The organism is Bartonella sp. AU15XJBT, assembly GCF_028618615.1.
GTDB lineage: Bacteria > Pseudomonadota > Alphaproteobacteria > Rhizobiales > Rhizobiaceae > Bartonella.
Genome location: NZ_JAQITG010000004.1, coordinates 1 through 57,671, shown reverse-complemented (window position 1 = coordinate 57,671; position 57,671 = coordinate 1). Strand labels below are relative to the sequence as shown.

54 protein-coding genes, 2 tRNA genes and 2 pseudogenes are annotated in these 57,671 nt (G+C 37.8%); 27 read left to right on the top strand and 31 right to left on the bottom strand.

Annotated features, from left to right (window positions below; all coding sequences use genetic code 11):
* Positions 1-299 precede the first annotated feature (299 nt).
* Positions 300-1,216 (bottom strand): annotated as a pseudogene (locus tag PVV57_RS03200) (serine aminopeptidase domain-containing protein).
* 282 nt (positions 1,217-1,498) lie between these two features.
* On the opposite strand from PVV57_RS03200, the gene PVV57_RS03195 reads away from it, so the two are divergent.
* The gene (locus tag PVV57_RS03195; RefSeq protein ID WP_273718038.1) at positions 1,499-1,966 is read left to right on the top strand and encodes an Hsp20 family protein; all 468 of its coding nucleotides are present in this window, start codon (positions 1,499-1,501) and stop codon (positions 1,964-1,966) included.
* A gap of 248 nt (positions 1,967-2,214) precedes the next feature.
* Here PVV57_RS03195 and PVV57_RS03190 read toward each other — a convergent pair.
* Positions 2,215-2,291 (bottom strand) — tRNA-Pro (locus tag PVV57_RS03190).
* Positions 2,292-2,901: 610 nt separating this feature from the next.
* Between PVV57_RS03190 and PVV57_RS03185 the strand changes: the two genes are divergently transcribed.
* Positions 2,902-3,276 carry an iron-sulfur cluster assembly accessory protein gene (locus PVV57_RS03185; protein ID WP_273718040.1) on the top strand — a complete coding sequence of 125 codons (375 nt, stop codon included), beginning with the start codon at positions 2,902-2,904 and terminating at the stop codon, positions 3,274-3,276.
* Positions 3,277-3,348: 72 nt separating this feature from the next.
* Here PVV57_RS03185 and mazG read toward each other — a convergent pair whose 3' ends face one another.
* The 8 genes from mazG to PVV57_RS03145 all read right to left on the bottom strand — a co-directional run bounded on the left by mazG (position 3,349) and on the right by PVV57_RS03145 (position 17,102).
* Positions 3,349-4,158, bottom strand: coding sequence for a nucleoside triphosphate pyrophosphohydrolase (gene mazG / locus PVV57_RS03180; protein WP_273718042.1), 810 nt, complete (start codon positions 4,156-4,158; stop codon positions 3,349-3,351).
* Positions 4,159-4,191: 33 nt separating this feature from the next.
* Positions 4,192-5,121, bottom strand: coding sequence for a lipid A biosynthesis lauroyl acyltransferase (locus PVV57_RS03175; protein ID WP_273718044.1), 930 nt, complete (start codon positions 5,119-5,121; stop codon positions 4,192-4,194).
* A 6-nt stretch (positions 5,122-5,127) separates the two neighbouring features.
* Positions 5,128-6,156, bottom strand: a complete 1,029-nt coding sequence (locus PVV57_RS03170) for a zinc-binding dehydrogenase (RefSeq protein WP_273718046.1) — start codon at positions 6,154-6,156, stop codon at positions 5,128-5,130.
* Between the two features lie 68 nt (positions 6,157-6,224).
* On the bottom strand, positions 6,225-7,499 hold the full coding sequence (locus PVV57_RS03165) for a beta-ketoacyl-ACP synthase (protein WP_273718048.1): 1,275 nt from the start codon (positions 7,497-7,499) through the stop codon (positions 6,225-6,227).
* Between the two features lie 15 nt (positions 7,500-7,514).
* On the bottom strand, positions 7,515-8,690 hold the full coding sequence (locus tag PVV57_RS03160; RefSeq protein ID WP_273718050.1) for a beta-ketoacyl-ACP synthase: 1,176 nt from the start codon (positions 8,688-8,690) through the stop codon (positions 7,515-7,517).
* 10 nt (positions 8,691-8,700) lie between these two features.
* Complete coding sequence (locus PVV57_RS03155) at positions 8,701-8,985, bottom strand: acyl carrier protein (protein ID WP_005773457.1); 285 nt, start codon at positions 8,983-8,985, stop codon at positions 8,701-8,703.
* Between the two features lie 188 nt (positions 8,986-9,173).
* Positions 9,174-11,492, bottom strand: coding sequence for an NADP-dependent malic enzyme (locus tag PVV57_RS03150; protein WP_273718056.1), 2,319 nt, complete (start codon positions 11,490-11,492; stop codon positions 9,174-9,176).
* Positions 11,493-12,542: 1,050 nt separating this feature from the next.
* The gene (locus PVV57_RS03145) at positions 12,543-17,102 is read right to left on the bottom strand and encodes a hypothetical protein (protein ID WP_273783445.1); all 4,560 of its coding nucleotides are present in this window, start codon (positions 17,100-17,102) and stop codon (positions 12,543-12,545) included.
* A 664-nt stretch (positions 17,103-17,766) separates the two neighbouring features.
* Between PVV57_RS03145 and hfq the strand changes: the two genes are divergently transcribed.
* From hfq to PVV57_RS03125, 4 genes are all read left to right on the top strand, one after another.
* A complete protein-coding gene (gene hfq, locus PVV57_RS03140) occupies positions 17,767-18,006 on the top strand; it encodes an RNA chaperone Hfq (RefSeq protein ID WP_012231869.1) in 240 nt (79 codons plus the stop codon).
* Positions 18,007-18,060: 54 nt separating this feature from the next.
* Complete coding sequence (gene hflX / locus PVV57_RS03135; RefSeq protein ID WP_273783444.1) at positions 18,061-19,404, top strand: GTPase HflX; 1,344 nt, start codon at positions 18,061-18,063, stop codon at positions 19,402-19,404.
* A gap of 144 nt (positions 19,405-19,548) precedes the next feature.
* Positions 19,549-21,375, top strand: coding sequence for a hypothetical protein (locus tag PVV57_RS03130; protein WP_273718060.1), 1,827 nt, complete (start codon positions 19,549-19,551; stop codon positions 21,373-21,375).
* Positions 21,376-21,504: 129 nt separating this feature from the next.
* Positions 21,505-22,596, top strand: a complete 1,092-nt coding sequence (locus tag PVV57_RS03125) for a COX15/CtaA family protein (protein ID WP_273718061.1) — start codon at positions 21,505-21,507, stop codon at positions 22,594-22,596.
* Between the two features lie 21 nt (positions 22,597-22,617).
* Here the strand turns inward: PVV57_RS03125 and argC are convergent, their stop codons facing one another.
* On the bottom strand, positions 22,618-23,550 hold the full coding sequence (argC, locus tag PVV57_RS03120) for an N-acetyl-gamma-glutamyl-phosphate reductase (RefSeq protein ID WP_273718063.1): 933 nt from the start codon (positions 23,548-23,550) through the stop codon (positions 22,618-22,620).
* A 348-nt stretch (positions 23,551-23,898) separates the two neighbouring features.
* On the opposite strand from argC, the gene glyA reads away from it, so the two are divergent.
* The 6 genes from glyA to nusB all read left to right on the top strand — a co-directional run bounded on the left by glyA (position 23,899) and on the right by nusB (position 28,435).
* Positions 23,899-25,212 (top strand): serine hydroxymethyltransferase, encoded by a 1,314-nt coding sequence (gene glyA, locus PVV57_RS03115; protein ID WP_273718067.1) that lies wholly within the window; start codon positions 23,899-23,901, stop codon positions 25,210-25,212.
* A 13-nt stretch (positions 25,213-25,225) separates the two neighbouring features.
* Entirely contained in the window at positions 25,226-25,708 is a 483-nt protein-coding gene (gene nrdR, locus PVV57_RS03110; protein WP_273718069.1) for a transcriptional regulator NrdR, read from the top strand.
* Positions 25,701-26,828 (top strand): bifunctional diaminohydroxyphosphoribosylaminopyrimidine deaminase/5-amino-6-(5-phosphoribosylamino)uracil reductase RibD, encoded by a 1,128-nt coding sequence (ribD, locus tag PVV57_RS03105; RefSeq protein WP_273718071.1) that lies wholly within the window; start codon positions 25,701-25,703, stop codon positions 26,826-26,828. The genes nrdR and ribD overlap by 8 nt, the downstream gene beginning before the upstream one ends.
* Positions 26,810-27,427 carry a riboflavin synthase gene (locus PVV57_RS03100; RefSeq protein ID WP_273718072.1) on the top strand — a complete coding sequence of 206 codons (618 nt, stop codon included), beginning with the start codon at positions 26,810-26,812 and terminating at the stop codon, positions 27,425-27,427. The genes ribD and PVV57_RS03100 overlap by 19 nt, the downstream gene beginning before the upstream one ends.
* Before the next feature lie 80 nt (positions 27,428-27,507).
* Entirely contained in the window at positions 27,508-27,972 is a 465-nt protein-coding gene (locus PVV57_RS03095; protein WP_273783442.1) for a 6,7-dimethyl-8-ribityllumazine synthase, read from the top strand.
* Positions 27,965-28,435, top strand: coding sequence for a transcription antitermination factor NusB (gene nusB / locus PVV57_RS03090; RefSeq protein ID WP_273718077.1), 471 nt, complete (start codon positions 27,965-27,967; stop codon positions 28,433-28,435). The genes PVV57_RS03095 and nusB overlap by 8 nt, the downstream gene beginning before the upstream one ends.
* Positions 28,436-28,507: 72 nt before the next feature.
* On the opposite strand, the gene PVV57_RS03085 is transcribed toward nusB, so the two are convergent.
* Entirely contained in the window at positions 28,508-28,987 is a 480-nt protein-coding gene (locus tag PVV57_RS03085) for an outer membrane protein assembly factor BamE (RefSeq protein WP_273718111.1), read from the bottom strand.
* A gap of 223 nt (positions 28,988-29,210) precedes the next feature.
* On the opposite strand from PVV57_RS03085, the gene PVV57_RS03080 reads away from it, so the two are divergent.
* From PVV57_RS03080 to PVV57_RS03060, 5 genes are all read left to right on the top strand, one after another.
* The gene (locus tag PVV57_RS03080) at positions 29,211-29,768 is read left to right on the top strand and encodes a DUF177 domain-containing protein (protein WP_273783440.1); all 558 of its coding nucleotides are present in this window, start codon (positions 29,211-29,213) and stop codon (positions 29,766-29,768) included.
* 157 nt (positions 29,769-29,925) lie between these two features.
* Positions 29,926-30,996 carry a phosphate acyltransferase PlsX gene (gene plsX, locus PVV57_RS03075; RefSeq protein ID WP_273783438.1) on the top strand — a complete coding sequence of 357 codons (1,071 nt, stop codon included), beginning with the start codon at positions 29,926-29,928 and terminating at the stop codon, positions 30,994-30,996.
* Positions 30,997-31,045: 49 nt separating this feature from the next.
* Complete coding sequence (locus tag PVV57_RS03070) at positions 31,046-32,020, top strand: beta-ketoacyl-ACP synthase III (RefSeq protein WP_273718083.1); 975 nt, start codon at positions 31,046-31,048, stop codon at positions 32,018-32,020.
* A gap of 77 nt (positions 32,021-32,097) precedes the next feature.
* Positions 32,098-32,421, top strand: coding sequence for an integration host factor subunit alpha (locus PVV57_RS03065; RefSeq protein WP_254493465.1), 324 nt, complete (start codon positions 32,098-32,100; stop codon positions 32,419-32,421).
* A 180-nt stretch (positions 32,422-32,601) separates the two neighbouring features.
* Complete coding sequence (locus PVV57_RS03060) at positions 32,602-33,105, top strand: MerR family transcriptional regulator (protein WP_005773478.1); 504 nt, start codon at positions 32,602-32,604, stop codon at positions 33,103-33,105.
* Positions 33,106-34,198: 1,093 nt separating this feature from the next.
* Here the strand turns inward: PVV57_RS03060 and thrS are convergent.
* The 3 genes from thrS to PVV57_RS03045 all read right to left on the bottom strand — a co-directional run bounded on the left by thrS (position 34,199) and on the right by PVV57_RS03045 (position 37,066).
* Complete coding sequence (thrS, locus tag PVV57_RS03055) at positions 34,199-36,175, bottom strand: threonine--tRNA ligase (protein WP_273718089.1); 1,977 nt, start codon at positions 36,173-36,175, stop codon at positions 34,199-34,201.
* 112 nt (positions 36,176-36,287) lie between these two features.
* The gene (yidD, locus tag PVV57_RS03050) at positions 36,288-36,638 is read right to left on the bottom strand and encodes a membrane protein insertion efficiency factor YidD (RefSeq protein ID WP_012231851.1); all 351 of its coding nucleotides are present in this window, start codon (positions 36,636-36,638) and stop codon (positions 36,288-36,290) included.
* Positions 36,605-37,066, bottom strand: a complete 462-nt coding sequence (locus PVV57_RS03045) for an iron-sulfur cluster assembly scaffold protein (RefSeq protein ID WP_273718093.1) — start codon at positions 37,064-37,066, stop codon at positions 36,605-36,607. Before PVV57_RS03045 ends, yidD begins: the two co-directional genes overlap by 34 nt.
* A 125-nt stretch (positions 37,067-37,191) precedes the next feature.
* Here PVV57_RS03045 and folE point away from each other — a divergent pair, with 125 nt between their 5' ends.
* From folE to PVV57_RS03020, 5 genes are all read left to right on the top strand, one after another.
* Positions 37,192-37,812 carry a GTP cyclohydrolase I FolE gene (gene folE / locus PVV57_RS03040; protein ID WP_273718095.1) on the top strand — a complete coding sequence of 207 codons (621 nt, stop codon included), beginning with the start codon at positions 37,192-37,194 and terminating at the stop codon, positions 37,810-37,812.
* A gap of 140 nt (positions 37,813-37,952) precedes the next feature.
* Positions 37,953-38,037 (top strand) — tRNA-Leu (locus PVV57_RS03035).
* A 199-nt stretch (positions 38,038-38,236) separates the two neighbouring features.
* Positions 38,237-39,424, top strand: coding sequence for an alpha/beta hydrolase (locus PVV57_RS03030; RefSeq protein ID WP_273783436.1), 1,188 nt, complete (start codon positions 38,237-38,239; stop codon positions 39,422-39,424).
* Between the two features lie 134 nt (positions 39,425-39,558).
* Entirely contained in the window at positions 39,559-40,059 is a 501-nt protein-coding gene (locus PVV57_RS03025; protein WP_273718485.1) for a hypothetical protein, read from the top strand.
* Between the two features lie 687 nt (positions 40,060-40,746).
* Positions 40,747-41,904, top strand: a complete 1,158-nt coding sequence (locus PVV57_RS03020) for a site-specific integrase (RefSeq protein WP_273783434.1) — start codon at positions 40,747-40,749, stop codon at positions 41,902-41,904.
* Positions 41,905-42,010: 106 nt separating this feature from the next.
* On the opposite strand, the gene PVV57_RS03015 is transcribed toward PVV57_RS03020, so the two are convergent.
* From PVV57_RS03015 to PVV57_RS02995, 4 genes are all read right to left on the bottom strand, one after another.
* On the bottom strand, positions 42,011-44,053 hold the full coding sequence (locus PVV57_RS03015) for a hypothetical protein (protein WP_273783433.1): 2,043 nt from the start codon (positions 44,051-44,053) through the stop codon (positions 42,011-42,013).
* Positions 44,054-44,318: 265 nt separating this feature from the next.
* Entirely contained in the window at positions 44,319-44,531 is a 213-nt protein-coding gene (locus PVV57_RS03010) for a hypothetical protein (RefSeq protein ID WP_273783432.1), read from the bottom strand.
* 131 nt (positions 44,532-44,662) lie between these two features.
* Entirely contained in the window at positions 44,663-44,890 is a 228-nt protein-coding gene (locus PVV57_RS03000; protein ID WP_273783428.1) for a hypothetical protein, read from the bottom strand.
* The gene (locus PVV57_RS02995; protein WP_273783427.1) at positions 44,887-45,549 is read right to left on the bottom strand and encodes a lysozyme; all 663 of its coding nucleotides are present in this window, start codon (positions 45,547-45,549) and stop codon (positions 44,887-44,889) included. Before PVV57_RS02995 ends, PVV57_RS03000 begins: the two co-directional genes overlap by 4 nt.
* A 160-nt stretch (positions 45,550-45,709) precedes the next feature.
* On the opposite strand from PVV57_RS02995, the gene PVV57_RS02990 reads away from it, so the two are divergent.
* Complete coding sequence (locus PVV57_RS02990) at positions 45,710-46,012, top strand: type II toxin-antitoxin system RelE/ParE family toxin (protein WP_273783482.1); 303 nt, start codon at positions 45,710-45,712, stop codon at positions 46,010-46,012.
* Positions 45,999-46,319 carry an addiction module antidote protein gene (locus PVV57_RS02985; RefSeq protein ID WP_273783426.1) on the top strand — a complete coding sequence of 107 codons (321 nt, stop codon included), beginning with the start codon at positions 45,999-46,001 and terminating at the stop codon, positions 46,317-46,319. Before PVV57_RS02990 ends, PVV57_RS02985 begins: the two co-directional genes overlap by 14 nt.
* 46 nt (positions 46,320-46,365) lie before the next feature.
* Here PVV57_RS02985 and PVV57_RS02980 read toward each other — a convergent pair whose 3' ends face one another.
* The 9 genes from PVV57_RS02980 to PVV57_RS02940 all read right to left on the bottom strand — a co-directional run bounded on the left by PVV57_RS02980 (position 46,366) and on the right by PVV57_RS02940 (position 53,523).
* Positions 46,366-46,893, bottom strand: coding sequence for an antA/AntB antirepressor family protein (locus PVV57_RS02980; protein ID WP_273783424.1), 528 nt, complete (start codon positions 46,891-46,893; stop codon positions 46,366-46,368).
* A gap of 304 nt (positions 46,894-47,197) precedes the next feature.
* Positions 47,198-48,493: a contractile injection system protein, VgrG/Pvc8 family gene (locus PVV57_RS02975; protein ID WP_273783423.1), complete on the bottom strand. Its 1,296-nt coding sequence runs from the start codon at positions 48,491-48,493 to the stop codon at positions 47,198-47,200.
* Complete coding sequence (locus tag PVV57_RS02970) at positions 48,490-48,714, bottom strand: tail protein X (protein WP_273783422.1); 225 nt, start codon at positions 48,712-48,714, stop codon at positions 48,490-48,492. The genes PVV57_RS02975 and PVV57_RS02970 overlap by 4 nt, the downstream gene beginning before the upstream one ends.
* Positions 48,711-49,091: a phage tail protein gene (locus tag PVV57_RS02965; RefSeq protein WP_006589081.1), complete on the bottom strand. Its 381-nt coding sequence runs from the start codon at positions 49,089-49,091 to the stop codon at positions 48,711-48,713. The genes PVV57_RS02970 and PVV57_RS02965 overlap by 4 nt, the downstream gene beginning before the upstream one ends.
* A gap of 5 nt (positions 49,092-49,096) precedes the next feature.
* Positions 49,097-51,229 carry a phage tail protein gene (locus tag PVV57_RS02960; RefSeq protein WP_273783420.1) on the bottom strand — a complete coding sequence of 711 codons (2,133 nt, stop codon included), beginning with the start codon at positions 51,227-51,229 and terminating at the stop codon, positions 49,097-49,099.
* On the bottom strand, positions 51,226-51,288 hold the full coding sequence (locus PVV57_RS10490) for a hypothetical protein (RefSeq protein WP_234924827.1): 63 nt from the start codon (positions 51,286-51,288) through the stop codon (positions 51,226-51,228). Before PVV57_RS10490 ends, PVV57_RS02960 begins: the two co-directional genes overlap by 4 nt.
* A gap of 47 nt (positions 51,289-51,335) precedes the next feature.
* Positions 51,336-51,623, bottom strand: a complete 288-nt coding sequence (locus PVV57_RS02950) for a phage tail assembly protein (protein WP_273783418.1) — start codon at positions 51,621-51,623, stop codon at positions 51,336-51,338.
* A gap of 2 nt (positions 51,624-51,625) precedes the next feature.
* Entirely contained in the window at positions 51,626-52,132 is a 507-nt protein-coding gene (locus tag PVV57_RS02945; protein ID WP_273783416.1) for a phage major tail tube protein, read from the bottom strand.
* The gene (locus PVV57_RS02940) at positions 52,132-53,523 is read right to left on the bottom strand and encodes a phage tail sheath subtilisin-like domain-containing protein (protein WP_273783414.1); all 1,392 of its coding nucleotides are present in this window, start codon (positions 53,521-53,523) and stop codon (positions 52,132-52,134) included. The genes PVV57_RS02945 and PVV57_RS02940 overlap by 1 nt, the downstream gene beginning before the upstream one ends.
* A 356-nt stretch (positions 53,524-53,879) precedes the next feature.
* On the opposite strand from PVV57_RS02940, the gene PVV57_RS02935 reads away from it, so the two are divergent.
* The 3 genes from PVV57_RS02935 (at position 53,880) to PVV57_RS02925 (ending at position 55,151) form a co-directional block, all read left to right on the top strand.
* On the top strand, positions 53,880-54,398 hold the full coding sequence (locus PVV57_RS02935; protein WP_273783413.1) for a Rha family transcriptional regulator: 519 nt from the start codon (positions 53,880-53,882) through the stop codon (positions 54,396-54,398).
* A gap of 122 nt (positions 54,399-54,520) precedes the next feature.
* Entirely contained in the window at positions 54,521-54,772 is a 252-nt protein-coding gene (locus PVV57_RS02930) for a type II toxin-antitoxin system prevent-host-death family antitoxin (RefSeq protein ID WP_273724621.1), read from the top strand.
* Positions 54,765-55,151 carry a hypothetical protein gene (locus PVV57_RS02925; RefSeq protein WP_273783412.1) on the top strand — a complete coding sequence of 129 codons (387 nt, stop codon included), beginning with the start codon at positions 54,765-54,767 and terminating at the stop codon, positions 55,149-55,151. Before PVV57_RS02930 ends, PVV57_RS02925 begins: the two co-directional genes overlap by 8 nt.
* 9 nt (positions 55,152-55,160) lie before the next feature.
* On the opposite strand, the gene PVV57_RS02920 is transcribed toward PVV57_RS02925, so the two are convergent.
* From PVV57_RS02920 to PVV57_RS02910, 3 genes and pseudogenes are all read right to left on the bottom strand, one after another.
* Positions 55,161-55,469 (bottom strand): HigA family addiction module antitoxin, encoded by a 309-nt coding sequence (locus PVV57_RS02920; protein ID WP_273783410.1) that lies wholly within the window; start codon positions 55,467-55,469, stop codon positions 55,161-55,163.
* A 221-nt stretch (positions 55,470-55,690) separates the two neighbouring features.
* The gene (locus tag PVV57_RS02915) at positions 55,691-57,046 is read right to left on the bottom strand and encodes a Bgr_08870 family protein (RefSeq protein ID WP_273783409.1); all 1,356 of its coding nucleotides are present in this window, start codon (positions 57,044-57,046) and stop codon (positions 55,691-55,693) included.
* A gap of 14 nt (positions 57,047-57,060) precedes the next feature.
* A pseudogene (locus PVV57_RS02910) lies at positions 57,061-57,671 on the bottom strand (DUF4815 domain-containing protein); the annotation flags it as partial.

Genomic DNA, 57,671 nt, shown 5'->3' with positions numbered 1-57,671 from the left:
AATCATCCCTTAATAATATATCAAAAATAGTATTTTGATGTCTTATTTATAAAGATTCATATATGATGTATTAAGATAGTTTTTTATATTTATTTTATTAAATTATCTCATTTTATATTCATTATTTTTGTTAGGAGATATGATGAATATTTATTTTATGGCTTACCTGTAGAGTCTATAAAACGAATCATATGAGTGGTTAGAAGATGGAATCCATTATATAAGGAGTATTTATAGAATGGCGTTGCTCATAGAAATCTTTGTTTTTGGTGGAACGAAATAGACGTTAAGGTTTCGTATTATTTTATAGATACATTATCGGGGATAAATGCATCAAATGCAGCCCAAAATTGTTTTTTATAATCTTCGTTATACATGATTGTATCAAGTTCAGCGCCTGTAATGGTAATACTTTCTGCCAGACCTGTGTGTTGACATAATTGCCGGACCTCAATGTTGTTGGCAAGATTATTTTGATTGGCGAGAATAAAGAGTGTTGGGATTTGTAAATGTCCGTGGCGTATATTTTTCTTCACAGAATCAATCACATTAAATACCGATGCCATCCATCGAGATGTTGGGGCCTTAATGCCAGAGAGTGGCACTTGATGCATATGCCCCAATTGTATATTTTTTTGTTTTATTTTTTTTAATTTTTTCCCATCTTTCGCTGGTATAAAGCCAAGACCTATATCAGAAAGAAATTGTGTTAATTTACGTTGAAAACCATTCGTTTTATTGCCGAATGGAGCAAAAAGGGGAGAAACACAGAGCAATCTATTAAATTGATGATTAATGAGATCTAATCCGCTAAGTGCTATCAATCCACCCATACCATAGGCGAGCATAGAGTAAGGTGGTGGACAATTAGGATAAACAACATTTTTAAGAAATTCATCTAAATCATTAATATCATTATTTATATCAAAGTAATGATGTCGGCATTTTTTCTTGTCTTGAGGAATATTTTTTTTTGATCAAACCAGTCAAATATTGCTGTATGAAAACCGCGTTTAGAAATTTCATTTATGGGTAAAAAATATGTTTCTAAATCATTTGCATCGCTTTCAAGAATAATAATTGTTCCCTTAGATTTTTCCGCTTCAGGATATGTTATCGCAAAACGAATTTCGCGATCTATTGTTATTTTCAGGGTACCATGATGGATATTATGAGGAGTGGAACCCCAGTCTATGGGATAAAGAGGTGTTTTCAATTGATATCCTTTACAAGTGTATTTTTGCAACTTAGCGCACCATGAGATAATAAGAAGGCTTTGATATTTATGTAATGAAGAAGAAGGATTAAGAAAGGGGTATATTGTTTTTTAGATAGTTTTTGTCAATTCAGGCACAAAAGAGTTGAAATAAGGGAAAACGATTACCAGATAATACAATGTGGTTGCCATGATGGGGCCACGGGTTCACAAGTAAGTTTGCCATTTGGGAGCTTTGTGAATCAATCATAAATTGTAGTCGCTCTAAAGGAGGGCAGTATTATGCGTCAAGTAGATTTTTCACCATTTTATCGTTCCACAGTAGGTTTTGATCATCTTTTTAACTGGTTTGATTCTAGGACACAACCAGAAGAGGTTTCTTCTTATCCCCCATACAATATCGAGCGTTTAACCGAAGATTCTTATAGAATTTCTATGGCTGTTGCTGGTTTTTCTCAAGATGAAATTGATATTGAAACGCATTGTAACCAGTTGGTCGTTAAGGGAGATAGAAAGCCTGAAAAGGATGATGAAGAACGAGAGTTTCTTTATCGAGGTATTGCTTCGCGCGCTTTTGAGCGGCGTTTTCACTTGGCTGATCATGTGAAGGTTATTGGGGCAGAGCTTGGAGATGGGCTTCTCCATATTCAGCTTAGAAGGGAAATGCCAGCTGAATTAAAACCAAAGAAGATAACCGTGCAGACGTCACCATCCATTACAAAAAAAGGTAACAGCGACATTATAGCATAAAGAAAATTTAGAAAATATAAGAAGCAAATAATTATAAATTTTTTTAAAGAATAAAGTAACGCGAGGCAAAGGTCTCGCGTTTTCTATGAGCTCTTATGAGACTGAAGATGATACTCATAAAGACGGTTTTTTTTCAAATTAACGATAAAATATCTATTGCACATTATTCTACGTTGAAGAAAAAAACATGTATGTGCAATTGAAATAAAAAGAACTCTAAATAAGCTTATTTTATAACGTTTTAAAAATGGTCGGAGCGGCGGGATTTGAACCCACGACCCCTTGACCCCCAGTCAAGTGCGCTACCAAGCTGCGCTACGCTCCGAGTCCGTGTGAAACGATTAAATGACTGTTTCTTTAAAGGCAAGAGAAAAAATAAACAGAACAAAATCTAAAATGCTCTTACACTTACAGCTTTTGAAAGTGAAAAATTTTTTACCCAATCAATATATTGTTGTTCGTTCAAGATAAGTTACGAATCTGTACAATTCTTTGTTATCGTTAAATTTTGAGCTCTATAATCAATAGATCTTATCATTTAACTCCTTTTACAAATTGTGAAGGGGGAAGATTTGTGATTTTAGGGGTATGGGGGAAGGAGAGCACAATAAGTGCGGGAAGTATATTTTCTTTATCTCATAGGTCATTAAAAAATAAATATTTTCAAAAGGTTAGATTTGAATGTATGGCATTGAAACGTTTTCTTTCGTTTAGAGTTTTTATAGCAGAGGTATTTTGCGTTTTATGTGAACAAAAAATTGTAAATTCTAGATTGTACAATCAAAAACCTCATTTTATGAGGATGTATTTTTATCTCAATAAAAAGGTTAGGATGTTTTAATTTATGTCTTGTTGTTTTTCTTCTAAAATATCAGATAGAATATGGTAGAGAAAGGACGTTTAAAGTGTCTATTGAAACAAGAAATGAGTAAACGATGAGTCGTTTTTCGGTAATAAGTCTAACACAAGCCGCTGTGAATCGTGTTAAAGCGATTATGGATTCGAAAGATGCACGAGGTATTCTTGTTGGGATCAAAAAAGGCGGTTGTGCAGGAATGGAATATACAATTACTCTCGTCAAAGAAGAGGGAATAGACGCGGATGTTGTTGAAGTGAATGGTGCTCGTGTTTTTATAGCGCATGATGCGGTGTTATTTTTATTAGGAACACAGATGGATTATGAAGTAACAACGCTTCGTTCTGGTTTTGTTTTTAAAAATCCTAATCAAGTTTCAGCATGTGGGTGTGGCGAATCGGTAGAACTTCGTCCTGTTTCCCAAGATCAATATAAAACGAATCAAGCTTCGTGAAATTATCCAAGCTTAAAAAAATTATCATCGAGTAATTCTAGGAGGCTTATTTTTGGGGTAGAAGGATATTTTTTATCGTTCATTTTTAGCTTGTTTCCAAAGTGCTTCCATTTCATTTAAGGATGCCTCAGTGAGTGTTTTAGATTGAGTGGATAGCTTTTCTTCAATATAGGCAAAACGATTTCGGAATTTTATATTTGTTCTTTTTAATGCTTTTTGTGAATCAATCGCTAAGTGGCGTGCGAGATTAAGAAGAATAAAGTAGAGATCTCCAAACTCTGCTTCTATTTCTGAATTTTTTTTATTTTTGATGGCTTCTTTGAGCTCTTCAAGTTCTTCTTCTATTTTTGCAAGAACTTTATCACTTTCTTGCCAATCAAAACCCACTGTAGCTGCAGCTTCTTGTAGAGCAAGGGCCTCTTGGTTTGCTGGCTGGATTGGTTTTACTTTTGCAAGAATGCTTGAATTGTTGTTGTTTTCTTTGCACAATTTCTTTTGTTCAGCCTGTTCTTCTTTTTTTATATATTCCCACTCTTCTTTTATAAACCCTCGTTTTTTTTGCTCAGCATTTCCAAAAACGTGAGGATGGCGGCGAATCATTTTTGCAGTGATTGCATAAACAACATCTTCAAAAGTAAAGCTGCCTTCTTCTTGTGCAATGGTAGCAAGATAAACAACCTGTAAAAGGAGATCACCAAGTTCTTCACAGAGATCTTTTGTTTTTTTTCGTTCAATGGCATCGATGACTTCGTAAGCTTCTTCAAGTATATAGGGTATGAGAGATTCAAAAGTTTGTTTTTTATGCCAGAGACAACCACTATCAGGATTTCGTAATGCCGTGATAATTGCGGTGAGATCTTTGATATCTTTTGAGGCTAACATTTATACTTCCTCCGTAAGCAATAGAGCTTATGTTTAGATATCCCAACGTCTATGTAACCACATCCATTGTCCAGGATATTCACGGACCCAAGTTTCAACAATATCATTTAATTTTTGCACAGAAGCAGCTATATCGATATCGTTTTTTTCATCACGTGGAAGTTCTACATGTTCATATAATTCTAAACGATGGCGTCCTCCAGGGAGACGAATACAACGTGCTGGATAAATATCACAGTTATATTGTCGCGCAAGCTTTATAATTAAGGGATTTGTTTTAAGGGGTCTGTTAAAAAATGTTCCCATGATACCGCGGCGAAATTTTTGATCAACCAGCATACCAACATTTTCACCTTCTGCTAATTTGCCTGCTAATGCCCATGCTGCACCAGCTTTGGAGGGAACAAGATGTCCCATAGAAGTTTGTCGTGCTTTAAGGACTCGTTTGGCAACATAAGGGTTATTGGGGGGTCTAAATAATACCGTAACATTCAGATCAAAACTTTGTGCGCAAATAGGCAGAAGTTCAAAATTTCCAGTATGCGCTGTGAAAAAAATATGTGGCTTTTTTTCATTTTTTAATCGCTCAAAGATTTCAATGCCTTTAACTTCAATAAAACCTGGCTCGTCCGCATGAGGATCAAAATCAAAAATTTTATCAAGAAAAATATATTCGGCTAGGAAGCGCCCTATATTTTCCCACATTTCTATTGCAATCGCATAGCGTTCTTGCTCTGTTTTTTCTGGATATGCGCTCCTAAGATTTGCAAGTGTTATTTGATGACGATGGATCAGGGGACCAATTTTTTTTGCCAACCAAGAAAAAAAAGAAATTCCCATTTGGGCTGGAAAGCATTTTAAAATAAATAAAGAACTAAAGAGCAGATATGCCCACAACAAGTAGGATATTTTTTTAGCTATAATTTTAATACGATAGATGAGATTTTTAAGAGAAAGCTTCATTATGATTTAATTGATTTTAAGAATAATTTTACCAAAAACATCACGGCTCTCCATTCGGTTTAAAGCTGTATCCATTTCATCAAGTCCAACAATCGTATCAATGACAGGGTGTACAGCTTTTTGTGCCATTTTTTGCATGGCATTTTTCATATTTTCCATACGGCAGCCAAATGAACCAAATATTTTAAGTTGTTGCTGGAATAATTGCATGAGATTTATAGAGGCTGAAACACCAGAGGTAGAACCGCAAGTCACTAAGCGTGCTCCTTTTTTCATACACAACAGAGAACCATTCCATGTATCGGCACCAACATGCTCAAAAACAACGTCAACACCTTTTTTTTGAGTTAATTTACGTACCACACCTTCAAAACGATCTTTACGATAATTAATCACATGATCTGCTCCAAGAGAGTGTGCTTTTGCAATTTTTTCATCTGAACCTACCGTCGTGATAACAGTACAGCCCATATGTTTTGCAAGTTGAATGGCGGCAGAGCCAATACCGGAACCACCTGCTTGTATCAGGATTATTTCTCCTGCTTGTAGTTTTGCGTTATCGAAAAGCATATGTTCTACGGTACCAAAAGTAATGGGAGCAACAGCGGCTTGGAATTCATCACATTGGGGAGGGGCTGGAACCAATAAACGTGCTGGCAAATTGACAAACTCACAAGCAAAACCATCAAGATGAAAACCGTAGACTCCCTTTACAGCCGTACAAAGATTATCTTGTCCTTCATGACAAGCTTGGCATACTCCGCAGGTTTGTGCACCATAAAGTGAGACAATCTGTCCAAGTTGGAGATTTTCAACGCTATCTCCTACTTTTATAACCTCACCGGAAGCTTCGGCACCAATAATGAGGGGCATTTTTCTTTTCGCAAAGGCCATGCCACGCCAGCCCCATACATCAATATGATTAAGAGCAACAGCTTTTATCCGCACTGTTACTTCATCGGGAAGTGGAGATGGTGGTGGTGCAATATTGGTAATTTCAAGCTGGCGTTCATTTAGCAATTGTAGCGCACGCATTATTATTCCCCTTCAATTGATAATTGCTATTGCTTTAGTACGATTAACTTTGGTCAGTATGGAAAAAATTATCCTTTATAGGCTGTGATAACAAGACTCGTATTTTGACCACCAAATCCAAATGAGTTTGACAAAACCGCATTGACATTGGCTTTACGGCTATGATGAGGAACAACGTCTAAAGGGATAGAAGGGTCAGGATTATCGTAATTTATTGTAGGTGGAAGTATCCCCGATTGAATGGTCAAAAGCGAAAAAACGGCTTCTATGGCACCAGCAGCAGTTAAGGTATGCCCAATCATTGATTTATTAGAAGAAACTGGAATATGCTTTAGAATGTCACCAAAGACTGTCGATAACGCAAGATATTCCATTTTCTCATTTTCAGGTGTGGAGGTTCCGTGGGCATTAATATAGTCAATTTCATGGATGGTGATTTGTGCATCATTTAAGGCTTTGCGAACGGATCCAATGGCTGGTGATGCGTCGGGTTTTGAACGTGTACGGTGAAAATCATCAGCTGTTTCTCCACAACCTGCTAAAATTCCTAAAATTGTAGCATTACGGTTTAATGCGCTTTGAAGAGATTCAAGAACAAAAGCTCCGGAGCCTTCTGCCATAACAAATCCATCTCTGTCTCGGCTGAAAGGTTTTGCTGCTTTTTCTGCGGGTTCATTCTGAGTGGAAAGAGCAGATAGTAATGAAAAACGAATGAGAGATTCTGCTGAAACTGATCCATCTGTCGCAATGGTGAGAGCGCGATTTGTTTCTCCTCGTCGAATAGATTCAACACCTAATTGAATTGCTGTTGCACCAGATGCACAAGCCGTGGAAAGTGTAACGGGAAGCCCTTTTGTGCCAAACGTTTTTTGCAGTTTTTCTGCAATTGCACCAAATTGTGTGGTTTCAAAAAGTGTCTCATGGGGTTTATGCTGACAGATTTTAAGAAGATGTGCATAAGAAGGCTCATTATTGAAGTCTTCCTCTTGATCAAGACTAAAACGTGCTTGCCATTCAAGTTCAACAGGAGGCGCAGCTAGAAAGAGAGGTCCATTAAAATTTGTTTTATCAAGAGCAGCTTGTTCTAAAGCTTCTTCAGCAGAAAGATGTGCAAGCTTTTGAGAAAGAGCCGAAGCACCAAGCCTACTTTCTTCAAGAAAATCAATTGTTCCAGCAATATATGTATTTAATCCCTCAACGGGAAAACGTGTTATTTTGTGGATACCACTTACGCCGCTTGTTAATTTTTGCCAATTTTCATGTTTTCCTTGTCCTAGTGATGTGACAACGCCTGCTCCAGTTATCGCTACAAGTGGACGTCCAAAATGATCATGATATTTCACGATAGAAATTCCCCTTCAAACAGCCGTAAGACGTACGATACCTTCAGCCCTTTTTATACCAATCGTTGTGACAAATATTTCATGTACTTCTTTTAAAAAAGGTTTTTCATGAGGACTTAACGCTGGAAAACAATGTTTTTTTTCAATTGAAAGTGCTGCAAGAGCAAGTGCTAAAGGAAATTGTGCTTCTCGCATATAACCGAATAATGTTGTAATACCGCGGTAAGATAAATCAGCATCATCAAGAGCATCTTGTTCTGCTTTTGTTGCCTTGTGAGCACCAGAGGCTGCTGAAATGGCTAAGGAAGCTTTAGCACCCGCCGTTTTTAACATTGTTGCAATTGATTTCTTAAGCGGCGTTTTGGTTCTATCTGTTTGATCTGTAATAATTTGGCTAATTTCAGCATAAGCACGTGCGTTACGTTTCTTTGCATGTTCTCCACTTTCAAGAACCAAAAATACACCACCAGAACCGGTGATAATACCACCACCAGGGTGAATTGCACGATCCCACACTGAACTCCATCCATTATGGGTTAAAAGTCCTCCAAGCTCATGGGCCAACAACATATCATAACTTTGTGCATTATAGGAACTTCCGACAAGAGCATGGGTACTTTGTCCTGATTTAATGCGGGCTACAGCAATTTGAAGTGCAGAAAGTCCACTGCCTTCTTCTCCCATAAATGTGCGGGATGACCCAGTGACTTTATGAACGATTGAAATGTTTCCCGCCAGAAGATTTGAAAGTTGAGCCAAAAATAATGTTGGACGAAGTTCAGTTGAAAGCGCAACATTTAACATAGAAGCATGATCGGTGATTGCTCGCGCTTTAGAAAGAATCTGTGTATCAACAATAATATCACGTTCTCCTCCACTTGCTGCTACGATCATGTCCATTGTTGACGTGAATTGTTCATTATTTTTCATGCCAGCATCATCAAGAGCAAGACCAGCTGCATAGGTACCAAGACGTTGCCATGTGCCCATTTGCCGTTGATCACTTTTTTTGGGAATTTGTAAACTCCAATCAACTTCAGGCAATTTATGAACTGTGTAGGGCGAAAAAGTTGTACAATCTAGGTTTGGTGTACAGATTGGATCATTTAAGAGATTCCAATGTTGATCAGTTCCTTCCCCCAGAGAGCTTATGAGGCCTATACCGGTGATGAATACAGATTGCTCATGCATAGTGAAAAAATTACTCCGCCTGTTTTAAGGCAACGAGATCATCAATTTTTGCACAAAGGTTTTTAAGAACAAAGTATTCTTCTGTAGCAACTGTACCTTCATTGACTTCTTGCGTCCATTGTTCCAGAGGAACTTTTATTCCGAAAGCTTTATCAATAGCGAAAACAATATCAAGAAAATCAAGACTGTCGATTCCTAAATCATCAATTGTATGACTTTCAGGTGTGATGGTATTGCGATCAATTTCACTGATTTCTGCAATAATATCAGCAACTTTATCAAACGTGGAAGGCAATGTACGGATTCCTTATTATAGCGTTAGTAAATTCAAAATACATTTAATATTACCCTTCTAGCCTTTTTTCTCTTTAAAAAAAAGCCTTAATCCAGAATATAATTGTCTTTTCTATAGAGAAAAGAGCTTTACAGTACGTGAAATACTATACCTCAATATTTAAAAAACTTTGAAGTTTTATTGCACATTTATTTTACGATTCCATTTTTTCTATTTGCTGCAAGAACGGCAAGGGCTGTTATATTAACAACGCCTCGTGAAGTTACTGAAGGCGTTAGTATATGGGCGGGACGTGCTGCCCCAATTAAGATAGGACCAACATGAAGTGCATTTGTGAGACTTTTAACAGTGTTGAGCGTGATGTTGGCTGAATCAAGAGTTGGAAAGATAAGCAAATTTGCTTCACTTTTGAGACGAGAATCGGGAAAAACACGATCACGAAAAACTTTCGAAAGGGCAGCATCACCGTGCATTTCACCATCTGCTTCTAAATGAGGGTATTCTTTGGCAAGAATTTCTGTTGCACGGCGCATTTTACGCGCACTTTCTGTGTTTTTAGAACCAAAATTTGAGTGTGATAATAAGGCTGCTTTGGGTGTTATTCCAAATGCTTCAACTTCTTGAGCTGCCAATACAGTCATTTCAGCGATTTCTTCGGCAGAGGGATTTTCGTTGACGTAAGTATCTGTGAGAAAAAGAGTACGCTGTTGAGAGATAAGCAAACTCATAGCAGAAAAACGATGAACATGAGGATCAAGTCCAATAATTTGCTCAATCAATTCAAGTTGACGTTCAAAACGTCCTTCTAAGCCGCAAATCATCGCATCTGCTTCTTCACGCATGACAGCAAGGGCAGCAATAGCGGTTGTTGATGTTCTAACGATTGTTTTTGCCATTTCAGGCGTAACGCCACGTCTTCCTGTATAATGAAAAAATAAATTAACATAATCACGAAAACGTGGATCATCTTCAGGGTTTGTTAATTCAAAATCTATATTAGGGCGAATTTTCAAACCAAAGCGTTTTAATCTTGCTTCTACGACGTGTGGACGGCCGATAAGGAGAGGTATTGCTGTTTGTTCTTCAATGACAACTTGTGCTGCACGAAGGACGCGTTCATCTTCACCATTGGCATAGATAACACGTTTACGTTTTGCGGTTTTTGCTGCAGCAAAAACAGGTTTCATTGTTAGACCAGAAAGAAAGACAAATCGATTGAGGATATCATGGTAGGCTTCCATATCTTCAATGGGACGAAGTGCGACACCCGTTGCCATTGCTGCTTTAGCAACAGCGGGAGCAATACGCAGTATTAAACGCGGATCAAAAGGAGAGGGGATCAGATAGTCTGGCCCAAAATTAGGCGGTTCTTTTGAGTATGCACGTGCTACAACATCTGAAGTTTCTTCACGCGCAAGGGCAGCAATTGCATGAACAGCAGCCATTTTCATTGCTTCATTAATTGCAGTAGCACCTACGTCTAACGCACCACGGAAGATATAGGGAAAACAAAGGACATTATTAACTTGATTGGGATAATCAGAGCGCCCTGTGCAGATCATTGCATCGGGTCGTATAGAATGTGCTTCTTCAGGCATAATTTCTGGTACTGGATTAGCCAGCGCTAAAATTAATGGATTTTGAGCCATTCTTTTAAGATATTCAGGCTTTAAAACACCACCTGCCGATAGGCCTAGAAAAATATCCGCATCATCAATAATATCGGATAAAGTTCGTGCGTCAGTTTTTTGTGCATAAGTGACTTTCCAACGATCCATAAGGGTCTTGCGACCTTCATAAACAACGCCCTCTAAGTCACTAAGCCAAATATTTTCAACTTTTGCTCCAAGACGGACCAAAAGATTAAGACAAGCTAGGGCGGCAGCACCTGCACCTGAAGTAACTATTTTTGCATTTTCAATTTTTTTTCCTGAAAGATTTAAGGCATTTAAGACAGCTGCAGAAACAATAATGGCCGTTCCATGTTGGTCATCATGAAAAACTGGAATATTCATCTTAGCGCGCAGCTTTTCTTCGATTTCAAAACATTCAGGAGCTTTAATATCCTCAAGATTAATACCACCAAATGTAGGTTCTAAGGTGGATACCGTTTGTACCATTTGCTCTATATCGGATGCATCAATTTCAATATCAAAAACATCAATATTCGCAAATTTTTTAAATAAAACGGCTTTGCCTTCCATAACTGGCTTTGAAGCGAGTGGGCCAATGTTTCCTAAACCAAGAACAGCCGTTCCATTTGATATAACAGCGACTAAATTAGAACGAGATGTATATTGAGCAGCAAGATTGGGATCTTCATGAATTGCAAGACATGGTGCTGCAACGCCTGGGGAATAAGCAAGAGCTAAATCACGTTGATTATCAAGAGGTTTTGTTGCTTGTATTTCCAATTTTCCAGGTTTGGGGTGTTGGTGATAAAAAAGTGCAGCATTGTCAAGTTCAGCTATTGGTGAACTGAAATTATTATTTCGTTCTCTAGACATTTTTATGATATCCAAGTTAGTGTATGTTTATATGAGTGTTCCATCTACAATAAGGTTTTGTCCACTAATAGATCCTCATTTCTCTGAATATCAAAATGCATGAGCATGAGCAAATTCTTCTGGATCGTAAAACCAGGTTGATGTTTCTTTTCGTTTGTGCGCATGAATAATTTCATTGATAGCAGCACATTTGTTTTTCTTATCCTTAATAAAATGCGTAAAAATTAATTAGTCTACAAACAAATAAAATACTTAAGAATGATTACATTACCAAGCCATTATTTTTTTTGCAATGCTTACAAAATAAGGAAAGAACAGAAGAGCTTTTACTGTTCATTTCATTCGCTTTTTATAAAATATATATTTTATTTAAAGTTCTATACGTAGGTAGAAGAATTTTAGAACAATAATTTGAAAATTATAAACTGTTTGTTCAGCTATTTACAAGGAGATGGGAACGTTAAAAATGGAATTTGTGTTGTTTATTGTTCAATTGAATTGTTAATCGTTTAGAGCTGTATTTTTTATATACTGACAAGTATGTGTTTTAATAAACGAAGCTGTCATTGGAAAAGTTGTCATTGCGCATTTGACATATGAAGTTCATATATCCCATATAACGCGTTACTTTATACTTTATAATAAAAAAATATTTACTTACATATTTCAAGCGAGAGTAATATGTGGATAAAAAACCTTTAAGAAAAGAATAGAGATATTTTTTACATAAAAAGTACGAAAAAATTTTGTGAGTTAGCAAATAAAATAATATTACTGGTTTTGTGCCTTTATGAAACTACGAAAAATAAAAGGATTACGAGAAGGATAAAGCAGTAGAAAATATGCTTTATCATTTTTAGAATGATAGGCTGTTTGATAGTTATTATGCTTTCTTTAAGCTTATCGCTTAGGCTATCAAAAGAACACATGCCAATCATCAGTCTTTGAAGTACAAAGTTTTAAGTTGATTGCAAAGCACACTATGATAAAAAATTAAGACAACTGGAGGGAGAAAAAGTGGAAAAATATTTTTTCCACTTTTCTCATTGCCTATTGGATTCGGCCACTTGCATGAGCAAGCATGGTATAAACTTTCCCTGTATCTGATATCAGATATTTGCGGACTGAGTTGGAGGAACCAGAGCTACGCGATATATCACGCAAGAGCTTTTCAAAATCCGTAACATATTGATTTACTGAACGTTTAAACTCAAAATCGCTCATGTATTTTTTCTTAATCATTTCAAATATCGTTTTTCCATTTGAGGTATAAAGGTGTTCTATTACGATATTTTTTTGTCCACGTTGATAATGATCCCATAGCTCAACAATGGCATTGTGATTAATCGCTTGCACTATACCTGATGCTAATGAGTTAAGAGAACTGTTTGCAGGACGTGGTTTTGTTTGCACGGATGTTAAAACAGCATCATTTGGGGTTTCATCATAAAATGTTTCATCACGTGAAGCTCTTTCTAAGAGATTTGATACCCATTTATTGGGTCTTTTTTTGCTTTGATCTTGTTGCAAAACAGGTTTAGGGGGTATGATCTTTTTAATGGACTCAGAGGAATTTTCATTTCTCTTATTAAGCATTGATGATGTAGGAAATGCCGATATTAACTGTTCTTTTGCGCTCTTTTGATCATTTTGTATAACACTGACGAGATCTTTTAATGCTGTAATTTGTTCATTCAAAGCCGTACGAATTGTTTGCGTTGTTTCTTTTGTTTTTTCTGGAAGCTTTTTAGCATTTTCATGAATGTCATTATTAATCTTTGAAAGCTCTAAACGAACTTCATCCGCAGAGCGACGTATATCTTCTGCTGCTCCTGAAAAACGCGTTGACGCCTCATTAATAAGCTTATTAAGGGATTGTTGGAATGAATCTGTGGCGTTACGCGCATTCTTATCAGAGCGTTCAAGGGCTAAGTTGAAGATTTTTTCATAATGCTCAATCATTTGATTAATTTCATGAGACTTTGAAACAAGAGCATCGCTTAATACAGAAAGCGTATTATGTTTTTCTTCAAGTGTTGCACTCAGTGAATTTTCAGACTGTTCAAGAACGTGAATAGTTTGGGAAAGTGTTTTTGCATGTTCACCAAAACTGCTCGTTATATGATTAATTTGTTCAAAGGTATTTTTTGAGAGTCCTTGCAGAATTTCAACATTATTATTGAGTGCTTGATTTGAGGCTGATAAACGCTCTGCTACTCGGTTTGTGTTGCGGAAAAAATTGTTCGTAGTCTCATTAAACTGACCGTCAATATTTTGAACAGCCGATAATAAAACATTATTATTTTCCTGGAAGTTGTAAATTGATTGATTCAACTGTTTTAAGATGGATGAGACATTATTAACAAGCTCTTCCTTCATAGCCGTTACTGTTTGCAGTGTTTCAGAGTTCGCTTTGTTCAAGCTATTCACTAAAGATTCATTATGTGCATAAATTCTCTGTTCAGCATCTTGTGTGGAGAGAGAGAGTTGTTCACCGATATGCTGCGTTAAAGAATCTATTGACTCTGTCGTACTTTGCGCTGCTTGATTTAAGTGATTTGTCAGCTCTGTTATTTTTCCAACATGTTCTGAAATTTGTATAGCTGTCTGATTCTTTGCGTCTTCCAGACGACTTGTTACATCAGAGAGCTGATATCCTAAATTGTTTTTAAGATTTTGCATAGAGTCATGAAGAACATCACAACGTTCGTTAAGGACTTGCTCTATTGCTGTTGTTGATGTGTGAATTGTTTCATTCAATAATGCTTGTGCATTATGGCTGGCTGTTGCGAAAGCTTCTACAGTATGTGCTGTTTGTTCAGACAGAACGGACAGAACTTTTTCACTGGTATCATAAACTGTTTTTTTAACGTTTGATACAATGCGATTGCCTGACTCTGAGAGAATATTTTCAGCTTGTGCGGCAACATTCGTAACAGATGAGAGAATTTGTTCACTCGTAGAAGAAAGAATATCAGAAGCTTTTATAATCTTGTTATGCAGATTATCTGTAACTGTATTAACAGAATCTTCTAAGCTAACACGCATATTATCAACACTGCTTTCCAGCGTTTGTTGAATTATCTGACTTTGCTCATTATTAAGCATGAGAGACGCCTTTAAAGTGTCAGAACGTTCCTCAATAACAGATGTTTGCATATCAATGGCTTCACAGACTTGGCTAAATTTTTCAGATAATGTTTCCTCTAGCGTTGTTGTCCGTTCAAGAATTTTGTGTGCACGATCTTCTAGATTTGTATCGAATGATTCCATACGTGTTTCAAGGGTTTCAAAGAAAACACCACTCGATTGAGAGAGAGTATTCTTTAAAATTTCGGCATGGCTTTCAAGGTTTTTGATATGATCTTGAACTGTTTCAGTAATGTTTTTATTATTGGCGGCAATTGCACTCTCAACTAAATCTATTTGTTGTTTCAATACAACATCGACACGTATATCACTTTTTGCGATGAGATCATGGATTGTTTCCATGCGTTGCTCGAGTGTACGTGCTTGATCAGCAAGAACTTCATTGAGAGAAAAGCTATTAATTGCTAAAGAGTCACGCAGAGCATCGGCACGGATATCAATATTTCTCGCTTGTGCTTCTAAAGCATCTTGGGTTGTATTGCAGCTTTGTACAATGACTTCTTGTAGTTTGTCAGTGCATTGAATGATATTTGCAATATGGCTTTCAGCTTGTTTATCAACGACTTGAGCATTGTCAGTCAAAACTTTCTCAATATGAGAAGTATTTTGGGCCAAGACATCAATCTGATTTCTTAATGCATCAGCGATTTTATTCTTCTCGTTATCGAGCATGTCTGCCATGAGAGATCGTTGATCAGAAAGTTGCAATTTAAAATCTTGTGAACGTTCTTGTATGATATCAACAATGGCATTGTCGATATGTTGAATTTCTTCTCTCAGATTTTCTTGACTTTTATCAATTGCAGATAGAATAGCTTCACGTCCATTTGTAAATGCATGGGTAATGTCTGCTGTTTTTTCTTGGAGATTTTCATTTATTTTCAAGACATGAGCTTCCAAGAAGTTACCAAGTTTTTCAGCATTATCCTCTAAAGCCTGACTGCTTTCTATAAAGGAATTAATGATGGAGTTACTGTGTTCTTTAAGAGAAAGATCAACAGTTGCTAAACGTTGTTCAAAGGCTCCAATTGCTTGCGAGGTTACGTTATCAAATTTAGAAGAGAGTTTATGTGCTTGGTCGTCGAGCTTTAAGATCTTCTCATCAAAATTCTGTAGAGATTGATTATTGCGATCAATAAGAGCTTTATCCAGGGCTTTAAACTTTTCATCGACAGTGTGCAGAGTTTGATCTGTTACTGCTTGCATATGTGTTGCAATTTTAGCAACATGCGCTTCCGCTTTTACTGCTGTTTCATTAAAGGCTTTTTCTATTTGTTTCTCATTATGATCAAACCGTTTTGCAAAACCATCAAAGTTTTTTCCTAATTCATCGAAAAATTTTGTGTTTTTCTGCTGAATTTGTGTTGTTGTTTCATTAAATTTTGTAACAAGCTGATTTGTTACACCATCACCGGCATAGGAAAGTTTTGCAACAAGGTCTTCACCTTGTTTTTGTAAAGTTTGAGAAAGGGTTTGTGCAAGCTTTTCAACATTGGTTACAATTCTAGAGGTAACCAAGCCAAATTCATCGCTTAGTTGTTCCTGGGTTCCTTTAATTGTTGATTGTACGCGATCGGCGTGATTTAAAATGGCTATGCGTTCATTACTCAATTCTTTGATGAGTGTATGAATGCGTGATTCATTCTCAGCATAGGCTTGTTCTAGGTTGTGAACTTCACCTTGTATGATTGCTTCAAGTTCAACAGCACGTCCGAGGGTACGCTCAATACCTTCGTTCATTGCCGCTACTTCTTCACGAATGGTTTGCCCGATAGCAATAGCTTGTTTTTCAGATAATTGTTGTGGTTCACTAAGGCGCTGTGCAGCATTTGTCATAAGAAGAGCAATATTATGCAATTCGTTCGAACGTTTTGTTAATTGAGCAACGCCCCAAGATATAAGGATAGGAATTGCTGTTCCGGCTGCTACAGCGAGCCCTGTCGGAGATGTCACAAAAGTGCTGATATGAGATAAGGAGCTCAGTCCGCTAGGAGCGAGCTTATGCGCAATAAAGGCTCCTCCCGTTGCCCATAAAGCACTAAGCGCTGTTGTATACCAGTAGACTCGAGAAGAAGAACGTTGCTTTAAGAGTCCAAAATTTACAGGGGTTGTTATATCATCATTTGCAGGAAGAAGTTTTGTCGACAACAATGTATTGTGGACCGTTCCCCCTGAAATCTCAGGTGAAGGTTTTGGAGCAAAAAGCTGGCCAACAACAGATTTGTCAATAACAGCGTCATCATGAATATTAGAGACAAAAGTTGAAGGACCGTTTTCAGCAAAAAACTCTTCTTCTGCCATTGCAATTTTTTGAATCAAATCATCGACATTAACAATATTTTCAGAATTATTGGATGATATCGTTTCCAATACTGTGTCATCGAAATCAAAGTTCATCGCTTTTGTGAGGGCTTCTTCAACTTCAACTTCAAATGTTTGCAATTTGGTTCTGCGTGCCATACTCGCCTCGTACTCTTACAGACGGAAAAAAAGGGATACGTCCTCTTCTACATAATTCCCGCATACTAGCTGTTAATTATTTAGAAAGGAATATGCTGAGGGGAAAAATTTGAAAACTTATCAAAATAAAGTTAACGCGGTATCTTACGCTCTGTTTAAAAATGTTATAAAATATAGTAAAAACAATTTATTATTTGATCCGACAAATAACAAAAATACTGTTTACAACTTGTGCTTATAAAAAGCTTTATCAACCTATTTTCTTTAAGATAAGGACAATTTAATGGCAGTTATATATTAATGTTAAAAAAACAGTGTGGTGCGAATGCGTTTTTTGAATATCGATGATCGATAAATATTGTTGTCCGCTACTTTTATTGATTCCAAACGAAGGGGACTTATCATCTCGTCTATAATAGCTTAGGATGTATAAAAATCTGTCTCTTAAATTGTAAGTTCATAAAAAAGTAAACGTGGAAAAATTTTGAATTTAATGATAGCTTTTCATAAGTTGTACTTTAATTATTACCTTAAAGGGCGGTTTTTTCTCTAATTTCAGTTGTTTGTTGCTAAAATTTGAAGCTTCTACGTTGACAATTGAATATTTTTCAGTCGATATGCATGCACGAATATTTTATGCAATCGAGATGAAGGTGTAAGAATAATGGCAGAGCGATCACAACACCTGCAAGATGTGTTTTTAAATACGGTGCGTAAACAAAAAATTTCCCTTACAATTTTTCTTGTTAATGGCGTTAAGCTCACGGGTATTGTAACTTCATTTGATAGTTTTTGCGTCCTTTTGCGCCGAGATGGACACGCGCAATTGGTTTATAAGCATGCTATTTCTACGATTATGCCTGGACAGCCTGTACAGATGTTTGAAGGAGAAAGTCCTGAGTAAACGTATCATTTTAAGATAAACCTCTTATCCCATTTTAAAAGTACTTAGATTGCTATGATAAATGAAAATGAGAGATTAAGAGGCGTATTTTCGCAAATTATAAAACAGGTGCGCGCACTTGTTTTGATACCGATTTTTCAAGAGAATAGAAGTGAAAGCTCTTTGAGAGATTGTTCTATATCTTCCCGTGTTCAAGAGGCATTGGGGTTAGCGCGTGCTATAAGGTTAGAAGTTGTTAATTATGAAACAATTAATATTGCAACACCTCGTCCTGCGACTCTCTTTGGAAAAGGTAAAGTAGATGCACTCGCCGATTATATCGATGAATATTCCATTGAGCTTGTGATTATAGATCACTTTTTAACGCCAGTACAGCAGCGTAATTTAGAAAAATTATGGCATTGTAAAGTTATTGATAGAACAGCTTTGATTCTTGAGATTTTTGGTGATCGTGCACGAACAAAAGAAGGGGTTTTGCAAGTAGAATTGGCGCATTTGTCCTATCAAAAAGGGCGGCTTGTGCGGAGTTGGACGCACTTGGAAAGGCAACGTGGAGGGCGTGGCTTTCTAGGTGGGCCTGGTGAAACACAAATTGAAGCAGACAGGCGTCTTTTGCAAGAGAAAATTATTCGTATTCGTCGCGAATTGGAAACTGTTATTAAAACACGCGCACTTCATAGAGCAAAAAGAAAAAAAACATCTTATCCTGTTGTTGCACTGGTAGGATATACGAATACAGGAAAATCAACTCTTTTTAACCGCTTAAGCGGTGCTGATGTTTTAGCAAAGAATATGTTATTTGCAACGCTTGATCCAACTTTGCGCAAAGTTGTTCTTCCCCATGGAAAAACTGTTCTTTTGTCTGATACTGTAGGCTTTATCTCTAATTTGCCAACAAATTTGATTGCAGCGTTTAGAGCAACTCTTGAAGAAGTGGTTGAAGCGGATCTCATTCTTCATGTAAGAGACATGTTAGATTTTGATCATCGTGCCCATGCTCAAGATGTCTTAGAAGTGCTTTCAAGTCTTGATATCGATATTGATGATACAGAGCATATCATAGAAGTTTGGAATAAGATTGATATGTTAGATGAGCAAGTATTGAATGTTTTACAAACGAGCGCAAAGTCACGGTTAAATCCTGCGCTCATAGTATCAGCCCTTAAAGGGGATGGACTTGATCAATTATTAAGAACCATTGAAAAGCGAATTTTTGGAGAGGTGCAAAGCATTGAATATCTTTTAAAACCTCATGAAATGTTCCTTATTGATTGGTTTTATGAAAACTCTGCGGAAATAAAGCAGGAAGGGCATGATGATGGGTCTGTTACCATTAGAGCTGTTCTTACTTCTGAAGCAAAAAAACAACTAGAGAACATCAAAAAAAATATGAATTAAGTTTTTTTAAGCTATTGTTGAACTTTTTTGCTCAGATTTTATGTTTTTCTTATCTCAAAATAATATGACAGCAAGTTAAGAGGATAGTTACTACTTTCTCTTAATAAAACAATATGAAAAAATATTTTGCTGGTTAAAATAAAGATGAGTCTTAAATGTAATAAAAGACTGTTCGTACGTACAGTATGGCGAAACATTTTGATTGTTTTGCTGTTACAAATGCTGTGTATCTCTTTGATTTGGTTGTATTATTTTGTTCAACCCCGTGGTTACCAAGCAACTTTAGTATTTTCATTATCTGATTCTGTAGGAAAGTCATTACCGATTGAAAAACAAGACAATATTATCGCCTTTTTGTTTTTACAGCCTATATTTTTAGATGATTCGCATTTTTCTTTAAGTGCTTCTTATAAGAAAAAAAAACAGGAAAATATCCGTTTATCGCGTCATGGTGATCTTATCAATCTTACTTTCGAAGCTGAAACACGTGAAGCAGCTCAACGGGGGGTGGAAACTTGGTTTTCTGCGTTTTCACAAGTCATCATAAAACAGAAACAGTCTTTGTTAAATGAGAAATTAGAAGACAAACAATATGATAATACTGCGATTATTAATATCATGCAGGAATTTCGTGCCTCTGTTGATTCTTTTATTCAGCATGGAGTAAAACAAACAGAGCTTCATGATCTTTCGATGCAATTAACGCAAGCAACTTTAAAGCGTATTCATTTAACAAGTTTGAATTCAACGATTAACATGATGCGTGAAAATGGGCAGTCTTTACTGTCCTTATCGTTTATTGCAGACAATTCAGCAATTATAGCTTTGGAATCTAAACGTGATCTTTTGGAAACACAAAGAGCACATATGGCTGTGCAATTGGGATGGACACACCCTCAAATTAAGGCAATGACTGCGGAATTAGAGGCGGTTTCTCAGCAATTAAAAAATAAAATTTTGCAGATCGTTTATCAAGTCCATTCAGATGAGATTATTGCAACGGAGTTGGAAAAACAGCTCAAAAAAAGGATGAGCTTTTTTGTAAAAGATCAATGCCAATCTTTGAATCAAATATTTAACGCGTTTGAAAATAAAATAAAAGTAGAGATTGATGCACAAAATAAAATGATGAGCAAGTCTGCTCAAGGGAGAGAAAAAGTTATTGGTTCATATCGGGGATTAAATGATGATTCTCTTCTCTTGCAAAATACAAAGATCCACGTGGTTATGCCAACAACGTTAGCGCCAATTTCGTTTATCGCTCTTTATGGAAAAAATATTCTTGTGAGTGCATTGGCCAGCTTTCTTACTCTTTTTCTCGGAATAGTATTATTTTATCCGTGCTTTAGAAGCAAAAAAGATAAACTCTCAGAAGAGGATTTGAGATCAAAAGAAAATTCTTTCAAGAAAAATGAGAGTATTTTAGTCTCTCAAGAAACGAAAAGTCTTGAAGCTTTTATTACGATAGAGGGATTATCTGATGTTTTGAAATGGCGAGCCTCAACCATTATTTCAATTATTGGACCAGAGGCAGCACGGACAGCGGCAAAACTTTCACTTCATCTTATAAAAGAGAACAAAACAATTTTGTTGGTCGATATCTCTGGCCAACAAATAGAGAAAGTCATTGGTCCACATCGGGGGCTGAGCGATATTTTAACGGGCAATGCTCAGTTGCATGATGTTATTTATCGTGATTATGATACGGGGGTTGATATTCTTCCTCAAGGGTTAACAAGCGCTGTTTCTGCACAAGATTTTTCAGATAATATTTCTCATATATTACAAGAATTTAAAAAAGAGTATGATTTTATTATTTTAGAGATGGCAAGTGAACCCAAATATGGATTTGAGCAATTTGCAGAGCTAACGGACTATTATATTTGTCATACTGTTCTTAATGAGCAGGATTGGATGATGCGGATGGTCAGTCACTTTCCAAAGACTGTTTATCGCGTTGTTGCATTATAAACTTCGTAAAAAAGAAATATGTATCCCGTGTTGTAGCGGTATGCTTGTTTTTTGCTAAAGTTGTAGTACATACTTAAAATACGAAGATTTTATGTTTAAATTTTAAATGCATTGTAGTCGGAGAGAAGCGTGGGGCAATCAGAGATGGTAGTAAAAAGATTAAACGATAACCTTTTAACACCTGTGCAAAAGAGAAATCGAAAGCAAATTCAGGTGTGGCTTTATTCTATTTTATTGCTTTGCTTAGCAATTGTTTTGGTAGGGGGTGCAACTCGTTTGACGGGATCAGGATTATCGATAACAGAATGGAAGCCAATTCATGGCGTTATTCCACCGATCGGTGTGGAGCAATGGCAAGAGGAGTTTTTAAAATATCAACAGATCACACAGTATAAGTTGCTTAATCGTGATATGACTTTAAGTGCTTTTAAGGTCATTTTTTGGTGGGAATGGGCGCACCGTGTTCTCGGGCGTCTTGTTGGGCTTGTCGCTTTATTGGGGGTAATTTGGTTTTGGGCGACGAAGCGTATCGAAAAAAATATTTTACTCCTGCTTATTGTTGTACCGATCCTTATCGCCTTTCAAGGCTTTATTGGTTGGTGGATGGTTGCTTCAGGGATTGGACAAAGTAATCTAACAAGTGTGAGCCAATATCGTTTGGCGTTTCATCTTATAACAGCATGTTTTGTTATTATTTTTGTTACTTATTTATCTCGAGGACTTACAGAGTATTCTGAAAAACCAGCCAATCAAAAGGTGCAATATTTTGCGGCTTGGATTGTTATTTTCGTTTTGATAGAGATTTATTTGGGTGCTTTGGTTGCAGGGCTTCATGCTGGAAAAGTCTATAATACATGGCCCCTTATGGATGGTCAGATTATTCCGGATGGGTTGTTGCAGCAACGCCCTTATTGGCTTAATTTATTCGAAAATCCCTTAACAGTTCAATTTATTCATCGGTTTTTTGCTTATTTTTTATTTATTATCTCAGCTCTTCATGCTTTCTATGTACAAAAAAATGTTCCGCATTCAACCCATTCTCGTCGGGCATTTCTTATCTGCTTTATGATCATTATCCAAGCACTTTTAGGTATCTTGACACTGTTACATGAGGTTCCGATAAGTTTGGGGCTCATTCATCAAAGTATGGCATTAGCCGTGTTATGTTTTGCAGTTGCGCATTGGCGAGCAACAAAAGGGGCATACCGCGTTGTTGAATAAAAGTTTGTATCCAGATAGCGTTTAATTGGCTAAAAGCATTAAATCGAGGTTTTGAATAGCAGCAGCTGATGCGCCTTTTCCTAAATTGTCGAATAGGGCACAGAGATTAAAAATTCCTTCGCGATCATTTCCAAATACGAACAGTTTCATACCATCTTTATGAGCAAAACATTCTGGGTTCAGTCTTTGAAGAGAAGCCGTTTCATCTTGTGATGCAATTGAAATGATGTTTTGTCCATCGTAATGGTTTGCAAGAATCTCGCGCAGATCAGAACAGTTTGCTGATTTTGTGAATAAATGGCGGTGCAGAGGAAGATTCACAATCATTCCCTGAGGAAAACGACCAACACTGGGTATAAAAAGTGGCGTTTGGTTGATTTGTCCATGGAGTTTAATTTCTGGCACATGTTTGTGCTCAAGATTGAGTCCATAGATAAAATAATTTTCTTGAATATTTTTTTGAGATTGATTTTCCATTTGCATAATCAATTGTTTTCCACCACCGGTATAGCCGGAGATTGCGTGAATCGAAATGGGATAGTCGGCGCTTAGCAATCCTGCTTCGCGAAGTGGGCGAATCAAGCTAATGGCCCCGGTGGGATAACATCCAGGATTAGATACGTAATGGGCTGCTTGAATGCGTTTTTTTTGGCCTGCTGTCATTTCAGGAAAACCGTAGACCCAGTTTGGTGCAACACGGTGAGCTGTTGAGCTATCAATAACTCTAATTTTTTTATTCTTTTTAAGCCAATGAACGGTTTCGCGTGCTGCATCATCTGGAAGACATAAAATAGCAATATCGGTTTGATTAAGATAGTCTTGCCGCAGATGAACATTATGGCGGTCCTTATGAGCAAGAGAGAGTAGTTTTAAATCTGTACGTTTCTCTAAGCGTTTTTGTATTTGTAGTCCGGTTGTGCCGTGTTCACCATCAATAAAAACTTTGGTTACCATTCTTAAACGCCTTATCTTAACTTTTCCTACGATATCCAGCTTTTTTCATTATAAATTATTTTAAATCATTACCAACTTAAATTATAATCATTAACTTATTGAATTTCTTTAGATTATAGATATTTTTTGTAAAAGGTATCAATAAGAACGTAAAAGAAGAAACTTAACTTCATTTTTCACTCTTCTTGTGAAGGTTTTTTTTTGCTGTTTCGCTGTTTCTACGACGAGGAATAAGATAAATATTTGTATCGGTATTTTTGAGTGTAAGTGGTTTAAAATGTTTGGTTTGCATGATTTGCTGTGTTATCGTTTGGCAACTTTATTTTTTTAATGTTAGGAACGTGTTTTATGACTCAGCAAGAAAATGACGCACAAAAGCGCTTTTTTAATGATAATTTACAGACAGTTGATGGTGCAATCTTTAATGCCATTAGAGAGGAATTTGAGCGTCAACAACATGAGATTGAGTTGATTGCTTCAGAGAATATTGTTTCAAGAGCAGTTCTTGAAGCGCAAGGGTCTGTTTTAACCAATAAATATGCAGAAGGTTATCCAAGAAAGCGCTACTATGGCGGCTGTCAATTTGTTGATGTCGTTGAAGATTTAGCCATTGAAAGAGCAAAACAGCTTTTTGGTGCTGCTTTTGCAAATGTACAGCCTAATTCTGGTAGCCAAATGAATCAAGCTGTCTTTCTGGCGTTACTCCAGCCTGGTGACACATTTATGGGATTGGATTTAAATGCTGGTGGTCACCTTACGCATGGTTCATCTGTCAATATGTCAGGAAAATGGTTTGATGTTGTTTCCTATGGCGTGCGTCAAGAAGATCAAATTATTGATATGGATCAGGTTGAGCGGCTTGCAAAAGAACGTAAGCCCAAACTTATTATAGCAGGAGGCTCATCTTATCCTCGATTCTGGGATTGGGAACGATTCCGTGAAATTGCAGATGAGATCGGTGCTCATCTCCTCGTTGATATGTCTCATATTGCTGGTCTTGTTGCTGGTGGCGTACATCCTTCACCTGTTCCACATGCGCATATTGTAACGACAACAACACATAAATCGCTTCGAGGTCCTCGTGGTGGTTTGATATTGACAAATGATGAGGCTTTATCCAAAAGGATTAATTCTGCTATTTTCCCTGGCCTTCAAGGCGGGCCTTTAATGCATGTGATTGCGGCAAAGGCTGTTGCATTTGGGGAGGCTTTGCATCCTTCTTTCAAGAGTTACAGTGCTCATGTTGTTGCTAATGCAAAAACTTTAGCAAAAACATTACAGAGTAATGATTTTAATATTGTTTCTGGCGGTACAGACAATCATTTATTGTTGGTTGATTTACGTTCGAAAAATCTAACAGGAAAACGTGCCGAGTTGGCTTTAGGACGCGCTCATATTACCTGCAATAAAAATGGCATTCCTTTTGACCCTGAAACACCATCTATAACATCGGGAATTCGTTTGGGTTCACCTGCTGCCACAACGCGTGGTTTTTTAGAAAAAGAGTTTGTTCAAGTTGCGCATCTGATTGCAGAAGTTCTTGATGGTCTTCGGAACGCAAAAAGTGATGAAGATAACCATGCTGTTGAAATGGCTGTTAAGAAAAAAGTGGAAGATATAACGAATCAATTTCCTCTTTACTCTTATCTTAGCACGCGTTAAGGATAAAAAAGAGATGCGCTGTCCTTACTGTCAATATGAGGATACACAGGTTAAAGACTCACGTCCAGCAGAAGAGGGGGCGGTCATTCGCCGCCGCCGTGTGTGTTCCGTTTGTGGTGGTCGTTTTACAACTTTTGAACGTGTTCAATTGCGTGAGCTTTTGGTTACTAAAAAAAGTGGACGATGTGAGCCATTTGATCGTGATAAATTAATGCGATCAGTTGATGTGGCTGTACGTAAGCGCAATATTGATTCTGATCGTATTGAACGAGCAATCTCTGGTATTGTACGCCAGCTTGAGAGTTTGGGGGAACCAGAGATTGCTTCAGAAAAAATTGGACATCTTGTTATGGAAGCATTAAAAAGAATTGATGATATCGCTTATATCCGTTTTGCTTCTGTGTATCGAGATTTTCGTAATGCAAGTGATTTTCACGATATTATCGATGAGCTGTCAAAGGGTATAGCGGATACAGAAATTCGTTTTGATGAATAAAAAAGTGCAAGATGAGCGGTTTATGGCTGCAGCTATCCGTTTAGCAGAGCGTCATGTGGGGCTTACAGGTGATAATCCTTCGGTTGGTGCGTTAATTGTACAAAATGATGACAGTACGGGAACATTTATTGTTGGCTATGGTGTTACAGCCATTCAGGGGAGTCCTCATGCGGAAGTGCAAGCTTTACGTATGGCTGGTTCTCTGGCTCAAGGAGCGACGGCTTATGTTACTTTAGAACCCTGCGCACATTATGGAAAAACTTCTCCGTGTGTTAATGCACTTATTGATTCAGGTATTTCCCGAGTTGTTGTTGCTCTTACTGATTGTGACAAGCGTGTGGATGGTCGTGGTCTTACTCTTTTGCGTGCGGCTGGTATTGAAGTTGTTGAGGGTATTTTAGCTGAAGAGGCTTTTGAATCTTTATGGACGCATTGGTGCATAAGGAAGATACAACGCTGTGCGGTCACTTTTAAAATGGCAATTTCTGCCGATAATGGTGTGGGGAAAAAGGAGAAGGGGGGCGTAAAAATTAGTGGAACGTTTTCCCATACCCATACCCATATTCTACGGGCTCAAAACAATGCTATTCTCGTTGGTATTGGTACTATACTAGCAGATGATCCGCAACTCAATTGCCGCTTGCCAGGAATGGAAATGCGCTCACCAATTCGTATTATTTTGGATGCAGATTTATCTATCCCCTTTGATGCGAAAGTTGTCCAAACGGCCATAAAAATTCCTACATGGGTTATTTGTGATGCGGATATGTCAAAGAAAAGCAAAAAAAATGCATTGGAGCAATATGGTGTGTCTGTTTATTCGGTAGAGATGAACAATGGTTGTGTAGATCCTCTTTCTCTTTTACAGATGCTTTATAAACATGGAATTAATAGTGTTTTACTTGAGGGTGGTGTCAAGACAGGGGAAAAGTTTTTGAATGCTGGTTGTGTTGATCATTTGATATGTTTTTATAGTCCCGTTGTTTTAGGAAAAAAACGTATTGAAGCCCCTCATTTTGGAAATTATCTCTCGCAATTTCATGAGGTTGAGACAAAAATGTTTGGAAATGACCGTTTTTATAAATGGAGACGTAAGACATTATGTTCACAGGAATTATAACGGATATCGGTTGTGTTGAGGATGTTCAATCTTTAAAACAGGGGATATGTTTAAAGATTTCTACACGCTATGCTCTAGAAAGTTTAGCAATTGGTGCGTCAATTGCGTGTTCAGGAATTTGTCTGACAATTGTGGAACGAGGATTTAAACAAGAAGATTTCAATTGGTTTGTTGTTGAGGCGTGGGAAGAAACATTACGTTTAACAAATCTTGCCCAATGGAAAAAAGGAACTTTTATTAATTTAGAACGTTCACTTCGATTGGGTGATGAAATGGGAGGGCATTTGGTTTCTGGTCATATTGATGGCTTGGCTGAAATCGTTGAACAAAAAAATGAAGGGGATGCAATTCGTTTTTATTTAAAAGTTTCAAGACAATTTATGCCTTTCATTGTACCTAAGGGATCTGTTGCACTTAATGGGACATCTTTGACTGTTAATGGTGTTGAGGATTGTGTTTTTGATGTTCTTATTATTCGCCATACACTTGAAATGACAACGTGGGGACAAGCTAAAATTGGAGATTGGGTCAATTTAGAAATTGATCAAGTTGCTCGTTATGCTGCTAAGCTTTTTGATTTTAAAAGAGAAGATAAATAAGCTCCAACTCTATTGATCGTTTTTAGCATTTTATGCTCTATAGCTTTGAGTTTTTGATTCGTTTTTTATGGAATTCTATTATGATGAAAGAGATACGTAAAAAGCCTCACGTATTGATTGTTGAAGCACGTTTTTATGAAGACATTTCTGATGCGCTTTTGAAAGGTGCTGTGAGTGCTTTGCAAAAAGCTGGAGCAAGTTATGATATTATAACAGTTCCAGGAGCCTTAGAGATACCAGCTGCAATAACTTTTGCTGAACAAAATAAGATATCTTATGATGGTTATGTTGCACTGGGTTGTGTTATTCGAGGTGAAACATATCACTTTGAAATTGTTGCCAATGATTCTTGTCGTGCATTGATGGATTTAACTGTTCATAAGTGTTTGGCTATTGGAAATGGTATTTTAACTGTTGAAAATGAAGAGCAAGCATGGGTGCGCGCAAAACAAGATGATAAAAATAAAGGTGGTTTTGCGGCTGAAGCTGCTTTATGTATGATCGCTCTAAAAAAGAGATTTGGAGATAACGTTAAATATGGCTGATATAAAAAGCAGACATTTTCCGCGTTCAGCCAATAAACGTGGAGCAGCAAGGCTTGCTGCAGTTCAGGCTCTCTATCAAATGGATATCGTGGGTTCGGGCGTGATGGAAACGGCTGCTGAGTATGAGGCTTATCGTTTGGGAAAAGATATTGATGGAGACCAGTATCTTGAAGCTGATTTTCAATGGTTTTTGGCGATTATAACGGGTGTTGTAAAAGATCAAAAGCAGCTTGATCCTCTGCTTCATCAACAGCTTTCTGCAGAATGGTCTCTTTCACGTCTTGATTCCATATTGAGAGCAATTTTACGAGCAGCTTTATGGGAGCTGATCAATCGTAAAGATGTTCCTGTTGCGGTTGCCGTGAATGAATATGTTGATATAGCCAAAGCGTTTTTTGAAGGTGATGAGCCAAAACTCGTTAATGCAGTTCTCGACAGTATGGCAAAAAAAATCCGCCCCTAATCGTCATATTCTTTATTTTATTAGGTCTGATGTTATCAGACCTAATAATGTTGAAACAGTATATGATATACTTTAGTTAGGAGTTGGTAAATTCGCAGGGCCCTTTATAATTTGAATTAAGAAAGGGTGTTCTTTTGTTAGAGTCGGTGTTGTTTGCGTAATGAAATCAAATACTTGACCATCTTGTAGACCGTAATTGGCAACTTTTGCAACCTGATTGTTTCCATTAAAGTAAATAGCTAAGACTTTGCGATCAATAATCTTTGTTTTCATAAACTGCATCCCACGATAGCGTGTTTGTGAGATGTAATAAAAAACTTCATTATCATATTTTGTTTTTAATGAAGGGGTCCCTAAAGTTAAAAGAACTTGCTCTTGGCTTGAGCCAATAGAAATAGAACTCAGAGCATTTTTATCAAGAATATAGCCCTCTCTATAAATTTGGCTTGACCCTGAAGAATCAAGAAGACTACACCCCGCAAGTGTTACGATGCTTGCTATTGATAGACCAACCAACAATTTACGTTTGATTGAGGCTATTGTGTGAGGCATTTGAAACAATGATATCTCCTTTTTATACTGAGATGTACGACAAGAAGGCAATCTCAAGTTTTTTCTAATTTTAGCTTAATCTACCGTAGCTTACATTGAGTTTCCCTGTTATAAAACAAATTATGCCATATAGAATTTCTTTAGAAAAGAAAAAAATGAATGAAATGTACTTGAGCTAAATAAAACACTGTACTTTATAGGTTTTCATGTTTGGGAGTTGTTAATGAATGTTCAAAATGTTTCTCAAATGGCATTTGCTTTGGCTTATCCAATATCCGTGCGTTCTCTCCCTGTTAAAGGTATAAGAGTTCATCTTTGTGCAAACAAAAAAGAATGTACACATTTAGCTCAAAACCATGATTTAGTTGAAGTAAAATCTTGTGAGGGAAAATTCCATATTCTTCCGTGGAAAAAACGTGGCGTGCGTATAAAAGGTTTGTTGCAAGCGCGTATAGTACAGTTATGTGTTGTTACATTAGAGCCATTAGAAAATATTCTCCGTGAAAATATTGAGGTTGTTTTTATTCCTCAAGATTCAAATTTGATGAAGCCCAAAATATCAGAAGATACACGAGAATTATTTTTAGATGTGGAGGGTCTTGATACACCGGAGGTATTTTATGATGATAAAATTGATATTGGAGCAATCATGGAAGAATTTTTTGAGTTGTCTATTGATCATTATCCACGTAAAGAGGGGATAGAGATGCATGTGGTGAAAAATTTAGAAGAATCAGAGCAAAAATTTTCGCCATTTTCTGTTTTGAAAAGTTGGAAGTGATTGTAAAAACATAAAAAAATTATCTATTGTATGCTATGATAAAAACAGTATTTTCTGCGGAGCTGTTTTCGCGGGTGTGTTTTGATTGAGTGTTTAATCACCCAAAATCATAATATACGTTTAAAAATGTAAATGAAAAGATGTGGGATATGCAAGCGTGATTAAAATTTCTGTGGATGTCATGGGCGGTGATTACGGTCCAGAAGCAGCTATTGCAGGAGCAGCAATTGTTCAAAAACATTTATCAAATATTTATTTTCTGTTTTATGGGATAGAGGAGATCGTTAAGCCGGTTTTAAAAAAATATCCCTGTTTGAATTCTGTGTCGCGCTTTTATCCTACAGAAAGCTATACACGCATGGATGAAAAGCCAAGCCAAGCACTTCGCAATGGACGTGGTAAATCATCAATGTGGTATGCCGTTGAAGCGGTAAAAAAGGGTGAAGCTGATGCTTGCATTTCTGCCGGTAATACGGGGGCACTTATGGCCATGTCTTATTTTTGTTTAAAAATGTTAGCAGAAGCTGAACGTCCTGGTATTGCAGGTATCTGGCCAACACTTCGCAGTGAGAGTATCGTTTTAGATATTGGAGCAACGATTGGTGCATCTGCTAGTCAGTTGGTTGATTTGGCGGTTATGGGAGCGGGTATGTTTCGCGCTTTATATCACACTGAAAAACCAAGTGTTGGGCTTTTAAATGTGGGGGTGGAAGAAGTTAAAGGGCTTTATGAAATAAAAAAAGCGGGAATGATCTTGCGTGAAGTACAATTAGAAGGATTGGAATATAAAGGATTTGTTGAAGGCAATGACATTGGAAAAGGGACAGTTGATGTTGTTGTAACAGAAGGATTTTCTGGTAATATTGCTTTAAAAACTGCAGAAGGGACCGCGCGGCAGATAGCAGAGATTTTAAATTCTGCACTGCGCAGTTCTTTTTTAACATCTCTTGGTTATTTTTTATCGCGGGGTGCGTTTCGTACACTAAAAAATAAAATGGATCCCGATAGGGTGAATGGAGGAGTACTTTTAGGTTTGAATGGTGTTGTCATAAAAAGTCATGGCAGTGCTAATGCTAATGGTTTTGCTTCTGCTATCCGTGTTGGCTATGAAATGGTTAATAATGGACTTTTACAAAAAATAACGGCTGATTTACGGCGGTTTCATGAGAATAAAGAAACACTTTTTGATCAGGAAGATGAAGTGGCAATGAGTGGAGAAACCTTATGATGAGCTCTTATAATGGAAGTGAAAAATCTGAAGAAAAGGTGAGAGCTGAATGATTCGATCAATTATACGTGGTGTAGGATGTGCTTTGCCGAAAAGAAGTTTATCAAATGATGAGATTGCAAAGTTTGTTGAAACGTCAGATTCATGGATTGTTCAACGTACAGGAATACATCAACGTTATATTGCCAATGAAAATGAAACAACGGTTTCTTTAGGTGTTGAAGCTGCGCAAGCAGCCCTTATAAATGCTGGTCTTACAATAAAGGATATTGATTGTATTATTTTAGCAACCTCAACGCCCAATCGTACTTTTCCTGCTTCTGCTGTTGAAATTCAGTATGCTTTAGGAATGAGCCATGGATTTGCTTTTGATATTCAAGCGGTTTGCTCTGGTTTTATTTTTGCTTTAACAACAGGAGATTCTTATTTACGCTGTGGAGCAGCTAAAAGAATTTTAGTTATTGGATCCGATACATTTTCTCGAATTTTAGATTGGGAAGATCGTACGACATGTGTTTTGTTTGGTGATGGTGCGGGAGCTGCTGTTTTGGAAGCACAAGAAATTAAGGAGGAGATTGCTTTTGAGCGTGGTATATTGTCTGCAAAACTGCGTTCTGATGGGGCTTATATCGATAAGTTGTATGTTGATGGTGGACCTTCAACAACACAAACGACAGGCTATTTGCGTATGGAAGGACGAGAAGTTTTTAAATATGCTGTTGGTATGATAACGGATGTGGTTGATGATTGTTTTGCAGCTGCTGGTATGGATTCTTCACAACTAGATTGGTTTGTACCTCATCAGGCTAATAAGCGCATTATTGAAGCATCTGCTAAAAAACTGAGAATTTCATCAGATAAAGTTGTGATTACCGTTGATAAACATGGTAATACGTCTGCAGCATCAGTTCCATTAGCTTTAACAACAGCTCTTTGCGATGGAAGAATAAAAAAAGGAGATCTTATCATGTTAGAAGCCATGGGAGGTGGATTTACATGGGGAGCAATTCTTATTCGTTGGTAAATTATGGTTACTTGACCATATGTGAATAAAACGTATAAGTCATTTTGTAATTTTTAATATTTGAATGGGTGGTTATAATGACAAGTAAGACAGTAACGCGTGCAGATTTAGCGAGCGTAGTTTGTAAAAAAGTGGGCTTGTCACATACTGAATCAGCAGCTTTGGTCGAATTGGTTTTGGATGAGATTTGCAACTCACTTGTAAGAGGTGAAGCAGTTAAATTATCTTCTTTCGCAACTTTTCAGGTTCGCAGTAAAAATGAACGTATTGGACGCAATCCCAAAACAGGTGTTGAAGCTCCTATTCCGCCGCGACGTGTTGTAACGTTTAAGGCTGCAAATATTCTTAAACAGAGAATTTTAGATTCGCATCGTGCAAGACAGAAAAATGATATCTCATAAATAAATGCTATGATAATATTTGGTATTTGTTAAGAAATATATAGAATAAAGATTTTTGTTTTTTTTAAAGACTGTTTAGTAAGTAGTCAAGGTCCTATTTTTGACTAATCTTGTTGAGAAATTGAGACGTAATGAATCAGTATCAAATCATTTGTCATGTTTTAGATAAGGTGTTGCAAAATGGATAAAAGCTCTGATGCTTTTCGCACAATTAGCGAAGTAGCCGAATTATTGGAGCTTCCGCAGCATGTCTTAAGATTCTGGGAAACACGTTTTAGGCAGATTAAACCAATGAAACGTGGGGGAGGAAGGCGCTACTATCGCCCAGTCGATGTTGATTTGCTCAATGGTATTAAGCAGTTATTGTACGATCAGGGTTATACGATAAAAGGTGTGCAGCGCCTTTTGAAAGAAAATGGTGTTGCTTTTGTGACTGCATTTGGTAATGGCGATCTTGATGCCATGAATGTTGTTATAGAGAAAAAACATGCGGGACAAACTTTTGAAAATACGAGCAATAAACCTAAGAAGTCTTCTTTTGGGCTTTTGAGTTTTATGAGGAATGAGGGGGAAACCTCTGTTGGTTCTGTGAATCTTTACAAAGATAAAACTGATAAAGCGCTACTACAAGAAATTCTGTTTGAACTCATTGAATGTAAACGTGTTCTTGATAGAGCACGATAACAATAATATTTTGTATTGTGCTTCTTTGTTAGCAAAACATGTGTTTTAAAAGTTTTTTTATAAATCAATATTTAGAGTTTAGAGCAGCAATGTGTTTTGTAGATATTTAAACGTTTTAAGTGTGACCCGAAGCTTTATATGTTAAACGAGCATCAAACCTAACATGTTGTATAGTTGACTAATTTTTTAGTCGTGGTTCTTAATTTGATCAAATATGAAGAGAGGAAAGAATGAACGTCGGATTTTATCATTCTCCTTTATAACTCTCAAGGGAAGTTAAAGCGATATCTCATCAGTGTAGATTGCGGGGTGCTTTTATAGAACATTATTAGGTTGTCATTTACATATTTGTTTTCAAAAGACTTTTTAAAGACTTCTCAGTCCCATTTCGCGACAGCGCCCATGAATGAATGTTATAACGTTAAACTCATTGGACACCACTATTTTTACGCTTGTGAAGAAGCAACACATATTTTGTCAGCGCTCAATGTTGCAACAAGCCCTTGGCAGTTTTTTAGTCCTTTCTAAATAGTTTTTTATCCACACGAGCTTCTTCGCTTGTCACGTGCAAACGAATGATTTTTATTGTTGCAACATAAACAGATTTGAAATGAGAGAATCCTATGATATTTAAAATTCTTGTTTAATATGAAAACGGTATATTATCATTATAAATCAAAGTATTGTCTTATTTTGATAAAGGCGTATCTTATGAATAAGACACATCGTTATTCGATTCATTTACGTATTTATGATAATCCTGTTTTTAGTTTTTTTGCTTGTTGTTGATGTCATTATCGCAACGATTTATCCATGACGGTAGCATCATCTTCTTGTTATAAAGATAAAAGATCAGCGCTATCAGTTAGTCATTCATATTCAATTGTCTACAATTTTTGCATTTAAAGAGCTTATAGCTCTTATATTCAACTTTTTCACCAACCGGTCTCATAAAGTGTGATCACATGATTTTTACTGATGATCGGTAATGATGTATGAAACGGAAAAATACTACACTTATCAAATCGTTTGATCTTGCACAAAAATCGGTGATTTATAGTAAAAAATTAATGCTTTAGTATCTTCTATGATGTTATGCATTTATTACACGCTGTAAATCTGGAGGTGTGGCCTCATTTGACAGTTGCTTAATTGCATCTTCTACAGATAAAAAGATTTGATTCGGACTTCCTAAACGACGCATATTTACGCTGTTTGTTTCAGCTTCACGTTTGCCACAGACCAAAATGACGGGAACTTTTTGTAAGGAATGTTCTCGTATTTTATAATTAATTTTTTCATTGCGGAGATCTGTTGTTGCGGAAAGTCCAACAGCTTTAAGTCTTGCCGTTATTTTTTGGGCATATTCATTTGCTTCGGATGTAATTGTTGCGACAACAATTTGTTCAGGAGCAAGCCAAAGTGGCATATGTCCAGCAAAATTTTCGATTAATATACCAAGAAAACGCTCCATTGATCCAAAAATGGCACGATGGATCATAACAGGCTGGCGTTTTTCTGAATCTTTATCAATGTAGAATGCACCAAAACGTTCAGGAAGATTAAAGTCTATTTGTGTTGTTCCACATTGCCATTCACGACCGATAGCATCCTTTAATGTATATTCAAATTTTGGACCATAAAAGGCTCCTTCACCTGGAAGGATGCTTGTTTTGATTTGTCCCGCAAATTTTGTTTCAATTGTTTTAAGAACAGATTCCATAATACTTTCTGCATGATCCCATAATGCATCAGATCCAACTCGTTTTTCTGGACGTGTTGAAAGCTTAAGGCTGATTTCTTTAAAACCAAAATCCGCATAAGTTGATAAAATAAGGTCATTAATACTGAGGCATTCATCGGCTAATTGTTCATCCGTACAAAAAATATGCGCATCGTCTTGTGTAAAACTACGCACACGCATAAGACCATGCAAAGAGCCTGAAGGCTCATAACGATGAACAAGACCAAATTCAGCAAGTCTAATAGGCAAATCACGATAAGATTTTAAACCATGTTTAAAAATTTGCACATGGCCAGGACAATTCATTGGTTTAAGGGCATAAACATTCCCATGGTCTGAATCTTCTGCTGCTGGAATTGCTTTGAACATATTTTCCTTATACCAGCCCCAATGCCCCGATATTTCCCAAAGTGACCTATCGAGAACTTGTGGTGCATTAACTTCGGCATATTGATGATCATCAAGGCGTCTACGCATATAGTTGATCAAATTTTGGAACATTTTCCAGCCTTTTTGGTGCCAAAAAATCATTCCTGGCCCTTCTTCTTGAAAATGAAATAAGTCCATTTCACGTCCCAAGCGGCGATGATCACGTTTTTCAGCTTCTTCTAGCATATGGAGGTAGGCTTTTAAGTCATTTTCATTTGCAAATGCTGTTCCATAAATTCTCGTGAGCATTGGATTATTAGCATCACCACGCCAGTAAGCTCCTGCGACTTTCATTAATTTGAAAGCATTTCCAATTTGCCCTGTAGATTGCATATGCGGTCCGCGACAAAGATCAAACCACTCCCCTTGATAATAGATTTTTAAATCTTGATTGTCAGGAATGCTATCAATAAGTTCAACTTTATAAAATTCCTTTTTCTCAGAAAAAACTCTTCTGGCTTTTTCACGAGACCAAATTTCTTTTCTAAAAGGTTTATTGCGTTGGATAATTTCACGCATTTTCTTTTCAATGACGGTGAGATCATCTAATGTGAAAGGTTGTTGGCGTGCAAAATCATAATAGAATCCATTCTCAATCACAGGACCTATTGTTACTTGCGTTTCAGGAAAGAGTTCTTGCACTGCTTCAGCAAGAACATGAGCGCAATCATGCCTTATGAGCTCAAGAGCACGTGAGTCTTCTCGGGTAATAATCTCTACTTGACCAGATTGTCCTAATGGATCCGATAGGTCTCGCGTGATGCCATCAAGACTATAGGCAACAGCTTTTTTTGCGAGTGATTTAGAAATGGATTCTGCTAATTCCAAGCCTGTCATTTCGGCGGGGTAATTACGTTTTGAACCATCGGGAAAAGAAAGAGAAATAGAGCAAGACATAAAAACACCCTCTTAATCCAATTCCGCCAACGATTGCGGATGGTTTCGTGAAAACTGAGTAAAAAGCTTATAGATTAATTTTTCTATCAATACATGCGAAAAAAGAAAAGGATTATTTGTTGTGTTTGTCAGAAATTTTCCAGTAACGCCAAGGTTTATAAAAACAGCAAGAGTGTCCAAGCGAGGGAGGGACTGGATCAAAGCCATCTGTTCCAAAGGGACCACAACGCATAATACGAAAGAGTCCCATCCATGCACCAGCCCAAAGCCCATGGCGTGCGATTGCTTCATATATATATTCTGAACAAGTTGGGGCATGGCGACACTGATTTCCTATAAGGCTCGAAAGTGTTATTTGATAGAAACGTATTAAGAAAATACCCAATAATCGTCCAGGTGTTTTTTGCCAAGCGCCTGTGTAATTTCGAGTCATTTTTTTTTGTTGAAACTGTGATTTGAGCATTTATTTTCTTCAATTTGTTGAATGCAGTCTATCGTTGCATCAAAGGGGAGTAGTGTTGCAGCATGGCGCACTTTATAGTCTTTAATGGGCTGTAAGCAAGAGAAATCCTCAAAGGGAGCTTGAGGGGAAGGACCATCTTGCGTTAGCATTTGATAGATAACTTTACGTAATATTTTAAGATCTTGTGTTGTTTGTCCGATGATATGAGATGCTAAAAGTGACGCTGAGGCTTGCCCTAGCACACATGCGTGTATTTCATGAGAAAAATCTGTCACGATATGATTTTCCACCTTTAAATCTACAGTGATTGTTGAGCCGCAAGGATGTGCATATTTTTTAGAGGTTGCATCAGGATTATTAAGACGCCCAATTCTACTTATATGCGCAGCATATTCGAGTATTTTATCACTATAGATATTATTCATCATGCGCTATTGCCTGAAATTTTGAGAGACGTGATTGTTTAAACTTTTAATTCGCTTATATAGAGATTATACAAAATGGAATAAGCTTGTCGCAAATGTTTTGTATAGAGTAAGGTTGGAGTTTTTGAATGCGTAATGTTGTTAAAGAAGGCGCAAAGGATTCTTTTTTATCTGAAGAAAAGCGTCCGAGTATTGAAGAGGTGGAAGAAGCGATTCGTACATTACTCTTATGGGTAGGGGAAAATCCAAGGAGAGAAGGGCTTTTAGAGACTCCAAAACGTATAGCCAAGGCATATCGCGAACTTTTTAACGGTTATCATCAATCAGTTGAAGAAACCTTAGGAACTGTTTTTGAAGAGGTTTCAGGATACAATGAATCGATAATCGTAAAAAATATACCTTTTTATTCGCACTGTGAACATCATATGATCCCAATTATTGGGAAAGCGTACATAGCCTATCTTCCTGATGCAAAAATTGTTGGACTTTCAAAAATTGCGCGTGTTGTAGATATTTTTTCTCGTCGTTTACAAACACAAGAAGCTATGACTGCGCAAGTGGCTCATGCTTTAGAAATGCATCTAAAACCTCGTGGTGTAGCAGTATTGATCGAGGCTGAGCACATGTGTATGGCTATGAGAGGAATCCAAAAGCAAGGATCTACAACAATTACAAAAAAATTTCATGGTTATTATGAAAAAGATCAAACTGCACAAGCACATTTTATGATGATGGTTCAAAGATCATAGTAAAGACCAAATTTTTAGTAATCTTTAATTAAGTTATAGATCATCCGGATAAAATAAATTATGGGAAAGAGAAAATTGGCTTGTACCTTTCTTTATGATTTGTTAAAGGCTGGAAATCAAAATGTTTTGCTTAATCACGTGCGGTCGTGGCGGAATTGGTAGACGCGCAGCGTTGAGGTCGCTGTGGGGCAACCCGTGGAAGTTCGAGTCTTCTCGACCGCACCATTGGCTTAATTTCTCTGTAACGAGAAGGCGCTGTGCAGAGATGAGGTGATCTATGCAAATTATAGAAAAGTTTTTCCCATTATAGAAAAATTTTTCTTTTTGTGTTATTTTCTGGTGTTTTCTTCATAATGTTTCATTTTTTATTACTTTATCTGTGCATTTGAAACGTTATATTTTTTATAGGTGGGGTAGAGTTGCAGTGAGAAGTATCGTGTTTCTAAGGTATTTAACACTTCTTATTTGTATTTCTTTATTATCAGCGTGTAGCGATTCGCGTGCTGTTCTTTGGCATGGGGTGCATGCAACTCCTTCTATGACTGCAGTAGAAAGAGAAGTTGAGGGAAAACCGATTTCTCCAAAAGCCATCATTCCAGTGTATGTTGCGACAAGTCGTATGATGCAAAATAATTACGCTCAACCTTATGGCTCAGAGCGATCAAATAAAGTACATTATAATCGCGTTGACGTAGGAATTCCTCAGCAACATGTAAACGGGTTTGTTGAAATAAATGCGTATAAACCTACGCATGATAAGTATTTTGCAGCAGTCTCTTTGCAAAAATACGATAATAAAGAACAGTTTAAACAGCAATTAAATGCTGCTTTAGCAAAAAAACCAAAAGGAAAAAGAGAAATTTTTCTTTTTATCCATGGATATAATAATAATTTTGCAGATGGTACATTTCGTACGGCGCAGTTTACACACGATTATTCTTTAAATGTTGTCGCTATGCATTATTCTTGGCCTTCTGCTGGATCAGTTCCTCTTTACATTTATGATCGTGACAGCGCTAATTTTGCCCGTGATGGATTGATAGAACTCTTAACACTTATTAGTGAAACCAATGCTGATCAGATTTCGGTTATTGCACATTCTATGGGCAATTTTGTTATAATGGAAGCATTTAGAACCTTAGCTCTACAGGGAAAATATAAGCCTATTCGTCGTATTACAAGTTTATTAATGGCTGCACCAGACATTGATATTGATGTATTTGAGCGCCAACTTAATGATATAAAAAAACTCCCACAGCCAACAGCGATTTTAGTATCCAGAGCGGATAAAGCTCTCGCTGTTTCAGGACGTCTTACGGGTGGACATCATCGTGTGGGTGATGGCTCAGATATTGAAATGTTGCGTAAAAATGGAATAGCTGTTCTTGATTTCTCTCATGTGGATGGGGGAGCACACAATGTCTTTGCGTCTTCGCCAACGTTAATGGCTCTTTCTCGCGAAGGTTCTTTGGCTTCAACAATTATGCAAGGTACGGAATTGTCACCTAGTCAAGCTCTTCTTGCAGATAGTAGTAGTGTGTTAGAAAAAACAACACATCTTATCCTTTATACGCCTTTACGTTTTCTTTCTCCACGGATTCCTCGTCGATAGCGAAAAGAGAGGAAAGGGGACTATCGAATAATGCATTGGAGGAATATTTTTTAGCACTTTCTTTAGAATGGCTTTGTAAAATAAAAAAGAAATAGTGGGATGAATGTAAAAAACAGTTATTAGGTGAGTTTGTGATGATTGCACGCAAAAGCTATGTCAATACGCCTACAATTGTTGATTATTTATCTCATTCCGCAATTAAGTTGTTAGAAATTCATGCTATGCTTGTGAAGGTGAGAAAAGGTGATATGGGGGAGAAACCAAATTTATTGCGTCAAATTGATTCTACAAAAAAACAATTAGATGAGATAAGCCATGCTCTTATTTTAGAATATCGTAAACGCCAAGAAAATGAGCGCTTTTTGAAACAAATTTTGCTATCCATTTCCGATCAACTTTTTTCACTTAATAATGGTTTTAAGGAAACTGGACGTCTTTTCTTTCAAGAAGTTAGAATACTTCAATCTCAGATGCAATGTTTATATGATGGGAAGGAGAAGCTGCATTTGTTGAATAGTGAAGAGTCTTTTTGTTCTCCATCAAAAATTGATGAAGTCATTAAACAGTTACAAAAAGCGCGAGAAAAGCTTATTGTTGAAAGCCCACATCTCTTTGAGAAAAAACTCGAAAGCTAAACAATAAAAGCTCTTTTAGTTGAGCAGATAGATAATTAATTTTATAGAGAACAATGCCGTTAGAAGGCTCTAATCTTTTTAAAGAAAAAATTCGCATTAATAAACGAGACTCGTATATTTAATAATCACACTCCTTATAGCATTAAAGCCTAAAAAACTTTGGTGATATCTTTGGTAAAGTTAAGGCTGGCGGATTTGGGAGCTTTATTGAAGGAGATGTTTCTTGAAAGAATTTTACAAAAAGACTTTCTGATTTGTGAATGAACGATTGGAAAATTTTGCCAATGCTACGAAGTTTTTAACATATTCATTAGAAATTTAATTCAATACTCTTCTTGATAGAAACTGGCTGTATTTAAAGCATTAACAAAGAAATATGATAGGAATACATGCTTTGTAAATCCACCTCTTCCTTCTCTTGCATTTAAAAACTCTCGAAAAACTAATAAGCTACACGCAATTTAAAAGATTATGGTGCCCCCAGAGAGCGAATCAGGCTTTATTAGCAAGAATCAGATTGTGTAAAGATGCGCAAGGACGTATTGATGTCTATAGCTTTTTATGATTCAATAAAAAAAGTAAGTATTAAAGAAAAAATCTCAAATCAGAAATTAAAGGTGGTCTAAAAGGTGGACCCAAAAAGGTGGACGAGCAATGCTTGAAAAGGTGGACGAGAGGGGACGTTAAGTGAGGGCGATTCATCGGTTATCAGCATCATTCGTAAAGACGTCTCCGCAGGGTAAATATTGTGACGGGGCAGGGCTATGGTTGAATGTTCGAAAAGACAATACACGCTCTTGGTTTTTTCGCTATACGCACCACAATAAGCGCCGAGAAATGGGACTTGGTCCTGTTACGAAACTCTCTTTAAAAGAAGCGCGTGAGCTTACAAGATATTATAGTGATATTCTTAAAGAAGGCAATGATCCTATTGTCTTTCGAGAACAGACTATTTTAAAACAGCAAAGCAATATCTTCCAAGAAATTGCAAAAGCGGCTTTTGAAAGCAAAAAAGCAGAGTTGAAAAATGAAGGTAAAAACGGCCGCTGGTTTTCTCCACTAGAGTTGCACGTTATTCCACACGTAGGTAATTTACCTATAGAAAAATTAACAGCTAATATCATTTGCAATGTTCTCGCACCCCTTTGGCATGAAAAAGCAGACACAGCGCGAAAAGCACTTAACCGTATCAATATTTGTTTGAAATATGCTGCGGCTCTTGGTTTAGATGTTGATCTACAGGCCTGTATGAAGGCACGCGCTCTTTTAGGAAAACCACGTACGACATCAACAAATATTCCTGCTATGCCATGGCAAGAGGTTCCGGCATTTTATCAAAGCTTGGATGATAAGATCCTTTCAAATTTAGCACTGAAGTTATTGATTTTGACAGGAGCACGGTCATATCCATTGCGCTATTTGCGTCTTGAACAAATTGACAAAAATATATGGACGATACCAAAAGAAAACATGAAAGGTATTGTAGGGAAAGTTTCAGACTTTCGCGTGCCACTAAGTGATGAAGCTTTGAGAGTTATTGAAAAAACTCTTCCCTTTGAAAAGAATGGTTTTCTCTTTTCTGGTCTTAGAGGGAACCCCATTTCTGATGCCACCATGGCAAAGTATATGACAGTTTGTGGTTTGACTTATCGTCCCCATGGTTTTCGTTCAAGCTTACGGGATTGGATAGCAGAAACAACATCAACACCATTTGAGATTGCCGAAACTGTTCTTGCACATACAGTTGGGAGTTCAGTGACGAAAGCCTACATGCGAACGGATTTTTTAGAACAGCGACATGTTCTCTTGGAACAGTGGGCTGCATTTATATCAGGAGAGGCTTGATAATATGTCTATTGTCGAGTCAGGTATCTAAGAAACACTTAAGTGATTAGCGGATAGATTACGGTATAATCTCTCTTTTCCTGCCTCAAAAGTGGAGAGGGAGAAATCATTTTATTGGCAAATTCATCTTATCGAAAAATAATCGATGTCTTTTCTTGGCATTATCTACAAGCTTGTCAAATGAAATCACTTCTATATAAGCTTTATAATTCTCGTTATATCCAAAATACCCCATGTTATCACCTGTTATTCTTAAATTCGAGTTTTTGCAACATTTCCTTATACTATCAGTTAAATCACAGATAATATAACAATAACCAGGTATATCAAGAGAGTCTTTTATAGGACGACCATCGAATGTTTTTACTTTACCTTTTCTAATTTCGTCTAGATAATCAAACACTTGTTTAATAGGATCTGTTTTATCTCCCGATTGTGCATCATCTCTCATTGGGCGTTTAATTTCTATTATAAAAAGAGATGCCAATTTCATAGGCTCTTCGTCTGATATTAAAATAGGATTGTCGTATATAGGGGGGTCGTATACATTTAAGGCACATATATCAGGTCTTTTATCTTCTGTAGAACCTGTAATAGGCATTGCTTTCAATGAGATGTCAGAAGCTAAATAATCATGAAAAACTAACTTTTCATCTATTAACCATAAATTACAATTATCCATAGAAATGTCATTGGAATCACACTTCATTGGCATTATGAGTTTGTGAATAACATTTTCTTTAGCGTAGCCTTTATCGCTTTTCTTTAAAGCTTTTTCTAGAAGATCTAAGATAACTTTTCTGTGGCATAAGTAACCTATTAGATCAGAGCGATTAAGATCATTTACAGTTTCTACATATGCGCTAACTTTATTTAAGTATTCTTCATAATTTGCGTTTTGTTCAGCTTGCAAAATATCATGACCTTCTTTTAAAGCCTTTTCTTCTAATTTAGTAAGATGTTTATGAAGGAGAAGCTCTAAGCTTTGGTCAGAGCTTGAGGGAGAAGCTATGTAGTCATTTTCAGTTAAATGTTTTAGAACTGTACGGTAACGTGGTGCTTTTTCAGCTACGAATTTTTCAATTATTTTCTTACTGTTTTGAATGTTTTGCTTTAATTCTTTATCTAAGTATTTTTGAATACTAGGGACTACAGCTTTCCGTATTTTATCAAATGATATCTCTACCTTCTCTAGTAATCCTTCAGTATTTTCTTGAATATCAAAGCCTATTCTTTCAGCACGTACTCTTTCATCCAAAAAAGGAGAGCTTACGTAGCAAGAGTAGATAAATTCACCTATATCATCTTGCAGTTTTGCATGCATACCAGGAACGTTATGAGATAATACTTCTTTTGTGATAACTCTGTTGGCTGCACAAAAACATAAAGCCTGATTTTCTAAAGGTAAGGACCTAAATTTAATATGCATAATAGAAAAGTTATACTCTCCTATTTTTATTTCTTCATTAAAAACGGCCCCATGCATGCATTGTTCATATAGATCATTTAATAATATCTTTTCTGTGTCATCTTCAATAGTTATGAAAGGGCAACCACCAGTTCTTGCAAAATACCAGAGACAATGTTCTAAGAGCGCTTTTGCGATAGATTGTAGTTTTTTAGGAATATGATTTTTATATTTTTGTTTTAGACCTGTTAACTCAACAATAGTTTCTCTCTTTGTACAATTATCTTGAAATTCGTGTAATGCTTTTATACCTTCAACAGCGTCGAATGAGAATTCACACCCTTTTAATCCTCTATCTGTTTCATAAATACTCCTGATTTTTATATTATCAAAAGCTTTAAGCCATAAAAGTCGTCCTATACCATGGCAACCTTTTTCTATTTTATGATCTGAGTCTAAAGTTTCAAATGATTTAAAATTATGATCATTAAAGCCTGTACCATTATCGATTACTTTAAAACCTATAATTTGTGTTTTGTTTCGTTTTTCAGTATCTTTTTCAAGTGGTAGTGAAGCTTGCTTCGATCTTATGACTGAAACTATAATGTAGCGTGAGGAAAAATCATTTCCTATTTCTTCAATGGAATGAATAGAATTTACAACTGCTTCAAAAAGAGGCAGTAAAGCATGATTTTCTGGTAAAGATGTATTTCTTACGCGTCCACTTAAATTTGTTTTCATTATCCACCCTATCTATAAAAGACAAGCAATTATGTCGTTTTACAGAGATTTGACTTTCTCTTCATCCTTAAAGGATTAAAATTTTGAAGCTGTTCATATCAAATATAGTTTATTAGAAGCTTTAAATTTATGAAACAATTAATTCAAAGATTAATTCTTTGAAATCCACTATTTTAAATGTGTAAAGCTATTATTGATAGTCTCCATGAGACGAGCAAAATTAAGAATTCATTTTCTAAAGGATTTCGCGCGTCTCAGAGTATGTTTAGAGTCGGATATTTGGTTTTTGTGTAAAAATACTTACAAACACATCCATAATACGTGAAAAATCAAGCGCTAATAAGAGTATAATGAGTACAATCCATTTCGTATAACGCGACATCACTTTTACACTTTTGTAGGTCATGATGATTTCTTGAAGTATTTCTTTTTCTGCTTCTGTAAGCTCTATATCGTCTTGTGTTTTTTTTCTAGCCATGTTTCCACCCACACACGCGTTCACCTAGATTATTGTGCTTTAAGATCTCTCTTGCTAAGTTTGAACTGATGGCGTTCAAATCTTGCCGGCTTAAATAAATTGGCAACCAGCCAACACAAGAAGAAGCATATTTATTTGTCGCGCAACCAGTTAGAGAGAGCAGCACGCACATCAGCATCACTTTTTTGATTAACTTCACTTTCCACCTCCAGACGTGTTGTGGCTGCTTTTAAAGCTTTTTCTGTTTGCTTTTGTTGCTCTGCTTTTTTCCCAAGAGTAAAAGCTCTTGCTAATGCAATAAAAAAAGCGGCTAAAGCCGCGCCTGTTATCATCAGATTTCTTTTCATCCATAAGATCATAGGCGGTGCTCCTGAAAGCGTTTAGCAACAAAGAAAATACCAGCACATGCCGCTAAAATCATAATGGTGGCCAATGCCCATTGGATGGGTCCATTGCCTGCTAACAAGCCGCCAAGACCTGAGAAAGAACCAATAATCGGTGCAAGTGCTTCTGCTTTGAAAACCCCCGTTGGTGCTTGCGTTTCTACTGTTTGATAATTGGAGGAAACATAAGCCCCTTTTGCCCATAAGCCTGTTTCTGCCGCACGCCGGTGTACTAGACCTTGCAAACGCTTACCGCCTGCTTTGGTCCATTTCTGTAGTTCTGCAGGGACAGCTTCATATTCACCTTGATTGAGCTTTTTTAACAGTGTCGAGTTACAAAAGGCTGTTGTTCCTACATTATAGCAAAAAGATACTAACGCTGCGAATTGTTCATTCGTTAATGAAACTGTAACAGCGCGTTCAACAGCATTTTCAAATTGTCTTAAATCTTGGCAAAGAAGTTTTTCTGCTTGCTTTTCAGTGATTGTCATGCCTTCGTAAATAAAAGGTTTTCCAGCACTGTTTGTATGTCCATAACCTATTGTCCATACCCCAATGGCATCTTTATAGGCGTTCAAACGCAAACCTTCCCATTGTTTGATAAGTGCAAGTCCTTCTGATGATATTTTTCGCATTTACTTCTCCATAAAAAAAGCTCCGCAAAAAGCAGAGCTGGATTAAAAAATTGACATCTTTCCCATTCGGAAAGATAGCTTGGTTAAGCTTCATGTCGCTTTTTCATGGGAACAAAAGAATGTATTTGACATTGTAATGATTGTATCTTATAAGTTACAAATGTTTACAGTATACAAAACAAAGCATTTTATAAAATGGCTAGATTCTTTAAAAGATGAGATTGCGCAAGCGCATATTGTTAAACGGATAGCAAGAATAGAAACGGGATTTCTTGGAAATGTAAAATTTTTCCGTGGAATTGGAGAGTTAAAAATACATCATGGTCCTGGCTATAGAATCTATTTTGTAAAACAAGGTAAACAAATCATTTTGTTATTAAATGCGGGTGATAAATCTACACAACAAAAAGATATCGAAAAAGCTCTCCAATTAGTAAAGGAAATGAAACATGGAAATTACTAAATTTGACACAAGTGAATATTTCAAGACACCTGAGACACAAAGGATTCTTTTAGAAGATGCTCTTGAAAGCAAAGATAGCAAGTATCTTGCCCATGCTCTTGGTATAATAGCAAAAAACCAAGGAATGAGTAAAATCGCCCAAAATACAGGGCTATCAAGAGAGTCTCTTTATCGTTCTTTAAGTGATAAAGGCGACCCACGGCTTTCTACTTTTCTCAGTGTTTTGAGTGCTTTAAATTTGCAGATTAGCTTAACGCCTATCCAAAATAATTGTAAGGAACAAGCGGCTTTAGAAGAAGCATCTTGACCACCTCCCCATTTTTGAGAACGGGGAGGGGAGGCATATTTTTTACTTAAGCGGCTTTCACTACAGATCTTTCTAAGACTTGTTTTGCTTCTTTGATTATGGCTTTGTAATGCTTGCTTTCTTCTACCAACGTAAAGGCTTTGACAAGATGCATGTGGAGAGGTCCATAAATGTAAACAGCCTTTTTAGTTGGAGACATTTTATCCCAATCTTTTGGGAAAGCAAAACGTATATCATCATAATCAACAAATTGACTTTTTAGTTTCTTTTCACATTCAATAAAGTAACGACGAGCTTGACGTCCCTTCTCATTGCGCTCAACCATCGAGAGCTCTTTCGCCATATCTAAGGTGAGATGATATTCTTTACTTATAACATTTTTACGTTTCTCATTTTTGAGAAACGTAAAACCATAATCTTGATTTTCCAAAAATCCATATTCTTTAATACGGCGTACAATCCAATCTGCAAATTTAGAGTTGACTTCTAAAAACGTATGTAATTCACGTGCGTTAACTGTTTGAACAGTTTCTTGACCAATATTTTGTTCTTTAATTTCTATAAGAGTGTTCATAAGAATTCCTTACTATTTAGATGTTTCTTAATGACACTTTTAAAAAGTGCCGGGTGCTAAGAAACACGGTAGTAAGTCCGTCGTTATGCTTTTCCCAAAAGGGTATTTTATAGCGTAACTACACCCGACAAGATCATTATATGCGTGTAACGTACAATGAGTCAAAGCCTTTAAACGTGCGGAGAAGAGATTTGTTTCGTAACCAAATCCGCTTACTATTAAGGTGTTTCTTAGGCACCTGATTCGATTATTCATATTGTCACTACATTGTCAAGCAACTTTCTATAATTTTTTGATATTTTTGCTAATTGATATCCTCTTCGTCCATATGGATAACGCCGTCTCCTTCGTCGCATGCGTTTGGTGGGGCGTTTGGATCAAGGGTGTCGTCTTTGTCTGGTGTTGTGTTTGCAACGTTTCCAGCCGCATCTTCTTGCGCTTTATCAAAAAGTTCGCACTCTATTTTTGTGGTGTAACCACCCGTTTTATCAAGTTTGTGCTTAACACTTTTGATGCGCCATTCTGCTGGAATATAGGGGCGGAAAGGGGGCTCTTGAACAAGCTTTGCTTCTGCTTGCACAAACGGATCACCACCGATATCACATGAGAAAGAAGACTTACCGCGTGATGATTTATTGCGATAAGCAGCAATGGCCGCAACAGCCTCTGATTGGTTATGGTAGGTATATTTGAGTTCATGAAACGGTGGGTTACCAACTTTAACTTCTTTTTTTTCACCACTGCGGATATCATGATAGGTTGCAAGAACACCGCCTTTTTTCTCTTGGTCTTCTTCTTGCTTTTCCGATTCAGATGATGATGGTGCTGTTCTGTCACTGTCATCCATATGGATAAAGTTTTCATCATCATCAATTTCTTCTGGTTCTCGTGCATCAGCAGCGGCTTTTTGGTCGTCTCCCACATCTGTTTCTAAGCCATTGGCTGCACCTGCTTCATCCCGTGCGCTGTATTTAAAATCCCAAGAGATGCAATGTTTCTCATGAATAACAACAATAGGGAGTGTTTCACCGGTGATGGCTTTGCCTTCACCCCGTTTGGCGAGCACAAGTTTGCCATCAACGGGCTTTGCTACTGCATCATATTCTTCTGCAAGGCGTGTGGCAAAAGCCATATCGCTTTCAGTCGTTTGGTCAATGTGACGCACAACGATTTTTGCAAGAGAAGGATCAACCTTTGGTGTATAGCCATTACGCTCTGCTATCTCTTGAACAATACTGCCAAGGGTTTGCTGGTGATAGGATTGGCTTTTGGGGGTTCTGTAAGACGTGTTCATTGATGCGGCGCGTCCTGTAACACTTAAGCTTTGCGGTGGTCTGCTTACAGAGATTTCGTCTATCAGATAGGCTCCCATATCGCGGTTTTTTCCGCCTTCATAGCCAAGTGTTATGGAAATAACCGTCCCGATAAGAGGAATATCAAGAAAGCCGTTATCACTGTCACGGGCGCGGTCATCAAGCTCTATAGTGATACGATCACTTTTGTTTTCTGCTTCATCGGTAATTTCAATCGATAAAACATAATCCATGAGCGTTTTTGTGATGTCTTCTCCATTTGCCAAAACCATGCAAAAAGGTTTCATGATTTGCTACCCCAAATTCTGATTACTGGTGTGGCTTTCGGATAGGGGAGGGTTGGTAAGAGTATCGTGATACCTGCTTTTAAAATGGGTCCATAGTCTGCAAGTCCCAAATTCGCTGCATAGACGCGTTCAACAGCAAGCGCTTGTTGACCTTTGGCATAGTATTTCCAGCAAATGGCATCCACCATATCGCCATCTTTGGTCATATAAAGGTCACTCATAGATCTTCACCATATTCTCTCAATTTTATCGTAAATTCTTGTTTTTTGGGGGTGCCGTTATGATGAAAAACGCTTTGCTTTTCCTCTACGGAAAGAATGACAAACTTACCTAAGATTTTGCCTTGACCGGTCACAAGAATATGAGGTCCCATATGCGCTATTTGTCGCAAATATTCGAGTTGTCTGTGACCACCTTTGAAATCTGGATAAATCACGCCTGCTAAAGAAAATTCCGCATTTGCAACAGCAGGCAATTGAAGAGCAGCCTTTCTTCCCAATCGCCCTTGCTCTACCCATGGAACTCCATAAGACATATCAAGTGTTTGATAAGCTGCTGTTTCAATGGAAAAGATAAAACCACCCAAAGCTAACATCATGGTATTTAATCCGAAAGGCTAGAGGCTATGGCTAAACGTTGCTGTTTTGCATAGCGTTCAAGTGCTTGATTGACAGCGTCTCTGATTTCGTCCTTGAGACCATTTGGTACTGAAATATTGAGATTTGTAATGGTTACACGCGCGTCTACTTCAACGGGTTTATGAACCGTAATGGGTTTTGGAGCTTTAAAGGCACCCACTTTATTTGTTGCCTGCATTTGTCCTGTTTCAACGACACTTGTATTAAAACCACTCTTGCGTTTTTCAGGCGGGGTATTTGTAACCACTGCTGTATCCAGCATTCTTTTTGCACGTGCATTAGTTTCATTGGTAAAGGTTTTAATCGTCTCCGTTGAAGTCTTATTGATTGAGACATTAAAGCCTAACTTTTCTTTCATCCAATTAGGCATCCAGCTGGTTAACTTGCTTATCATGCCGCTAAACCATTCAGACAGAGCATTCCATTTGCTTTTGATGCCGTCCCAAAGTCCATTAATAAGATTTGAGCCTACTTCCATTAAATCGACACCAAACAGCCATTCAATGAGTTCATTGATTTTTTTCGAAATCCAAGAAAGTGGTGAAAAGTTTTTAAAGAGCGTCAAGAGGTTATTGAAAACGTTACTACATAAGCTCGCAAAAGAATTCCATAAGTTGCTTATGAAGCTTACTACCGTATCCCAATTTTTGTAGAGAAGATATCCAACTCCAACAAGGGCTGCTATGCCGCCAGCGATCCAGCCGATAGGAGTGGTCATGATTGCGATACCAAGCGATATAAAAGCAGAACCAACGGCAGTTATTGCTGGAATGAGTGAAGCTACAAGAGATAGTGCAAGACCCGCAACTGCAGAAGCTGCCGGTACCATTGCCGAAATGAATGCTCCGGTAAGAACTGCTCCAACCGCGGCTAAAGATGCAGCTACCCAGCCATTGAGTTTATCCCAATATTTATAGAGGACAACAAGTGCCGCGATACCACCAATGAGCCATCCTATGGGCGTCGTCATCATAGTATAACCAAGCGTGACAAATGCGGCTCCTACGGCTGCTAATGCGGCAATGAGTGGACCAAAAATGAATGAACCAAGTGCCACAAGTCCTACCTTAAAGAGGGTTATTTCACCAATTAGAGGTTCTAGCCATTGGAACCATCCTTTAATCCTCTCTGTGAGATCACTGATACCTTTTCTCAAATCAGAGGTAGGATTAAGCAAATCATTAAAGACTTTTTTTAAGGTTTTAGCCCAGCTCGCAACGGTTGTTTGAATGAGGTCGCGGTTTTCATCAATCAACTTTGAAAAACCGTCAATCATATCATTGATGACGGGCATGAAACGTGCGCCAATAAAGCTCGCGATACCGCCTATTTTTTTCTTAAAGGCTCCCATCTTGTCACTTAAGTCCGCTGCATAGCGTGCGACATCGGCACCTATCAGCCATTTTCCTTTTCGCGCCTTTGCAAAGAGCTCTTTTATGGGCGCCATGCCTTGTGCAAGCATGGTAGCCATTTCTTTACCATCACCACCAAACAACAGAGCAGCAATATGCTGTCTTTGTGCTTGATTTTTCATCTTACTCATCTTGTCGGTAATTTCTTCCAACAAGACAGAAGTGGATTTGAGTTTTCCAGAAGTGTTTTTGACAGAAATGCCAAGCGCTTCAAAGCCCATCATGCCTCTTTTTTGTCCAGCATAGGCTTGTGCCGAACGCCTATTTAAAGTTGCTAAGGATTGTTGAAAGAGTTCGGCGGAAGTGCCTGAATTATCGGCTGCATCACCCCATAATTGAAGTGATGCAACACTCATATTTAAATGGCGTGATGCGTGATAAAGACTATCGCCCAGATGCATGGTTTTCATGGTAACGGCGGTCACACTTGCCACAAGACCACCACCAGCAAGCCCTAAGATACCGGTAAAGACTGAAGCACGGCTTGCCGCCACTCCAAGAGCACTTTGAACACCATGAAGGCTTTTTGTCATGTTTTTGACAGCAGCAGAAAAGCGCGGAATACTCAATCTCAGGGAGAGTGTTTTTGACAATGTATCGAATTTTTTTTGAAGATGTTTAAGAGGTGCAGTGAGCTGATCTTCAAGAGACAATCTCACCTTTGCATCAGCAACTTTTTCACTCATTTTGTCTTATACCTTTCTGCTGCTTGTTTTCGCCAGAATATTAACTCTTGCGGTTCCATTTCCATCATGTCCGGAAGAGACCAATGAAAAACAATGGCGATATCGGCTATGAGTTTAGCGGCGGTTTCCCAGTTGAGGTGTCCCGCCGCTTGATAAAAGACTCCAAAATCTCTCCAATGCTTGATAAGTCATTGATGTCGAGTTCACCAACAGCCTCATGTGGCCATTCAGAAAGGCGCGAAACCATAGCGATTGTTTGTTCTATGCCTTCTTTTTTGTCGATTGCTTGCACATCTTTTGTTTTTGGGCGCCGTAAGGTGATTTCGGTGTGCTCTTTTCCTTCAAAGGTAACGGGTATCAGTAATTTATGTGTAATGCTTGTTTGGACTGTCATTTTTATAATCCTATATTTACTCTATGGTCTGCTAATTGATTGACGCCATTGAATTTTCTCACCAAGTTAAGGACGTCTATCTCAACGATTTCAACGTCTTTTTGGACATATTTGAAATACTGTAATGTGAATGTTGCTGTGGATGTTGCTTTGCTCCCCGGTTGCCATTCTGCCATTTCAAAGCCTTTGCATAGTCCTCTCATGGTAATGACAACACCTTCTGCTGGTGTGCCTTGCGCTTGCATTGAACTTCGTAATGAAATATCGACATCAGTGCGCCCCAACAGTGCCATCAACTCTGGAGAGCAATCAGAAATGGTCATGGTGAGAATGAGAGTTTCAAGACCAAGGTCAACTTCAATGGAGGAGTCCATGCCTCCCCCGCGATAGCTTTCAACGACCAAGTTCAAATTCGGTAGTGTTACGCTTTCACATTTTGCTTGATAGGGAATGCCGTCAACAAAAATGTTAAAATATTTCAAAACTCTTGGTAAAACGGGGATAGCCATTAAAAGATCTCCTCTAAATAATCATTCACAATGCGTGAACGGAATGTGATGTGTTCTGCTGGTGTTGTTGGTGTGAATTCGACATTGAAATAGACTCTGCCGCCTTCAATGGCGCTTGCTGTATTCAACTCTGGATCGGGCGTACAACGCCCACCAAGAATGGCGCCTTGTGCTTTTAAATCACGCAAATAGGCATTGACGCTTTCACTCACGTCACTCATGTAGGTTTTTTTGATATTGCGGTCGACAGCCCATAGATGCCCGCGCAAAATAGCATCATTGATCATATCTGCGGTGCGCACCACCGATAAGAAAGCAAATTTTGTATCACTTGAAAGGGTGCGATTACCCCAGAGGCGATAACCATTTTCGCGAATAATGGTTGTGATGTTTTGTTCGTTAAGAAGGTTGGCGCGGCTTGATCTGTCCCCAATGGAAAAATCAATGGGACGCGCAGTGCCAACAATGCCATTGATCACTTTGTTTGAAGGAGAATGCCAAAACCCGTGTGTAAAATCAGTTTTAGCAATGACACCTGCAACTGCTGCACTTGCTGGCTGTTCTAAGATTTTTCCATCATGATTCACTTTTACAAAAGGGTCAACGATAATGGCGCGCTTTGAATCAAAATCCTTTGCTGTGCTAAGGGCTGCTTCATCTGTTGTGTTTGGTGCATCAAGCACCACAATAGCGCGTAGGCGTTCAGCAATGCCAATGAGTTCTGCCGCTACTGGATTAGAGGTTGTACTGATTTCGGCTTTGGCTGTCGCTCCAGTGCCATCTCCTTCAATTGTCACATTTGGGGCGGTTTGATAATCAAAGCCACTGTCCTTAATGACAACAGAAGTCACTTTTCCATCTTTCAGGATTGCTTCTGCTTCTGCACCGCCGGCAATTTTAACGATTGCTTGAGAGTAACCACTTCCTTGGTTTATCACATCAATCTTGCTAAGACTGATAGGGCGTTTGTGCGTAAAGCCTGGAGCAATCAGAATGCGTGGTGTTTGTCCCACAATGGATTGTGCTCCGATCAAAGCATGGACGCCTTCATAAGCGCCATTTGCATTCACACCACCAAGCACATTGGTGAGTGTTGCATTTTCATTGTCACTTTCTTTTACGCGCACGACAACAACAATGGCACCCACTTGCTTGAAAATGAGATCAAGGGCATTGGGTAGGGTGCCTTGACGCTTACCTGTTTTATCCAGTTTAGCTGCTTGTGAAAGTGAACCCGTTACCAAAACGGGTGTGTTAAGAGGAAATGCTCGCTCATCAGCATCGGGCGCTGTGCCAACAATCCCGATAACTGCCGATTGTACCGCGCGAAGGGGACGGGTGCCGTCGTCAACTTCGACAACTTCAACACCGTGTAGAAAACCTGTTGCCATACTTTATGCTCCTTTAAATGAGGGGTGAATGAAAATGAATGTGAAAAATGAGAGGTAAAAGCCGTTCTGACGAGCGACTTGACAAAAACTTTAAAACCGTTAGATTCATACAAAGGTGCTTCAAAAACACCTTAAAACAACAAGCGGATTGGTTACCGAAATAATCAGTCTTCTGTGCATTAAAGACTTTGACTCATTATATGCTACGCGCGTATAATATTTGGGTCGGGTGTGGTTATGCCATAAAATACCCTTTCGAGGGAAAAGCATAACGACGGGCTTGTTGCCGTGTTTTTGAGCACCCGGCATTCTTCATTGAGTGTCAATCAAAAACATTAATCAACAAGGAGTTCATCATGAACAATTTAGTAACAATCGACAATGATGGTATCGCTGTCACAACCTCTTTAAAAATTGCAGAGGGTGTAGGTAATACGCATAAAACAGTTATACAGCTTGTACGTCAAAATATTGAAGACTTTGAAGAATTTGGAAGGGTCGCATTTGAAATGCTACCCTTTGGAACCAAAGGTGGAAGACAAAAGAGAGAAGTTGCTATCCTCAATGAACCACAAGCCACTTTACTCATGACCTATATGCGTAACAATGATACGGTGCGTGCATTCAAAAAAGCCCTCGTCAAAGCTTTCTATGATTTAAAAAACCAATTAATTGATAATGATCGTGATACACGCTTTGATTTTCCAAGCAACTGGGATGAAATGGGACCTACTGAAAAGGCTGTTTATATTTATGGACCGCTTCACATGCATCTTGTGAAAGCCTTTACATTAGCAGAAGAGAGCAAACATTACAAAACGCTTGTTGAAGAAGCCAAACGAGTTTTAGTAAGCCCTGTTGCAAAAGTAGCTTAATTTAAAAACACGATTTATCTCCTCGTCTTTGAGGCGGGGAGGTGGTTAACAGCATAAAATATCTTTACATAATACACATTATACGTATAATACGTATTATGCATTAAAGATAGGATGTGCATATGAAAAAATATAGTTTTACAGATGTAAACCGCGGGGCAGGCGATATTTTAGACGAGGCTATGTCTACACCTGTAGCTTTAACAAAGCGAGGGCGTGAAAAAATCATCATGCTTCCTGTTGATTTATATCATGAATTAATAAAAGCGCGTTCTCGTGTACAATCGTTTGTTTATGCAGATGCACCGCAAAATATATTAGACGACTTAGATCGTGGTTTAGATGATATTTTAAATGGCGACGAACATGTTTAAAGCAGGGGATGTCGTTAGATATTATTATTTGTGGCATGAACAAGCGCAAAAAGGTGAACATTCGGGACGTAAAGTGCGTCCTTCCTGTGTTATGGTTAAAACTGAAAGCCATTTCTTTTTGTTTCCTATCACTTCTCAAGAACCTATTAATTTGCAGTTTAGCTTAAAAATACCTGAGATAGAGTGTAAGCGTGTGGGTTTACAAAAGCAGTCTTGGGTGCGTGTTGATGAATTTAATGTTGTTCTTTGCGAATCTTTGTTTGACTTTGAAGATTTAAAACCACAAGGGCGCTTTAGTCTTGCTTTCGTTCGTAAAATTGCACTTAAAATTAAAGAAGTTAAAGCAATAAAACCACTTAGAAAAGTTTCTAGAGACTGAGTGATACAATTAAACAGTGTGAAGTACCGGAACTTTGCTAACATCTGTTTCACGCTCTGCATGCCAAGCATCATAATTGGCTTGCATACGTAACCATATTGCTGCTCCATTCCCAAACATTTTGCCAAGACAAGCCGAAAGAGAAGGGGAGATAGGTTTTTCTGCATTTAGAATATCATAGAGATGTTGGCGTGATATACCGAGCATTTGTGCAATTTCTGACTTTGTTTTGCCTGTTTCAGGAATAATATCTGCTAAAACTTCTCCTGGATGAGTAGGACAGCGGTTTTTATCTCTTTGTGCAGGAATGTCATCCATAACTGTATCATTTCTTAATAAAGTGAATACGAAGTTTAAATTCTATTTTCATTTTGCTCTCCAAATCAATGAAGAGACCATAACAACAAGTGCACTCTCTCATAAGACTGACACTGTCAGTCAAAAAAGCCCTTTAAAAGGGCTTTAAAGGACTTAAAAATTATACAAGCTCGCTTATAGAACAGCTATCCATTTGACTTGCGCTATTTTTGGTTTTGTATTTAATCTTTCCATAACCTTATAAGAACAGCGCCATCAGCACCAGCGCCACTTGTATAGGAATCTCTAACAGCTCCAGCACCGCCACCACCAAAACCACGACCTCCTTTTCCTGAAGTATAGTTATGTTGTGCTAGTCCTCCAGGGCCACCCCTTGATGTATCGCCTCCAGCATCACCGCCATCACCGCTTATCTTGCCAGTAATTCCACTCGTTCCAGCATAACCATTTCCGCCTTTGGCAATTCCTAGATGTGCGTCTGTTGCTAAACCAAAATTTCCTCCAATGCCCCCAGCACCACCAATGCCTGAATAGTAATAAGTATTTCCCCTTGATGTATTATAATAAGCCCCCCCTCCACCATTTCCTCCTTTAGCGGTAATAAAATTTTTGCCAACGGTCGTTGTTCCTCCAGAATTACCTGTTGCACGGAGTGATGCAACAGAAGTTCCACCCTTACCAATTGTGATATCTTCATGACCATTTAAACTGGCTTTATAGCCATACCAGACTGAACAACCGCCACCGCCGCCACCTCCTCCTAATCTTGGCGTATCTGCTCCGCCACCACTACCACCGCCACCCCATGCTTGGATTTCTAACCTAGTTTGGTCTGTTACCCAATCGGGCCATTCAATTTTCCCATCTTGCGTATAAAGCAATTCAGCATCGGCAATAATGAGTTTATTAATCAAATCTTTTTTGATGTTTTTAATTTCCTGCTTGAGAATATCTATTTCTGATTTCGTATAAACAAGATCACCATCAACTTTTAAAGGTCCTTTAAGCAAGCTTCCGTTTGTGTTTAAATTGGTAACCACTTTGCCATCATAGATGAGGTTCAACGACGAATTACCCAACAGTTCTAAGCCACCACTCATGGTAACTTTGCTGGTAAATTTATTATAACTTTGCCATTCATTTGGGCTTGTGAGGTGTCCATAGCTTGTGAGATCTTCATTGATCTTAGCTCTAAAATCATCAAGCCCCACAATATCTTCGGTTTTATGTTGGTGTGCGCCTAATAGAGAGACAGCACTGCCAAAAGTGAAGTTATTATTGCTTGATTTATAGAGAACATAATTGTTGGCTGCGTCCTTAGCCCCCTCGATATCACTTAAATCGGCAAAGGTGAAGGTTTTATCGGCTGCCATCTTGCCCTTCAAGGCTGCTTCAAGATCGGCAACATCACTTATGCTATGCGTGTGTTTTGAAGGCGCTTTTTGGTCTACCTTGTCCTCAACATCCGCAAGTGCTTGATCAATTTTCGTCAAGTTTTCCCGCAAGATTGGGAATTCAGAACTGATAAAGCGTCCTTCTTTAGGCAATTCCATGTCGAGTTTTTTGGTTTTGGTCATCTCTCATTCTCTCATCACAATATGCCGGCGCCAAAATCACTCACCATGGAGCGTGCCGCCGGTCCACCGGTAAGGGTCAATTTCAAGCGCGCTTGTTTGGCGCTTTTGTCACCACTCACAAATTTGCGTTCTGTCCAAAGCGGTTCAGCGAGTTGTTCTGTTTCGTCAAGTTTTAAAGGGACAAAAGCACCATCATCCAGTTGCATCTCGAGTGTAAAGGTTGCACCGCCCGGCAAGAAGGTTTTGATATAACTCGTTAACCTTGCCTTTTCCCCAAAGGCAAAAGCACGGGTGACATAAGTGGCTTCCTTATGGATCTTTCCCGCAATCAATTGCACAGGAGCAAACAACACGGGTGAGAGCTTTTCTGTGCCTTTGAGAATGGCGCGAAGCTTTACCTTTTCACTGATATATTCAGTAAGACTGAGTAATTGCAAGGGAAGCAGTTGATAAACCGTGCCATTGTTTCTTTCAATTTCAAAGATGACAGAACAATCGCTTGAAGGCAATTCAATGGCTGCGCGTATTTGTAAATCAGAGCAGTCCACAAGATCAAATGTGCCAAGATCAATGGTTTTTTCTGTTTGTGTATAGCGTGCGGCTAGCACTCGAAAGGCTAAAGCCT

Coding starts and splice junctions, on each gene's coding strand:
- PVV57_RS03070 (WP_273718083.1), top strand. CDS start 31,046: ATGATTCGATCAATTATACGTGGTGTAGGATGTGCTTTGCCGAAAAGA.
- PVV57_RS03015 (WP_273783433.1), bottom strand. CDS start 44,053: ATGAAAACAAATTTAAGTGGACGCGTAAGAAATACATCTTTACCAGAA.
- mazG (WP_273718042.1), bottom strand. CDS start 4,158: ATGTTAGCCTCAAAAGATATCAAAGATCTCACCGCAATTATCACGGCA.
- thrS (WP_273718089.1), bottom strand. CDS start 36,175: ATGTCTTGCTCTATTTCTCTTTCTTTTCCCGATGGTTCAAAACGTAAT.
- PVV57_RS03060 (WP_005773478.1), top strand. CDS start 32,602: ATGGATAAAAGCTCTGATGCTTTTCGCACAATTAGCGAAGTAGCCGAA.
- hflX (WP_273783444.1), top strand. CDS start 18,061: ATGATAAATGAAAATGAGAGATTAAGAGGCGTATTTTCGCAAATTATA.
- PVV57_RS02985 (WP_273783426.1), top strand. CDS start 45,999: ATGGAAATTACTAAATTTGACACAAGTGAATATTTCAAGACACCTGAG.
- PVV57_RS03025 (WP_273718485.1), top strand. CDS start 39,559: ATGATTGCACGCAAAAGCTATGTCAATACGCCTACAATTGTTGATTAT.
- hfq (WP_012231869.1), top strand. CDS start 17,767: ATGGCAGAGCGATCACAACACCTGCAAGATGTGTTTTTAAATACGGTG.
- PVV57_RS02990 (WP_273783482.1), top strand. CDS start 45,710: ATGTTTACAGTATACAAAACAAAGCATTTTATAAAATGGCTAGATTCT.
- PVV57_RS02975 (WP_273783423.1), bottom strand. CDS start 48,493: ATGAAACCTTTTTGCATGGTTTTGGCAAATGGAGAAGACATCACAAAA.
- PVV57_RS02950 (WP_273783418.1), bottom strand. CDS start 51,623: ATGACAGTCCAAACAAGCATTACACATAAATTACTGATACCCGTTACC.
- PVV57_RS03185 (WP_273718040.1), top strand. CDS start 2,902: ATGAGTCGTTTTTCGGTAATAAGTCTAACACAAGCCGCTGTGAATCGT.
- PVV57_RS02940 (WP_273783414.1), bottom strand. CDS start 53,523: ATGGCAACAGGTTTTCTACACGGTGTTGAAGTTGTCGAAGTTGACGAC.
- PVV57_RS02995 (WP_273783427.1), bottom strand. CDS start 45,549: ATGCGAAAAATATCATCAGAAGGACTTGCACTTATCAAACAATGGGAA.
- argC (WP_273718063.1), bottom strand. CDS start 23,550: ATGGTAACCAAAGTTTTTATTGATGGTGAACACGGCACAACCGGACTA.
- folE (WP_273718095.1), top strand. CDS start 37,192: ATGCGTAATGTTGTTAAAGAAGGCGCAAAGGATTCTTTTTTATCTGAA.
- nusB (WP_273718077.1), top strand. CDS start 27,965: ATGGCTGATATAAAAAGCAGACATTTTCCGCGTTCAGCCAATAAACGT.
- PVV57_RS03010 (WP_273783432.1), bottom strand. CDS start 44,531: ATGGCTAGAAAAAAAACACAAGACGATATAGAGCTTACAGAAGCAGAA.
- PVV57_RS03065 (WP_254493465.1), top strand. CDS start 32,098: ATGACAAGTAAGACAGTAACGCGTGCAGATTTAGCGAGCGTAGTTTGT.
- PVV57_RS02915 (WP_273783409.1), bottom strand. CDS start 57,046: ATGACCAAAACCAAAAAACTCGACATGGAATTGCCTAAAGAAGGACGC.
- PVV57_RS03095 (WP_273783442.1), top strand. CDS start 27,508: ATGATGAAAGAGATACGTAAAAAGCCTCACGTATTGATTGTTGAAGCA.
- PVV57_RS03130 (WP_273718060.1), top strand. CDS start 19,549: ATGAGTCTTAAATGTAATAAAAGACTGTTCGTACGTACAGTATGGCGA.
- PVV57_RS03045 (WP_273718093.1), bottom strand. CDS start 37,066: ATGATGAATAATATCTATAGTGATAAAATACTCGAATATGCTGCGCAT.
- PVV57_RS03170 (WP_273718046.1), bottom strand. CDS start 6,156: ATGCGTGCGCTACAATTGCTAAATGAACGCCAGCTTGAAATTACCAAT.
- ribD (WP_273718071.1), top strand. CDS start 25,701: ATGAATAAAAAAGTGCAAGATGAGCGGTTTATGGCTGCAGCTATCCGT.
- PVV57_RS03085 (WP_273718111.1), bottom strand. CDS start 28,987: ATGCCTCACACAATAGCCTCAATCAAACGTAAATTGTTGGTTGGTCTA.
- PVV57_RS02935 (WP_273783413.1), top strand. CDS start 53,880: ATGAACAATTTAGTAACAATCGACAATGATGGTATCGCTGTCACAACC.
- PVV57_RS03000 (WP_273783428.1), bottom strand. CDS start 44,890: ATGATCTTATGGATGAAAAGAAATCTGATGATAACAGGCGCGGCTTTA.
- nrdR (WP_273718069.1), top strand. CDS start 25,226: ATGCGCTGTCCTTACTGTCAATATGAGGATACACAGGTTAAAGACTCA.
- PVV57_RS02980 (WP_273783424.1), bottom strand. CDS start 46,893: ATGAACACTCTTATAGAAATTAAAGAACAAAATATTGGTCAAGAAACT.
- yidD (WP_012231851.1), bottom strand. CDS start 36,638: ATGCTCAAATCACAGTTTCAACAAAAAAAAATGACTCGAAATTACACA.
- PVV57_RS02965 (WP_006589081.1), bottom strand. CDS start 49,091: ATGATGTTAGCTTTGGGTGGTTTTATCTTTTCCATTGAAACAGCAGCT.
- PVV57_RS03150 (WP_273718056.1), bottom strand. CDS start 11,492: ATGTCTAGAGAACGAAATAATAATTTCAGTTCACCAATAGCTGAACTT.
- PVV57_RS03195 (WP_273718038.1), top strand. CDS start 1,499: ATGCGTCAAGTAGATTTTTCACCATTTTATCGTTCCACAGTAGGTTTT.
- PVV57_RS02970 (WP_273783422.1), bottom strand. CDS start 48,714: ATGAGTGACCTTTATATGACCAAAGATGGCGATATGGTGGATGCCATT.
- PVV57_RS02960 (WP_273783420.1), bottom strand. CDS start 51,229: ATGAGTGAAAAAGTTGCTGATGCAAAGGTGAGATTGTCTCTTGAAGAT.
- glyA (WP_273718067.1), top strand. CDS start 23,899: ATGACTCAGCAAGAAAATGACGCACAAAAGCGCTTTTTTAATGATAAT.
- PVV57_RS02945 (WP_273783416.1), bottom strand. CDS start 52,132: ATGGCTATCCCCGTTTTACCAAGAGTTTTGAAATATTTTAACATTTTT.
- PVV57_RS03160 (WP_273718050.1), bottom strand. CDS start 8,690: ATGCATGAGCAATCTGTATTCATCACCGGTATAGGCCTCATAAGCTCT.
- PVV57_RS03175 (WP_273718044.1), bottom strand. CDS start 5,121: ATGAAGCTTTCTCTTAAAAATCTCATCTATCGTATTAAAATTATAGCT.
- PVV57_RS03145 (WP_273783445.1), bottom strand. CDS start 17,102: ATGGCACGCAGAACCAAATTGCAAACATTTGAAGTTGAAGTTGAAGAA.
- PVV57_RS02920 (WP_273783410.1), bottom strand. CDS start 55,469: ATGGATGACATTCCTGCACAAAGAGATAAAAACCGCTGTCCTACTCAT.
- PVV57_RS02925 (WP_273783412.1), top strand. CDS start 54,765: ATGTTTAAAGCAGGGGATGTCGTTAGATATTATTATTTGTGGCATGAA.
- PVV57_RS02930 (WP_273724621.1), top strand. CDS start 54,521: ATGAAAAAATATAGTTTTACAGATGTAAACCGCGGGGCAGGCGATATT.
- PVV57_RS03080 (WP_273783440.1), top strand. CDS start 29,211: ATGAATGTTCAAAATGTTTCTCAAATGGCATTTGCTTTGGCTTATCCA.
- PVV57_RS03100 (WP_273718072.1), top strand. CDS start 26,810: ATGTTCACAGGAATTATAACGGATATCGGTTGTGTTGAGGATGTTCAA.